At 39.6% G+C, this 57,671-nt stretch carries 56 protein-coding genes and 1 riboswitch (1 of these 57 running past the window's edge); of the genes, 22 read left to right on the plus strand and 34 right to left on the minus strand.

Annotated elements, in window-relative coordinates; all coding sequences use genetic code 11:
* Window positions 1–143: 143 nt before the first annotated feature.
* From NXS00_RS22265 to NXS00_RS22285, 5 genes are all read right to left on the minus strand, one after another.
* Complete coding sequence (locus tag NXS00_RS22265) at window positions 144–1,325, minus strand: hypothetical protein (protein ID WP_258101493.1); 1,182 nt, start codon at window positions 1,323–1,325, stop codon at window positions 144–146.
* Window positions 1,326–1,365: 40 nt separating this feature from the next.
* Window positions 1,366–2,358, minus strand: coding sequence for an HlyD family secretion protein (locus tag NXS00_RS22270; RefSeq protein WP_258101494.1), 993 nt, complete (start codon window positions 2,356–2,358; stop codon window positions 1,366–1,368).
* A gap of 3 nt (window positions 2,359–2,361) precedes the next feature.
* Entirely contained in the window at window positions 2,362–3,039 is a 678-nt protein-coding gene (locus NXS00_RS22275) for a DUF4956 domain-containing protein (protein ID WP_258101495.1), read from the minus strand.
* A gap of 183 nt (window positions 3,040–3,222) precedes the next feature.
* Complete coding sequence (gene rfbD / locus NXS00_RS22280; protein WP_258101496.1) at window positions 3,223–4,071, minus strand: dTDP-4-dehydrorhamnose reductase; 849 nt, start codon at window positions 4,069–4,071, stop codon at window positions 3,223–3,225.
* A 46-nt stretch (window positions 4,072–4,117) separates the two neighbouring features.
* Window positions 4,118–5,338 carry an NAD(P)-dependent oxidoreductase gene (locus NXS00_RS22285; RefSeq protein WP_258101497.1) on the minus strand — a complete coding sequence of 407 codons (1,221 nt, stop codon included), beginning with the start codon at window positions 5,336–5,338 and terminating at the stop codon, window positions 4,118–4,120.
* A 45-nt stretch (window positions 5,339–5,383) separates the two neighbouring features.
* On the opposite strand from NXS00_RS22285, the gene NXS00_RS22290 reads away from it, so the two are divergent.
* From NXS00_RS22290 to NXS00_RS22300, 3 genes are all read left to right on the plus strand, one after another.
* Complete coding sequence (locus NXS00_RS22290) at window positions 5,384–5,968, plus strand: methyltransferase family protein (protein WP_258101498.1); 585 nt, start codon at window positions 5,384–5,386, stop codon at window positions 5,966–5,968.
* An 88-nt stretch (window positions 5,969–6,056) separates the two neighbouring features.
* Window positions 6,057–6,215: a hypothetical protein gene (locus NXS00_RS22295; protein WP_258101499.1), complete on the plus strand. Its 159-nt coding sequence runs from the start codon at window positions 6,057–6,059 to the stop codon at window positions 6,213–6,215.
* Window positions 6,216–6,339: 124 nt separating this feature from the next.
* Window positions 6,340–6,492, plus strand: coding sequence for a hypothetical protein (locus NXS00_RS22300; protein WP_258101500.1), 153 nt, complete (start codon window positions 6,340–6,342; stop codon window positions 6,490–6,492).
* A 51-nt stretch (window positions 6,493–6,543) separates the two neighbouring features.
* On the opposite strand, the gene NXS00_RS22305 is transcribed toward NXS00_RS22300, so the two are convergent.
* The 6 genes from NXS00_RS22305 to sucD form a co-directional block, all read right to left on the minus strand.
* Window positions 6,544–6,813 carry a YtxH domain-containing protein gene (locus NXS00_RS22305; RefSeq protein WP_258101501.1) on the minus strand — a complete coding sequence of 90 codons (270 nt, stop codon included), beginning with the start codon at window positions 6,811–6,813 and terminating at the stop codon, window positions 6,544–6,546.
* A gap of 92 nt (window positions 6,814–6,905) precedes the next feature.
* Window positions 6,906–7,886, minus strand: a complete 981-nt coding sequence (locus NXS00_RS22310) for a homoserine dehydrogenase (RefSeq protein ID WP_258101502.1) — start codon at window positions 7,884–7,886, stop codon at window positions 6,906–6,908.
* Window positions 7,883–8,860: a homoserine O-acetyltransferase family protein gene (locus NXS00_RS22315; protein WP_258101503.1), complete on the minus strand. Its 978-nt coding sequence runs from the start codon at window positions 8,858–8,860 to the stop codon at window positions 7,883–7,885. The genes NXS00_RS22310 and NXS00_RS22315 overlap by 4 nt, the downstream gene beginning before the upstream one ends.
* Window positions 8,853–10,178, minus strand: coding sequence for an O-acetylhomoserine aminocarboxypropyltransferase/cysteine synthase family protein (locus NXS00_RS22320; RefSeq protein ID WP_258101504.1), 1,326 nt, complete (start codon window positions 10,176–10,178; stop codon window positions 8,853–8,855). The genes NXS00_RS22315 and NXS00_RS22320 overlap by 8 nt, the downstream gene beginning before the upstream one ends.
* 226 nt (window positions 10,179–10,404) lie before the next feature.
* Window positions 10,405–10,509: riboswitch (SAM riboswitch) on the minus strand.
* Window positions 10,510–10,573: 64 nt separating this feature from the next.
* The gene (locus tag NXS00_RS22325) at window positions 10,574–11,965 is read right to left on the minus strand and encodes a S41 family peptidase (protein WP_258101505.1); all 1,392 of its coding nucleotides are present in this window, start codon (window positions 11,963–11,965) and stop codon (window positions 10,574–10,576) included.
* Window positions 11,966–12,065: 100 nt separating this feature from the next.
* Window positions 12,066–12,938, minus strand: a complete 873-nt coding sequence (gene sucD / locus NXS00_RS22330; protein WP_258101506.1) for a succinate--CoA ligase subunit alpha — start codon at window positions 12,936–12,938, stop codon at window positions 12,066–12,068.
* Between the two features lie 160 nt (window positions 12,939–13,098).
* Here sucD and NXS00_RS22335 point away from each other — a divergent pair, with 160 nt between their 5' ends.
* Window positions 13,099–13,968, plus strand: a complete 870-nt coding sequence (locus NXS00_RS22335) for an alpha/beta hydrolase family protein (protein ID WP_258101507.1) — start codon at window positions 13,099–13,101, stop codon at window positions 13,966–13,968.
* Here the strand turns inward: NXS00_RS22335 and NXS00_RS22340 are convergent.
* Window positions 13,960–14,445 carry a KdsC family phosphatase gene (locus NXS00_RS22340; protein WP_258101508.1) on the minus strand — a complete coding sequence of 162 codons (486 nt, stop codon included), beginning with the start codon at window positions 14,443–14,445 and terminating at the stop codon, window positions 13,960–13,962. The genes NXS00_RS22335 and NXS00_RS22340 overlap by 9 nt on opposite strands.
* Complete coding sequence (gene aroF / locus NXS00_RS22345; protein WP_258101509.1) at window positions 14,445–15,437, minus strand: 3-deoxy-7-phosphoheptulonate synthase; 993 nt, start codon at window positions 15,435–15,437, stop codon at window positions 14,445–14,447. Before aroF ends, NXS00_RS22340 begins: the two co-directional genes overlap by 1 nt.
* 255 nt (window positions 15,438–15,692) lie before the next feature.
* Between aroF and NXS00_RS22350 the strand changes: the two genes are divergently transcribed.
* Together NXS00_RS22350 and NXS00_RS22355 are read left to right on the plus strand one after the other, a co-directional pair.
* Complete coding sequence (locus NXS00_RS22350) at window positions 15,693–16,733, plus strand: threonine aldolase family protein (protein WP_258101510.1); 1,041 nt, start codon at window positions 15,693–15,695, stop codon at window positions 16,731–16,733.
* Entirely contained in the window at window positions 16,730–17,122 is a 393-nt protein-coding gene (locus NXS00_RS22355) for a DUF4348 domain-containing protein (RefSeq protein WP_258101511.1), read from the plus strand. The genes NXS00_RS22350 and NXS00_RS22355 overlap by 4 nt, the downstream gene beginning before the upstream one ends.
* On the opposite strand, the gene NXS00_RS22360 is transcribed toward NXS00_RS22355, so the two are convergent.
* Window positions 17,112–17,996, minus strand: a complete 885-nt coding sequence (locus tag NXS00_RS22360; protein ID WP_258101512.1) for a DMT family transporter — start codon at window positions 17,994–17,996, stop codon at window positions 17,112–17,114. The genes NXS00_RS22355 and NXS00_RS22360 overlap by 11 nt on opposite strands.
* A gap of 4 nt (window positions 17,997–18,000) precedes the next feature.
* Entirely contained in the window at window positions 18,001–18,723 is a 723-nt protein-coding gene (locus NXS00_RS22365; protein ID WP_258101513.1) for a methyltransferase family protein, read from the minus strand.
* Window positions 18,724–18,822: 99 nt separating this feature from the next.
* Here NXS00_RS22365 and NXS00_RS22370 point away from each other — a divergent pair, with 99 nt between their 5' ends.
* Complete coding sequence (locus NXS00_RS22370) at window positions 18,823–19,185, plus strand: hypothetical protein (protein WP_258101514.1); 363 nt, start codon at window positions 18,823–18,825, stop codon at window positions 19,183–19,185.
* A gap of 59 nt (window positions 19,186–19,244) precedes the next feature.
* Here the strand turns inward: NXS00_RS22370 and NXS00_RS22375 are convergent, their stop codons facing one another.
* Entirely contained in the window at window positions 19,245–20,141 is an 897-nt protein-coding gene (locus NXS00_RS22375; RefSeq protein ID WP_258101515.1) for a hypothetical protein, read from the minus strand.
* A gap of 43 nt (window positions 20,142–20,184) precedes the next feature.
* Here NXS00_RS22375 and NXS00_RS22380 point away from each other — a divergent pair, with 43 nt between their 5' ends.
* The gene (locus NXS00_RS22380; protein WP_258101516.1) at window positions 20,185–21,456 is read left to right on the plus strand and encodes a replication-associated recombination protein A; all 1,272 of its coding nucleotides are present in this window, start codon (window positions 20,185–20,187) and stop codon (window positions 21,454–21,456) included.
* Here NXS00_RS22380 and NXS00_RS22385 read toward each other — a convergent pair.
* From NXS00_RS22385 to NXS00_RS22395, 3 genes are read right to left on the minus strand one after another with little or no spacing between them, the layout of a single operon-like run.
* The gene (locus tag NXS00_RS22385) at window positions 21,453–22,502 is read right to left on the minus strand and encodes a PP2C family protein-serine/threonine phosphatase (RefSeq protein WP_258101517.1); all 1,050 of its coding nucleotides are present in this window, start codon (window positions 22,500–22,502) and stop codon (window positions 21,453–21,455) included. The two genes, NXS00_RS22380 and NXS00_RS22385, sit on opposite strands and share 4 nt — an antisense overlap.
* Before the next feature lie 15 nt (window positions 22,503–22,517).
* On the minus strand, window positions 22,518–22,829 hold the full coding sequence (locus tag NXS00_RS22390; RefSeq protein ID WP_258101518.1) for a hypothetical protein: 312 nt from the start codon (window positions 22,827–22,829) through the stop codon (window positions 22,518–22,520).
* A gap of 6 nt (window positions 22,830–22,835) precedes the next feature.
* Window positions 22,836–23,213 (minus strand): hypothetical protein, encoded by a 378-nt coding sequence (locus tag NXS00_RS22395; protein WP_258101519.1) that lies wholly within the window; start codon window positions 23,211–23,213, stop codon window positions 22,836–22,838.
* A gap of 236 nt (window positions 23,214–23,449) precedes the next feature.
* Between NXS00_RS22395 and hutI the strand changes: the two genes are divergently transcribed.
* Window positions 23,450–24,670 carry an imidazolonepropionase gene (hutI, locus tag NXS00_RS22400; RefSeq protein ID WP_258101520.1) on the plus strand — a complete coding sequence of 407 codons (1,221 nt, stop codon included), beginning with the start codon at window positions 23,450–23,452 and terminating at the stop codon, window positions 24,668–24,670.
* Window positions 24,667–25,638: a formimidoylglutamase gene (hutG, locus tag NXS00_RS22405; protein ID WP_258101521.1), complete on the plus strand. Its 972-nt coding sequence runs from the start codon at window positions 24,667–24,669 to the stop codon at window positions 25,636–25,638. Before hutI ends, hutG begins: the two co-directional genes overlap by 4 nt.
* On the opposite strand, the gene NXS00_RS22410 is transcribed toward hutG, so the two are convergent.
* Window positions 25,633–26,286: a DUF4230 domain-containing protein gene (locus tag NXS00_RS22410; protein ID WP_258101522.1), complete on the minus strand. Its 654-nt coding sequence runs from the start codon at window positions 26,284–26,286 to the stop codon at window positions 25,633–25,635. The two genes, hutG and NXS00_RS22410, sit on opposite strands and share 6 nt — an antisense overlap.
* Before the next feature lie 103 nt (window positions 26,287–26,389).
* On the opposite strand from NXS00_RS22410, the gene NXS00_RS22415 reads away from it, so the two are divergent.
* Window positions 26,390–28,114: an alanine/glycine:cation symporter family protein gene (locus tag NXS00_RS22415; protein WP_258101523.1), complete on the plus strand. Its 1,725-nt coding sequence runs from the start codon at window positions 26,390–26,392 to the stop codon at window positions 28,112–28,114.
* A 54-nt stretch (window positions 28,115–28,168) separates the two neighbouring features.
* Here the strand turns inward: NXS00_RS22415 and NXS00_RS22420 are convergent, their stop codons facing one another.
* Both NXS00_RS22420 and NXS00_RS22425 read right to left on the minus strand, forming a co-directional pair.
* Window positions 28,169–29,182 (minus strand): LIC11966 family surface protein, encoded by a 1,014-nt coding sequence (locus NXS00_RS22420; RefSeq protein ID WP_258101524.1) that lies wholly within the window; start codon window positions 29,180–29,182, stop codon window positions 28,169–28,171.
* A 2-nt stretch (window positions 29,183–29,184) separates the two neighbouring features.
* The gene (locus NXS00_RS22425) at window positions 29,185–31,194 is read right to left on the minus strand and encodes a S41 family peptidase (RefSeq protein ID WP_258101525.1); all 2,010 of its coding nucleotides are present in this window, start codon (window positions 31,192–31,194) and stop codon (window positions 29,185–29,187) included.
* Window positions 31,195–31,369: 175 nt separating this feature from the next.
* Between NXS00_RS22425 and NXS00_RS22430 the strand changes: the two genes are divergently transcribed.
* Window positions 31,370–32,854 (plus strand): M28 family peptidase, encoded by a 1,485-nt coding sequence (locus NXS00_RS22430; RefSeq protein ID WP_258101526.1) that lies wholly within the window; start codon window positions 31,370–31,372, stop codon window positions 32,852–32,854.
* Between the two features lie 55 nt (window positions 32,855–32,909).
* Here NXS00_RS22430 and NXS00_RS22435 read toward each other — a convergent pair whose 3' ends face one another.
* From NXS00_RS22435 to NXS00_RS22445, 3 genes are all read right to left on the minus strand, one after another.
* A complete protein-coding gene (locus NXS00_RS22435; RefSeq protein WP_258101527.1) occupies window positions 32,910–33,512 on the minus strand; it encodes a GDSL-type esterase/lipase family protein in 603 nt (200 codons plus the stop codon).
* Window positions 33,499–35,445 (minus strand): cyclic nucleotide-binding domain-containing protein, encoded by a 1,947-nt coding sequence (locus tag NXS00_RS22440; protein WP_258101528.1) that lies wholly within the window; start codon window positions 35,443–35,445, stop codon window positions 33,499–33,501. Before NXS00_RS22440 ends, NXS00_RS22435 begins: the two co-directional genes overlap by 14 nt.
* A gap of 153 nt (window positions 35,446–35,598) precedes the next feature.
* On the minus strand, window positions 35,599–36,069 hold the full coding sequence (locus tag NXS00_RS22445) for a hypothetical protein (protein WP_258101529.1): 471 nt from the start codon (window positions 36,067–36,069) through the stop codon (window positions 35,599–35,601).
* Window positions 36,070–36,236: 167 nt separating this feature from the next.
* Here NXS00_RS22445 and NXS00_RS22450 point away from each other — a divergent pair, with 167 nt between their 5' ends.
* Entirely contained in the window at window positions 36,237–39,041 is a 2,805-nt protein-coding gene (locus NXS00_RS22450) for a CHAT domain-containing protein (RefSeq protein WP_258101530.1), read from the plus strand.
* Between the two features lie 7 nt (window positions 39,042–39,048).
* Here the strand turns inward: NXS00_RS22450 and NXS00_RS22455 are convergent, their stop codons facing one another.
* Entirely contained in the window at window positions 39,049–39,834 is a 786-nt protein-coding gene (locus NXS00_RS22455) for a Rossmann-fold NAD(P)-binding domain-containing protein (RefSeq protein WP_258101531.1), read from the minus strand.
* Window positions 39,835–39,938: 104 nt separating this feature from the next.
* Between NXS00_RS22455 and NXS00_RS22460 the strand changes: the two genes are divergently transcribed.
* Window positions 39,939–40,448 (plus strand): hypothetical protein, encoded by a 510-nt coding sequence (locus tag NXS00_RS22460; RefSeq protein ID WP_258101532.1) that lies wholly within the window; start codon window positions 39,939–39,941, stop codon window positions 40,446–40,448.
* Here NXS00_RS22460 and NXS00_RS22465 read toward each other — a convergent pair whose 3' ends face one another.
* The gene (locus NXS00_RS22465; protein ID WP_258101533.1) at window positions 40,449–40,934 is read right to left on the minus strand and encodes a YkgJ family cysteine cluster protein; all 486 of its coding nucleotides are present in this window, start codon (window positions 40,932–40,934) and stop codon (window positions 40,449–40,451) included.
* Window positions 40,935–41,023: 89 nt separating this feature from the next.
* On the opposite strand from NXS00_RS22465, the gene NXS00_RS22470 reads away from it, so the two are divergent.
* Window positions 41,024–41,356, plus strand: a complete 333-nt coding sequence (locus NXS00_RS22470; RefSeq protein ID WP_258101534.1) for a helix-turn-helix transcriptional regulator — start codon at window positions 41,024–41,026, stop codon at window positions 41,354–41,356.
* The gene (locus tag NXS00_RS22475) at window positions 41,353–44,028 is read left to right on the plus strand and encodes an FtsX-like permease family protein (RefSeq protein ID WP_258101535.1); all 2,676 of its coding nucleotides are present in this window, start codon (window positions 41,353–41,355) and stop codon (window positions 44,026–44,028) included. Before NXS00_RS22470 ends, NXS00_RS22475 begins: the two co-directional genes overlap by 4 nt.
* A 2-nt stretch (window positions 44,029–44,030) precedes the next feature.
* Here the strand turns inward: NXS00_RS22475 and NXS00_RS22480 are convergent, their stop codons facing one another.
* Complete coding sequence (locus NXS00_RS22480; protein ID WP_258101536.1) at window positions 44,031–44,540, minus strand: hypothetical protein; 510 nt, start codon at window positions 44,538–44,540, stop codon at window positions 44,031–44,033.
* A 314-nt stretch (window positions 44,541–44,854) separates the two neighbouring features.
* On the opposite strand from NXS00_RS22480, the gene NXS00_RS22485 reads away from it, so the two are divergent.
* A complete protein-coding gene (locus NXS00_RS22485) occupies window positions 44,855–45,889 on the plus strand; it encodes a LacI family DNA-binding transcriptional regulator (RefSeq protein WP_258101537.1) in 1,035 nt (344 codons plus the stop codon).
* Window positions 45,890–45,963: 74 nt separating this feature from the next.
* Here the strand turns inward: NXS00_RS22485 and NXS00_RS22490 are convergent, their stop codons facing one another.
* From NXS00_RS22490 to NXS00_RS22500, 3 genes are all read right to left on the minus strand, one after another.
* Window positions 45,964–46,569, minus strand: coding sequence for a superoxide dismutase (locus NXS00_RS22490; RefSeq protein WP_258101538.1), 606 nt, complete (start codon window positions 46,567–46,569; stop codon window positions 45,964–45,966).
* Window positions 46,570–46,631: 62 nt separating this feature from the next.
* Entirely contained in the window at window positions 46,632–47,093 is a 462-nt protein-coding gene (locus NXS00_RS22495; protein WP_258101539.1) for a nucleoside deaminase, read from the minus strand.
* Window positions 47,090–47,647: a hypothetical protein gene (locus tag NXS00_RS22500; protein ID WP_258101540.1), complete on the minus strand. Its 558-nt coding sequence runs from the start codon at window positions 47,645–47,647 to the stop codon at window positions 47,090–47,092. The genes NXS00_RS22495 and NXS00_RS22500 overlap by 4 nt, the downstream gene beginning before the upstream one ends.
* A 206-nt stretch (window positions 47,648–47,853) precedes the next feature.
* Here NXS00_RS22500 and aspS point away from each other — a divergent pair, with 206 nt between their 5' ends.
* The gene (gene aspS / locus NXS00_RS22505) at window positions 47,854–49,617 is read left to right on the plus strand and encodes an aspartate--tRNA ligase (RefSeq protein ID WP_258101541.1); all 1,764 of its coding nucleotides are present in this window, start codon (window positions 47,854–47,856) and stop codon (window positions 49,615–49,617) included.
* Between the two features lie 81 nt (window positions 49,618–49,698).
* Window positions 49,699–50,556 carry a glycerophosphodiester phosphodiesterase gene (locus NXS00_RS22510; protein ID WP_258101542.1) on the plus strand — a complete coding sequence of 286 codons (858 nt, stop codon included), beginning with the start codon at window positions 49,699–49,701 and terminating at the stop codon, window positions 50,554–50,556.
* Here NXS00_RS22510 and NXS00_RS22515 read toward each other — a convergent pair.
* Both NXS00_RS22515 and NXS00_RS22520 read right to left on the minus strand, forming a co-directional pair.
* Window positions 50,553–51,542, minus strand: a complete 990-nt coding sequence (locus NXS00_RS22515) for a tetratricopeptide repeat protein (RefSeq protein WP_258101543.1) — start codon at window positions 51,540–51,542, stop codon at window positions 50,553–50,555. The two genes, NXS00_RS22510 and NXS00_RS22515, sit on opposite strands and share 4 nt — an antisense overlap.
* A 40-nt stretch (window positions 51,543–51,582) precedes the next feature.
* Window positions 51,583–53,160, minus strand: a complete 1,578-nt coding sequence (locus tag NXS00_RS22520) for an amidohydrolase family protein (protein WP_258101544.1) — start codon at window positions 53,158–53,160, stop codon at window positions 51,583–51,585.
* Window positions 53,161–53,227: 67 nt separating this feature from the next.
* Between NXS00_RS22520 and NXS00_RS22525 the strand changes: the two genes are divergently transcribed.
* The 3 genes from NXS00_RS22525 to NXS00_RS22535 all read left to right on the plus strand — a co-directional run bounded on the left by NXS00_RS22525 (window position 53,228) and on the right by NXS00_RS22535 (window position 56,964).
* The gene (locus NXS00_RS22525; RefSeq protein WP_258101545.1) at window positions 53,228–53,782 is read left to right on the plus strand and encodes a thioredoxin family protein; all 555 of its coding nucleotides are present in this window, start codon (window positions 53,228–53,230) and stop codon (window positions 53,780–53,782) included.
* 77 nt (window positions 53,783–53,859) lie between these two features.
* On the plus strand, window positions 53,860–54,678 hold the full coding sequence (gene panB / locus NXS00_RS22530; RefSeq protein ID WP_258101546.1) for a 3-methyl-2-oxobutanoate hydroxymethyltransferase: 819 nt from the start codon (window positions 53,860–53,862) through the stop codon (window positions 54,676–54,678).
* Window positions 54,679–54,732: 54 nt separating this feature from the next.
* Entirely contained in the window at window positions 54,733–56,964 is a 2,232-nt protein-coding gene (locus NXS00_RS22535) for an NADP-dependent isocitrate dehydrogenase (protein WP_258101547.1), read from the plus strand.
* Between the two features lie 89 nt (window positions 56,965–57,053).
* Here NXS00_RS22535 and NXS00_RS22540 read toward each other — a convergent pair whose 3' ends face one another.
* Window positions 57,054–57,671: the 3' portion of a hydroxypyruvate isomerase family protein gene (locus NXS00_RS22540; RefSeq protein WP_258101548.1), read on the minus strand. It continues 255 nt past the right edge of the window; only the last 618 of its 873 coding nucleotides appear in the window; the start codon falls outside the window, past its right edge — the gene reads right to left on this strand; the stop codon is at window positions 57,054–57,056.

A 57,671-nucleotide genomic window follows, 5' to 3' on the forward strand; every position in this document is an offset into this window, starting at 1 on the left:
TTCAATCAGGATTAAAGTAATCTCTGTAAAGTGCAAATAGGACTTTGTAGTATCATTGTAAACTACATCTAGTATTAAGTAATAATCTGTCAACTTATTTTAGGATGGGTCCAACTTCTAATATTCTATTGAATAATCTGGGTTTAATGTATCGAATTGAGGTTTGGGGAAAGGTAATTCAGGTTTTTATTGGAAGCTAGCAGGCCACTAAGGTCTAAATACTCAATATAGGCTATCAACAGATCCTGATAGACATTGTTTCTTTGGTTTTTGAGCTCTACTCTGTATTGTTCTAGCTTAATCACAGCACCGGGAGTAGGGTTTTGCTCAACTCTTTCTGATAGAATTACACTTCTAGACAATTTATCATCTATAAGCTTTATTAGCTGATAAAGTGAACTGACCTTTTTTGTTATCGATGTGAGTTCGAAATCGACTTCTTCATAAGTTTGATCTACATTGTTTTGACTTTCTATTAGGTCAAATCGATCTCTGGCCAGGTCAGCTTTCTTTTTATTGACTATTGGTATAGATATCCCAATTTGAAAACCCAGGTGATCATTGAAATCCGAACCTTGATCCAGGTCCATATTGGCTTGCATAAAGCCGATGTTTCCGAAAGATTCAGATTTGTTGACCTGATACATTCGCTTTTTTAGATCAAATTTTGAATCGGCTAGTGTTTTATGAATGTTCTGTAATTGGGATGTGTCATATGCATAAACTAATTCTAAAATTTTTGCTGGTTTTATCATCTTCCAGTCTTTCCATGTTACCTCACTTTGTGATTCATTTTGAATGGGAATGATTGCATCTAGATGATCTAGTTCAAGTGTCGTTCTTTTAATTTCTAATTCTGAAATTCTCGATTCGATCTCTATTAAGTCAACCGGATCTAGGTTTTTACCGGTAGAAATGTCAGTATCGACCGTTAATTTTTTGACTTGTAGTTCTTCGTCGATCAGCTGAAGTTTTTGATACTGATAGTAGCTAGTAATCAATATGAGATAGCGCTTTTTTAATTCTTTGCTGATGGCGAGGGAATAATTAATTTCAGAAACTTCCTTCAATTGACTCTGATAGGATTTGTTGGCTTTTATCTCCCACGGATTGGTAGGGGAAACCCGAAATCGATAATCATCAATGGTCTCGTTGTAATGTTTGGCCTTTGCTCTGATTTCAACTTCTCGAATCCATGAAGATTTGATTGGATCATCATCCAAAAAAGTCAATTCCTGCTCATAGAGCTTTACTTTCAGCGCTTCGTAAGACCCATTTAAAAAATCATCAACAAAAGTGCCTTGTTGAGCAAATGCTTGATTCATTAATGAAGAGCATGTGATCACAAGACTCAGACAAATGCTGTTAATAGTCCAATATGACAAATACTTTCTCTCCATTTAAAAATTTGCTTTCTTCTGGTATTTTGATAAATATTTCTCTTCCCCAGGAAGGGAGCTGATCAAAGGTTCTCAATCGCTCTGGGTATTCGATAATTCTGCTGCCTACTTCCACGATTGTTCCTTGAATTCTGTATTGACGATTGGTTGATTCTACCAATACTTCACTTCCACTGGTTAAATCTGTGTTGTTGTGTTCATTGGTGAAGGCTCTGATGATGGTCGGATTGTTTTCATAGACAGAAAGCATATTGGTATAGGAAGGAACTAGTTGATCAATTTCGATATTGATGCTGCCGATGGCCCCATCTACTCGAGCATACTGAATAAGCTCAAACTCTTCTTCATTGAGGAGGTTAATCTGTTTTTTTAAAAGGGTGATCTCGGCAAGGGTATTCGTTTGTTCCAATTCAAAAACTGAGTTGATTTCACTCAATTTTAGTCCATGCTCACGATCAAGCAATGCTAACTCCTCACCCAACAGTGTGAGTTTGTTTTGAAGTATAGAATCGGGTGCAGACCTATATTCAAAATTTAAACGTTTCAAATCGCCAAGGACTTTGCTTCTTTGGTCAAGTGTGAGGTTGATTTCTTCTATTTCAGCATTTAACTGTTTCTTTTTGAGGTCATATTCCAGGTCGTTGAGGTATTGTTTGTTTCTTTTCTGCAGCTCTTTCTTGTTCTGATTACTCTGTAGTAGGGCGATTTTGTTTTCGATGTTTTCTTTTTCAAGCAAAAGGTCCGGACGTTCCACTTTTAGTAAACGATCACCCGATTTTACTTGCTGACCAGGAACTACGTAAATTTCTTTTACACGGACTGTCTTTTGGAAACTGATCGTATAACTATTTGGCTCTACTTCTGCCAGAATAGCCGCTGAGTCTTCGGAATTGAATGCTATAAAGGCTAAAACAACCGCCAAACAGATCCAAAAGATGAATAATAGATAGTTTTTCATGTTTTAGATTTTGTCAAGGTTGTCATCTCGCTCTATTTTGATATTGGATATTCCTTCCTCATCATTGAGAGTTGCAAACAATTGATCTCTATCTGTCTCCTTTTTGAGAATGAGAAAATATCCTAGTCTCTTGCCTAATTTGGTGCTGCTTAAGTTTGTGAGTCGGATGTATTCACAATATTCGTCCAGAATTGCTGGTATATTTCGATCATCATATTCATTGCTCACGATGAGTTGAAGAGAGCATTCTTTCGCAATGGTAACACCTCCGAATTTGGAAAAATGAAGGAGCATGGCTATAAAGCAGAATACAACAGTTCCGGCTAATGCTATGGAATATCCATATACACCAGAAGCTACTCCAACAGAGAGTGTAGAGAATATGAAGATAATGTTACGTGGATTCTGAACAGTTACCCGAAATCGTATAATTGCAATAGCTCCGATGATTCCGAAACCTGCAGCTACATTGTTGCCAACAGCCATAATCACCATACAGCTAACTACTGCACTCAGTATCATCGCCTGTAAGAAATTCCTTGAAAAGGCCATTTCCTTATTCGTGAGATAATAAGTGAAAGCAATTATCGAACTTAAAACGAACGATAAGAGGATTGAAAATAAGGCAACTTTGAATGAAGGATATTCATACAAAGTTTCTTTAGTTAGAGATTCTAGCATCAGTATTACTTAACATTCCCTTAACAATATAAAGAGTTCTGTTTGTATAACGATACCAGCTTTATTGAATTATTTAAACCATTTTCTCAATCTATACTTCAGATGGACAGTTGTTCGATGGATTGATTTTTTGTTGATTGAATAACAATATTCTTTTGTTGATGAAATTGGTTAGCTCATAGATCAAAGCGATTGAAGGCACTTTTTCAAGCTAGTCCTCCAGTGAGGAATATTTTTTTCAAATATTTTTTCAAATTTTGATTTATCCATCACGCTGTAGTGTGGACGAGCTGCTGGTGTAGGGTATTTCTCAGTAGGAATCGGTTGAACCTTGGTGTCGATTGACTTGTATTCGAAGATCGCACAGGTGAAATCATACCATGAAGCGACCCCTTGATTGCTGTAGTGATACAACCCGTAATTCGTACTTCCAGAACTGATAATATCCAGAATTGATTGTGCTAAATCACGCGCATAAGTAGGGGAGCCAATTTGATCAGCTATGATGTTCAATTCATCACGATTTTCGGAGAGCTTGATCATGGTTTTGACAAAGTTGTTTCCAAAAGTGGAATACAACCAGGATGTTCTAAAAATGAAATATTTATCCAGTGACTTTGCTACTTCCAGTTCTCCATTCAGCTTTGATACACCATAGTAGTTAACAGGAGAAGTCGCTTGATCTTCTTTCAAAGGTTTAGATGAAGTGCCATCAAAGACAAAGTCTGTAGAAATATGAAAAAGCGTGACATCATATTCCTTGCATAGCTCAGCGAGATTCTTACTTCCTAAAACATTGATATTGTCACAGGCGGTACGGTCATCTTCAGCTTTATCTACAGCCGTATATGCTGCGCAATTGATGCAAAAATCAAAGTTGCCCTGCTCGAATGCAGTCTTTAGTCCATCTTTATTGGTAATATCCATCTCCGGATAGTCCGAAAAAGTAAACTCGAAGGTCGAATACTGATCTTTTAAGAATTGTAATTCAGAACCTAACTGCCCTCCACTACCTGTGACTAATATTTTCATCTCTATAAGTTAATTAATCTTTGTTGACTGTCTACTTCGTGTAAATTTAAGATTCCTTGCCTTCGGCGTAATCTCTAAGATATTCGTAACGATCTGTTAAATCTCCACCTTCAGTAATGGTCGCACGTTTGATTACTTCTTTGCTGTCATCACCTAGCAATTCAGGCAGAACATTATTCAATAGCTCATTACCAAAACTTTCTGAAGCATCTCGTGGTAATTCGCACGGAAGATTATCTACAGCCATTACAGTGATGTTGCCTTCATCAGTAAATGCGGCTTCTACCTGATCATCACTTGGGTTATAATCATAAACAGGATCTTCGATAGTACTTGGTTGTTTGGTACTAGGAATGGATCCTTCTATGTCACATGTGATATCTGCAATTACGTTGATTTTGAAATCACTTTTTACAATGTCTTCACGCTTGAACAGTACGGGAGAATGTGGATCCCAGTAAGCAGCAGCGATTAGTAGATCAGTTGTATGAGCAAATTTCAGGAAATCTGAATCATAGTTTTCAGGAGTTTTATAGAACTCATGACGGCTAAACTCACCACCTTCTTTTCTTACATGATAATCTCGAGTATTCAATTGTGTGAATACAGGGTAGTCAAACTCTTTAGTCAGATATTCGGCCGGGGAAACTTTTCGGATGCTCATACCATGCATTACCTCTATAGATCCTTTGGCTACTCGACCACCACCGGTTATAGCAATCTTGATCGCAGGAAGTTTTACTTTGCTATATTCTGTCTTGAGGTCTTCAAGGTCAAAACACTCATGTGCAGGTCGAAGATGGAATAAGTTGTATCGGTTTCCGTAAGTCAATACACCATTGTAAGCTCCTACAATACCTGCCCATCTACCAAAGGCAATAATTCTTTTGCCAGATTGGTCTGTGAGGGTTTCATAATCAACCATTCGTATTTTCTTATCCAAGAGCTCACGCATTAGCTTTTGGTTGTATGGTTGTTTTTTGATGGTATGTGAAAAGAAGAAATAAGTCTTTCCCTCTAGCAAAGATGGAATTGGAACTTCTTTCACACCAAGTAGAATGTCACAGTCATCGACATTGTCAACAATCTGAATATCCTCATTTTGATAGTCTTCATCTGTGAAACAGCGTATGTCAGAAGATTGTACAACCAATTCAATGTCTTTGAATCGTTCTTTTACTTGTCTCGCTTGAAATGGAGTAAGTGGTACACGTCTGTCAATAGGTACTTTTCCTTCCTTAATTATTCCAATCTTAACTGCTGCCATAGTGTTGTTTATGTTATCTTGATGGGCGCAAATCTAAACATTTTGATGAGCTGGAATACATATCTTCTTATTGTAGTACTCTGGTCAGGCTATTTGTTACTTCATAGCTTGCTGGCATCACAAACCGCAAAAGATTGGGCATATAAAAACTTAAGAGTAAGGGTTCAGTTTTATAGATTGCTTTACTCTTTGATCAGTACGGTTGGGATTTTTTACATATTCTATCAAATGCTCATTATCCCAAGTCATGAATTGTTTTTGCCAACAGGTTGGTTGAAATATGTGTCCATGATTATAGCTTCATGGGGAGTTATCATATTGGTAGTTTCATTTCGCTATATGTCTGGTCCTGCTTTTCTTGGCCTCAAGAAAGAAGTGTATTCTGGGTTGATCACTGATGGATTGCATGGATACATAAGACATCCGATTTACACAGGTACCATCTTGGTTTTGGTTGGACTATTGATGTATCATCCCACAGATATTATTCTGATCACTGATTTAGTGATTTTCGCCTATTTACCTTTAGGAATCAAGTGGGAAGAACAGAAGTTAATAGATCAGTTCGGTGAAGCCTATTTGAAATATAAAAAGGAGGTTTCGGCTTTGGTTCCTCGTTTGAGAAGGTAATTGAAGTTAGATTGGCAAGAATTTGCATGTTTTTGGCGAGATCTTAATTGAGAAGATCGATACATTTGAACTCTAAATCGACGCCCTTATGTTTACTAGACCTACCAATATACATCCGCTTGTTGCCTACATCAGAAACTGGCAGGCATTCAATTCCATTGACAGAAAGCAATTTCGTTATTCCATGCTGAAAATATTGATTGGGTGTATTTCAGTGATGATGTTGCTTTCATACATCACACAATAAAGCAGAACTAGTTGATATACCTAATTGCATAGGCTTATCCCGTATTTTAAGTAAATCATGAATCTGTTTGATTTTGCATATCCGTAAGTCAGTAAAATAATAAAGACACTAATCGATATTGATCATGGAAAATAATAGCAAACACCCACTTGTAGCTTACATCGAAAATTGGGAACAGTTCAATCAAGTTATTGACAAGCAGATCAATAATACTTTGGTCAAACTTCTAGTAGTTACATTGCTTACAGGAGGACTGTTTACTTTAGTTTTTGCATAAAAAAAGCATCAACCGGTCGATTGATGCTTCAATATTTGACAATATTAAATCTTACGCTTTTGCCTTGGCTTTAGCATTGTCCACGATTCCTTTAGCTTCATCAATTAAGGCCTTTGACTTAGAAGCATATTTGTCTACCACTTCGTTGTATGTGCCTTTGTATGAATCTAGTTTTTTATCAAGATTCTTTCTTGTTTTCTTGATGTCTTTCTCAATTTTTTTGAGCTTTTGCTTGCTACCTTTTGGATCAGCATAATATGCAATTGCAAGACCTGAAGCGATACCTGCTACTAGAGTTAAAAGTGTTTTACCTGCGCTCATATCTAAAAATATTTAAATTCAATTATTGAAATGTTCTACTATATGAACGTTATAAACTACCTATTGTTTAAAAGAAGCTGAAGATTTCTATCTTAAGCGGATTTCAAAATACTTTTTCGGGGGTGTTTTTTGTACTTAAACCCAGAAAGCAATAATGATAAATCATTGATGACAGCTGATCCTGTAGGTAGACTTCCTGCTCCCTTTCCTATGAATGTTTGTTTGCCAGAATAGCTCGCGTCAATTACTATAGCATTGTTTTCATATTCTATTTCAAACAGGTCATCATTGGAGTTTATTAGCTCTGGCTGTACTTTGATGCTTGTTTTACCGTTTTTTCGAGTAGCAGTTGCAATAGACTTAATTTTCAATCCCTGACTTTTCGCCATTTCATAAAAATGATCCTCCATATTGGTGATTGCTTCCAGTCTTACTTGTTGTAGATCTGTAATGATATCTCCAAAGGCATGATAAGTCAATATGATCAATTTGTACAAAGCATCCTTGCCAGAAATGTCCAAGGTTGGATCGCTTTCAGCAAAACCCTTGTCTTGAGCCAATTGCAACGCATCCTCAAATGACAAACCTTCTTCTCTCATTTTGGAAAGAATGTAGTTGGTTGACCCATTGAGAATTGCTCTGATAGAGGAGATTTCTTGTTGCTTGAAGAACTGCTCCAGATTGTGCAAAATCGGAATGGATCCTGCCACAGCGGCTTCATATAAGAAAGGAGCTTCAAATTGCTCATGCCATGTGGCTACTTCATCTATGTGTTCAGCAATCATCTTTTTGTTGGCAGAGATTACCCCTTTTCCAGCTGTCAGAGCAGTTTTGACGATCTCATAGCTTGCTTCAGCATCGTCAGTTAGTTCTACTATGATGTCAATCTCTGGATCATTTAACAATTCACTCGCTTCCGTAGTGAAAACGGCTGGATCCAGATCCCGGAGTTTCTCACGGTTTTTAATGCATACTGATTTGATGCGTACGTCTAGATGAGAATTCGTTTGCAGGGTTTGATAAAAACCTCTGGCTACTTCTCCAAAACCAAACAATCCAAGGACCTTCGTCATTTTAAAAATTCTTTTAGTAGTTGGGAAATTGTTTCTGCTTCTGTTAAGAATCCATCATGTCCGTAATGGGAGTTGATAATTTCTAATGAAGAGTTAGGAATGTTGGCTGCCAGGAATTTCTGTTCATGAGGAGGGAACAGCATATCACTACTAATTCCTATGACCAATGAACGAGACGTAATTCTTTTTAAGGCTGCCTCTGCAGACCCGAAGTGCCTTCCTAAATGGTGGCTGTCCATAGCTTTGGATAAGCAATAATAGCTCGGCACTGAGAAGCGTTTTCTAAGCTTCTCACCTTGATATTTCTGATAGGAAGATGCTGAAAAATTATCCCAACGTTGATCTACATCCTTTTGTGTGCTATTGTAAGTGTCATAATGACGATACGATAACATAGCGATCGCTCTAGCTGCCTCCAGACCTTTAGCAGAGTCGATATTTTCTAATGCCATGCGCTGTGCCTCATTAAAAGCAATGCCCCAAGGTGAATGGAAGGCATTTGTAGCGAGAGGAACGATGTTCTCAAAAAGTTCAGGTTCCTGAACAGCCCATTCTAAAAGCTGTTGGCCTCCCATCGAGCCACCAATTCCAAGATATATTTTGTCAAGCTCGAGGTGATTTTTCAAAATCTTGTGAGCTTTCACCATGTCATTAATTGTGACCAAAGGGAAATTCATGTTGGTCGGTCCTGTAGTCCCGTAGCAGGAACCCAACATGTTGGCACAGATGATAAAGTGTTCTTCCGGGTTAATTACCTGATCGTATCCTACCATTTCTGGCCACCATTCCTGAGGATTACCATTCGCGGTAAGCGCATGAAATACCCAAACCACATTAGATTTGGTCTCATTAAGTGTGCCCCACGTGGTGTAAGCAATCCGCACATTCTGAAGTGTGTCTCCACACTCCAGAACGATTGGATCTTTAGCCTTGAGGATTATCGATTTAGGCTCTATTTTTGTTGTTTTACTCATTGTCTATTTTCTGAGCGTATATTTTTTCAAATGCTTGTTGGAAGTCAGTTTTGATGTCATCAATGTGCTCTATCCCAACAGAGACTCTTAATAAATTTGGTAATACTCCAGCATGTAGCTGCTCCTCACTGGTCAATTGCTGGTGCGTAGTGGCTGATGGTTGAATGATCAACGTTTTGGCATCACCCACATTTGCTAAATGACTCACAAGCTTCAGATTGTCGATTAAGCCAGTTGCTTCTTCTTTTTCACCTTTGATTGTGAATGACAATACTCCACCAAATCCGTTTCTAAGGTATTTTTTGGCAAGCTCATGGTAGCTACTGCTTTCCAGGCCTGGATAATTTACGGATTCAACCAATGGATGAGATTCCAACCACTGAGCAAGTTCCAATGCATTGTCTACCGTTCTTTGTACTCTCAAGGAAAGTGTTTCTAAACCTTGGGTTAGTAAGAAGCTGTTAAATGGACTTAAGGCAGGGCCAAAATCGCGTAAACCTTCCACTCTGGCTCTGATGGCAAAGGCAATATTTGGCAGACCTAGTGGGTTTCCCTCACCAAAGACATCCCAGAATACCAGGCCATGATAGCCTTCAGATGGCTCTGTAAACTGTGGGAACTTTCCATTCGCCCAATTGAATTTTCCACTGTCGATGATAACTCCACCAACGCTAGTACCATGTCCACCAATCCATTTAGTGGCAGAAGCAGTAACTACTGCTGCTCCGTGCTCAATTGGTCTGAATAAGTATCCACCAGCGCCAAAGGTATTATCGACAACTAATGGAATGTTGTGTTTATCAGCTACTGCTGCAATTGCTTCAAAATCTGGCACATTGAATCCAGGATTCCCTAGTGTTTCCAGATAGATCGCTTTGGTATTATCATCAATTAGTTTTTCAAACTCTTCAGCTTGATCACTTTCTGCAAAGCGGGCTTCTATTCCTAATCTTTTGAAGGCTACTTTGAACTGGTTGTAAGTACCTCCATAAAGGAAGGACGTAGAGACGAAGTTGTCTCCAGCTTGAAGAATATTGTTGAGAGCCAGGAATTGTGCCGCTTGTCCAGAACCGGTTGCCACTGCAGCCACACCACCTTCTAATGCCGCTATTCGCTGTTCGAAAACATCTGTAGTGGGATTCATGATCCTTGTATAGATGTTTCCAAACTCTTTCAATGCGAACAGATTTGCACCATGTTCTGCATTTTTGAATACATAAGAGGTTGTTTGATAAATAGGTACTGCTCGGGAACCGGTAGTTGGATCGACTTCTTGACCTGCGTGTAGTTGTAGTGTTTCGAATTTATAATCAGACATTGCTTTAAAATTTTTGTGTTGAAAAAATGAGTATGTGTGCTTTTCTGACCGGAGACAGTCAAGATGACCTGGCCGGCAGGATTGATCAAGCTGCTTGAATCAAACTTGCGGGATTAGCTCATACAACACATACAGCAAGCATTGCTGATGTAATCAGAAACAATAGAGTGATTGGTTTCACTGCCTTGCAATGAAACGTTTGCTTTCGCGAACGAGATTTTGTTGAATTTCATAACTATCAATTTATCGTTCAGGAATTAGCACCTTCCCGTTTAGGGTGGGGGTTGCTAGCGCTTCTCAGAGCCTGTCTCTCAGCGCTTCTTTATAAATCGATCTAGTACCGATTTGAGATGGCAAACGTAATACGGAAATTTTAGTTTGCAAAAAATCTCAAACTATTCTTGAAGAATTTGATTTTCTTCCAACAAGAATTTACCCGTCCATGGCTTTTTATCCAATGAAGAATAAACCTGTCTAATAGGCTCTGCTTGAGGGAAATCAACACGTGCAGGAAGAATTCCTATTGCCGCTAAGGCACTTCCGAAAAGAGGTTCGTTAACATCTCCTAATGGCCTTAATACCAGGAAGTTGTCTTCAATGACAAGGTCTGGGTAATGGCCATTTGGATAATCCTCTCCATCATTATTTACCAGTTTCACAACGATTGGTTGAATCGCCCAATCATTGGCGTCATTTTCGTCATCATTGATGGTGATGGACCCAACATCTTTTCCTACTGTGGTGTCACCTACCACATATACATCCATGAATGGTTTTAGTGAATTAATCGTTACTTCTGAGGCAGATGCACTTCGGTTGGAAGTCAAAACGTATACAGTTCCTGAGGTTAATTGTGATCCAATGTTTTCTGATTTATCCAAAAAATGAACATTCAGGAAGTCTTCTCCAAGATCTGGATCGTCAAGAATGACTTCTTCCACCTGTGGATTGTACGTTTTCTTAAATACTAAGTCAGCAGAAGAAGCATTTTTGACCATCAAACTAGTCAGGTTTCTTACAGAGGTTTCACTTCCACCAGAGTTAAATCTTAGGTCAAGTATAAAGTCTTGTATTCCTGCAGCTTTAAAGTTGCTGAAAATGGCGTCCATCTGATCATCATAAGCTCCTCCAGATCCTGGAGAGTAGAAATTGTAGACCAGGTATCCTACTTTTTTACCATCAAAATCATACACTGAATCTAATAAAAAAGGGTTTTCAGAATAAACGATAGGGGTCAACGAAACGGACCCTTGATCATCAAACTCTTCAGTCTCAAAATTGAATCTTCTATAAGTTAGCTCATATTCAGAATTAAGACTTGAAAGTAGGTTTTGGTAATTGGAAGTTGTTAACTGTGTGCCATTGATTTCATAAACAATATCACCTCTTTTGAGATTAAGATCAGAAGCCGGTGAGTTTGCTTTGATGTAAGATAATTGCATGATTACATTGGAACTGCCTGATTCTTCCAGATAAAGTTTGAACTCAAATCCAGACTCCAATGATACGCCATTCAATAAATTGACGAGTTCCTCGTAGTTGTCGTAAATAAATGAGAAACGGTCTTTATTGGATAAGAGACTCTCAAAGAAATTTGCAGGATCAACGTTGGTTTCCGGTTTTGATGGTATTTCATCTGTCCAGAAATAATAGAAGTCCATGTTGGCATATATCCAGTTATTTATCTGATCCAATTCAGTTCCTGGATCTTCATCTTTTCCACAAGAGAAAAGAAAAATCAATGAACCAAGGGAAAGAAGAAAAGTAGACTTCAAAATATTTTTCATAACTGGATTTTTAGAACATCTAATTTATGCTAAGCATTTAAAACAAAAAAACCGGCCAAAAAATTTAGCCGGTCTTCAATAAAATATCTAGGAATTAAAATTATGCTAAAACCTTTTTGATGGTCTCTCCAATATCTGCAGGTGAGCTTACCACGTGCACACCATTCTCAGCCATAATTTTCATTTTGGCTTCAGCTGTGTCATCTGCACCGCCAATGATTGCACCTGCGTGACCCATTCTTCTACCTGGAGGCGCTGTTTGTCCAGCGATAAATCCTACAACAGGTTTTTTGTTTCCATTTTCTTTGATCCAACGAGCTGCTTCTGCTTCGTAGTTACCTCCGATTTCACCAATCATTACGATTGCTTCAGTTTCAGGGTCATCCATTAGCAATTGAACGGCTTCTTTAGTAGATGTACCAATGATTGGGTCTCCACCAATACCAATAGCAGTAGTGATACCATATCCAGCTTTTACTACCTGATCAGCAGCTTCGTAAGTTAATGTACCTGATTTAGATACAATACCTACGTTTCCTTTTTTGAATATGAAACCTGGCATGATACCAACTTTAGCACCTTCTGGAGTAATTACTCCAGGGCAGTTAGGACCTACCAAAGTAGCGCCTCTCTTCTTAGCGTATGGTTTCGCAAGCATCATGTCTTTCACAGGAATACCTTCCGTGATGGTTACAATTACCTTGATACCTGCATCAGCAGCCTCCATAATGGCGTCTGCAGCAAATGCTGGTGGCACGAAGATGATAGTTACATCTGCTCCAGTAGCATCAACAGCTTCTTTCACTGTGTTGAATACTGGTTTGTCAAGGTGAGTCTGTCCTCCTTTACCTGGAGTTACTCCACCTACAACATTGCTACCATATTCGATCATCTGTGATGCATGGAACGTACCTTCTGAACCAGTGAATCCCTGAACGATGATCTTAGAATCTTTATTGACTAGAACACTCATTTTGGATTGTTTTCTATTTGAGTTGCAAAAATATTTGAAATGGTAACATTGACAAATGGATTGCCATATTTAACCCATATTTAAAGTATATATATACATTTGTGGACGCCAGTTGTTTATTACCGCAGCGTTTTCTACCGATCTGTACCAAATTGTAAGAATGGCTCAAGCTGAAGCTTTTGAGATCACTACTGGTGATCAGACAAATATAAGTGCTACTCTCTATACTGGAGATACTAAAAGCAATCATTTAATTATTGTTTGCCCTGCAACCGGGGCTCCGCAAGGTTATTATCGTGGTTTTGCGGAATATGCGGCTGATTATAAAGATTTTGATGTAGTCACTTTTGACTACAGGGGCATTGGTAAATCACTGGATGGATCGGTGATAGACTGCAAAGCAAAAATGAGCGATTGGGGTATTTATGACCTGGAGTCTCTGATCAAATGGGGTGAGAAAAAATACGATAAACTTTTTCTGATCGGGCATAGTGTGGCTGGCCAGATTTTCCCGAAAGCTAGCAGTCATTCGAAAATTACTGCAGCTTACTTTGTTGGATCTCAATCTGCTTACTTCGGATGTTGGAAAGGGCTTTGGTTACTTTATGTGCTCTTTTTCTGGTATTTCCTGATCCCGGTTACAACGTTCATTTTTGATTATTTGCCTGGTTGGGCAATGGGAGGTAACATTCCTATTCCGAAAAACGCAGCATTAGAATGGCGAAAATGGGGAACCCATAAAGGGGGTGTCCTTCAAGGTAATCGAACAATCATTGAGCGATTTGAGTCCGTTCGGATACCAATTCATTTTGTAAATATTGAAGATGATAAGCTGCTAGGACCATCCAAGGCTACTCAGCGTCTGATGAGTCAGTATAAAAATGCGGTAACTACTTTCCAGTTTATTTCTCCAAAGAACTTGAAGCTAAAGCACATTGGCCATTTTGGATTCTTCAAAAAGAAATTCAAAAAACCTTTATGGCCAATGCCGATGTTTTTCTTTACCCAGCACATCAAGAAGCTAGACTGATAGTATAAATCGATCAATAAACTCTCTGACAGCTGCATCTCCACCTTTTCGTTCTAAAACGATATCGGAGATTGCTTTGATTTGATCTACTGCATCAGCAGGACAAACAGCTAGTCCTACCGTTTCCATGATTTCCTGATCATTGACGTCATCACCCATAAACGCAATCTGATCAAATTCCAGATGGAGTCCATCCATCCATTCTTTGAGTACTTCTAGTTTTGGCCTTTGACCAACGTAGAAATATTTCATGTTTAGCGAATTGGCTCTAGAGCTCACCATTTCTGCCACTAAACTATGACTAATGATTCCTACCTCTACTCCAGCTTTCATCGCCAGGCGAATGCCCATTCCATCTTTCGCATGAAATTTTTTAAACTGTTTGCCGTCTTCCATTACATAGATACCACCATCAGTCATGGTGCCATCTACGTCCAGGATGAGCATTTTAATGTTTTTAACTTTATCTATTGACATTAAATTATGGTTCTGCCTACCGCTTGTGCTACAGGTTGCAGGCTATGATACATCTGTTCAAATTCATCAAAGTTCAATTGCTGGGAAGCATCTGATAAAGCTTTTTCTGGGGTGGGGTGAGTTTCAATGAGTAATCCGTCTATTCCCATGGCAACAGCTGCTCGGGTCAAATCAGGCACACCATAGCGGTAACCCATCGCATGGCTTGGATCTACAAAGATTGGTAAATTGATGTGGTGCTTGATATATGCAACACCCGTTAAATCAAGAGTGAATCGAGTTTTGGATTCAAATGTTCGAATGCCTCGTTCGCACAGAATGACGTTAGGATTGCCCTGTGATAAAATAAATTCTGCGGCCTGAACGAATTCCTGCAAGGTAGAACCGAACCCTCGTTTTAGTAAGATAGGCTTGTTTGATTGACCACATCTACGCAAAATAGAAGTGTCATACATGGCTTTCGTTCCAATCTGAACTATGTCTGTATGTTCAATAACCAAGTCAATGTGGCTACTATCTTTTACCTCGGTTATGATGTTGAGCCCATGCTTTTCCCTTGCTTTAGCAAGTAATTCAAGTCCTTCTTCACCAAGACCTTGAAAAGTATACGGACTGGTTCTCGGCTTGAAACAGCCAGCTCTTAAGGTTTTGATGCCTAAATTTTTCAAGAAAGAAGCTGTTTGATCTATTTGCTCCCAGGATTCTACACTGCATGGTCCTCCAATCAAATGGGTGTTCATTCCATTTCCAATAACAAGATCATCCAATTGGATTTCACGATGTTTGATATAGGATTTATCAGCCAACTGTATGTCTGAGGTCATGACATATTCGCTGCTGACGATTGACTGAAATTGTTGTGGAACTTGCTTCAGGCTAGAAGGAGAAACCAAAATAGACTCATTGTCTTGCTGAAAGATGATTCCTTGTATCTCGCTTCTCAGTTCTTCAATTTGAGTACTCGTCGTGTCTTTTTTGAAATGAATAATCATGGTTGCAATTCGGGTTGAGCCAAAGATAATTTGATTACTCTTTGTAACCTCTCATTGTTTGGTAAGTATCCTAATTGACTAATAATCAAAAACACAAAATAAGTGTCTTAATGTGCTGGAGGCTGTTTCAAAAGATGTCATTTCGACTTTGGAGAAATCATACTCTAATTTTAAATGATTGTTATTTGGGAGCGTGAAACTTCTCGTTTCTTAGAAATGACAATTAGGAGTGACTTTTGAAACGGCCTCTTTTTTATGTCTATTATTGGATATTTTAGCCTGATGATAGACTTGAGAAGCGATACCGTTACCAAACCAACCCCAGCGATGCTGGAAGCGATGATGTCAGCAGAGGTTGGAGATGATGTGTTTGGAGCTGATCCAACTGTTAACCATCTACAACAGCGATTGGCAGAAATGTTTGGTATGGAGGATGCGCTGTATTGTCCTTCTGGAACCATGACTAATCAAATTGCGCTTCGGATAGCTTCTCGTCCGCAAGATGAAGTGATCTGCGATAAGCGTTCTCATATCTATCTCTACGAAGGTGGAGGGATGGCCTACAATTCTATGCTATCTCCAAAACTTTTGGATGGCGATCGAGGAAGGATAACTGCTGAAATGGTAGCTGCTAATATTAATCCTCCGGATGACATCCATTTGCCAAGAACGTCAATCGTTGGATTGGAGAACACAATGAACAAAGGTGGTGGATGTATTTATGACATCAACGAAATCAAAGCGATCAGAAAAGTATGTGATGAAAATGGTTTACACCTGCATTTGGATGGTGCTAGGTTGTTCAATGCATTGGTGGAAACAGGTGAGTCTCCTTCAGAATATGGTGAGCTTTTTGATACCATTTCTATCTGTTTTTCAAAAGGGCTGGGTGCACCCGTGGGTTCAGTATTACTGGGAACTGCAGATCATATAAGAGAGGCCAAGCGAGTAAGAAAGGTTCTTGGAGGAGGAATGAGACAAGTTGGGTATCTAGCGGCTGCTTGTAATTATGCGCTTGATCATCATATAGATCGATTGAAGGAAGATCATGCAAGGGCAAGAATCCTTGGAGAGGAAATGGCCAAGAAGGATTTTGTTGAGCAAGTTTTGCCGGTAGAAACCAACATAGTGATCTCTGAACTGGTTAATTTTACTCCAAAGCAGTTGCTAGCCAAATTTGAACAATTAGGGCTTTATGCTGTTGCTTTTGGACCACAAGCTGTTCGTTTTGTAACACATCTGGATTTTGATGATAAGCAATTGGAGCAAGCGGTGGACTTAATCAGACGTCTATGAAAAAACTCGCTATATGTGCTCTGGCGGTCATGTTGTTGGCTAGCTGTAGCAAAAAGGTCGCTATCTCTAAGGTGGATGAACCATTTGATTCCTTTTATGACCAATTTCATAAGGATCTTGATTTTCAATTAACCAGAGTTCAGTTTCCCTTAGAGGGGGAGTTGGTTAGTCTCGATGGCGGTGAACCCTGGACTAAAGAGGATTGGGAGCCACACGTGCAAAAAGTAACAGATATCTCCGATCCTGATTATGATACTGAAATTATTAAAACCGACACGTTAGTTACTGATAAAGTATGGCTGGCTGATTCAGGTTTTTCAGTGGAACGTCGATTCAAAAAAGTAAATGGAAGATGGTATTTGGTGTATTATCAGACTGTCAACCTTTAAATGGTCTGGTAATTAAGCCTACCCCAATAAAGACTAAAACGGCCGCTACCAGGTGAATTAAAGTTAGTGATTCTCCATAGAATAGACTCGCAATCAACACAGCGAATACTGGTTGAACATAAATATATGCTCCTACCGTAGATGGATTTACTTTTTTCATTGCCCAGATATTGAGTAGGTAGACCATGAATGTCACACCAATAATAACAAAAGCAATGGCCCAATAGGTTTGAGTAGTGAAGTTGTGCCATTCGGTAGTACTAAATTCATTCCAACCTACAGGGAGTACTAAGAAACAACCAATCAAGAATATCCACTTAGATAAAGTAATTGGATCGTATTTGCTCAGCAGTGGTTTCACTAAAACTAGATAAGTGCCATAACTAGTTGCGTTGAGAATAACTAAAAGATCACCGCGCCAATCTCCCTGGCTGACAGCAGATTTACCCATATAAATAATGATCAATGCTCCAACGAATCCGATAAGTAAGCCTATGATCTTCTGACCAGTAACTCGTTCTTTTAATATCAATGCCGAAGTAATAAATACCATAGCTGGAGTTAATGTCATGATGATAGAGCCATTGATGGCAGAAGTCAAGCTAACTCCTTTGAAAAATGCTAGCATGTTGATGCCTACACCAAACAGGGCACACAGAAACACTCTGCCGCCATCCTTTTTCCAATCAATTTTTGTCTTGATACCTATGCTGATTAACCAAAACAGGGCTGTAGCCACTACCACACGAATGACAATAAATCCAAAAGGTTGGATGAAATCAGGAGTTACTGTTTTGACTACACTGTAGTTTGCACCATATAAAATGCCTACAAAAAGTAAGGCAAGATGCCTTTTGATTTCTGAGAAACTCAAGCGACTAGGATTTGGAAATAAACACTTTCATTACGAAGTAGTAGGATACGGATGCTATCATCATAATAATCCAGAAAGCATTCTCTGATAGAAAAATAATGACACTTTGATGGGAGCCTAAGGCATGTGCCACCTGAAAGAAAAAGTAAGTCACAAAAATCGCAGCAATGCCGTTTTTCTCTTTTCTCAGGACTTTTTTCCAATTAAACGCCATGTAGGACTTATCATATTGATGGAAGTTTGGGAAAAAGGCAGGTGTTTGATGTTTCCACTCCAGGTACATGAACCCAAATTTCTTCTCTAAGTATTCCTCTTCTACTTGTATGATTTTCACATAAAACCAGATAAAAAAGATCAAGAAGGCAAGACAAAATAATGTGCTATAACTCAACATGGCAATAGGGAGCCAAATAATGAAATTGGCTAGATACAGCGGGTGTCTTACAACGGAATAAAGGCCAGTCATATTCAAATTAGTGGCAAGCTGTCTGCCTGTATTTCGGCCAGATGTTCCTTTTGGTGAGTATCCTACCGCATGTACTCGCATTGCAAGACCTAACAGTGAAACGAAAAGACAAGCGTAATCATAGTAGCTGTCATATTGATTTCCTGCCAGGTAATGATTGTAACGAACATACAATCCGATGATCAAGAAAAGGACAGGGATCTCACCTCGATAGCGGAATAGAAAATTTCCAATTTTTTCGTCATTTTGTTTCAACATCATCAGTGCTCGTTAAGAGTTATTCGAAATTAGATAAGTAATCGAATAACCCTTTAAAGTGTTAAAATTTTTATTCAAAAAAACTTTTTGCAAACGTTTGCAATGATTAATATTGCAGTGTTACAATCATCTAAACTCGTTGGTATGATTTTTACAGAGATAGACCGAAAAACCATGCAGTCTTTGTGTACACTGGCCAAGTTAGTTAGTGATCCAGAGGCAAAGAGAGAGGAAATTGTAGTTGTCGGTCAACACCTGGGCGTGCCTAAAGAAGACACGCTTGAAGTGTTGGAAGAATGGGACGAAACTGATACACTTGAACTTCATGATGAAGAGGACAAAAGAGGTTTTGTGAATTTTTGTTTTTCCTATCTGACAACAAATTATAACCCCAAATCGTCTGAGTTGGAGCTTTACGGTGAGGTCGTAAGCACTCTGGGACTGAAGACCAGATCAGATAATTAACAATGTTACCCTAAACAACATCTAAACTAAATAACCCTGGCATACGTCAGGGTTATTTTTTAGTCATCACTTAGGGAGCTGTCAGCTGTCCAATCTCGTATGAGAAGGGTGTTTTTCCCTTCACTGGTCCACAAAAATTCATTCCAACTAATAAACTGAATGCTGACTGTTCCATTGGAAAATGTTAAATCACTGTCGTTTGTCAATTGCAGTGTTTGATAACTTGAAGATTCGGCCGTTATAGAATTGAGTTGTATGGAGTCACCGATGGTTAAAAAATAGAGTCCTGTCAGTGTTTCATTATTTGAAGATCGTATTTCGTAGGTGTTTTCAAATACCTTTTGAATGCTCCATTTGGCACCAGACTCATCTGTGAACTGACCAAAAAGCATTTCCTTTAAAACTTTGTTGTTTTCAGGGGTTCCCTTATTATAGATTTTAGTAGATAGTTTGATGGCATCTTCTAGTTTCAATGCGATATTCTGACTGTAATTCTCCAGACTGTCTTCTAAAAATGCGGGGATCGAGATGTAAATAAATGATTGATTGGTTGACAATCTTCCATTTTTAACACGCTTGATCGATTTGTCGTACGCACCTACTCGAATGACTTTTCCTTTGACTAATCTGCCTGCATTGGAGTTGTTTTTCTGAATTTGAATGGTGAATGGGTTCAATTCTTCCAGTCGAAAATTGAGTTGTAGATAGGTCTTGTCTGAAACAGATTCCAGGTGTGGGGAAGCAATGTTTTTGATGGTAATGGTTTCTGACTCATCATTAAATGTGAATCGATTGATCCACCATTCATCATCGCTCTCATTGTAATAATTGTAGGTGAGCCTGTCTTCCAACCACTGAATGGTAGATTCCAGTTTCGTGCTGTCTTCGTATGTAGATTGGGCATGAATTGCCGAACCAAGGCAAAAACATACCAGTAAGGTTATTAGGTTTTTCATAGCTGTGGGTTCCTTAAAATTAACCAATATCTTTGACCCAATAATGTTTCAGGATAATTCACCATTAGCAGAGCGTATGCGACCTTCGTCTCTTGATCATCTAATTGGTCAGGAGCATTTGGTAGGTCCGAAAGGTATTTTGAGAAGATCTATTGAGGCAGGAAGAGTGCCTTCTATGATTTTATGGGGACCTCCGGGTACTGGTAAAACCACCCTGGCCAATATCATTGCCAACCAGGTGAAGTTGCCTTTTCATACATTAAGTGCAATCAGTGCAGGTGTTAAGGATGTGCGTGAGGTAATTGGAAACATTCGACCTGGAAGTAAAGCCATATTGTTCATTGATGAGATTCATCGATTTAATAAAAGTCAGCAGGATGCTTTGCTAGGTGCCGTAGAGAAAGGAACCATTACTTTAATTGGTGCCACCACCGAAAATCCAAGCTTTGAAGTTAATGCCGCTCTCATATCCAGGTGTCAGGTGTATACGCTCAACCATTTGACGAAAGAACAGCTTCGATCAATAATTGATCAGGCTGTGGCAGAAGATGCTGAAATGAAAAAGGTGGACATTGATATTCAGGAAACTGAGGCACTCTTCAATTTGTCTGGTGGTGATGCTAGAAAGCTGCTGAACCTTTTTGAGTTGGTCATTAAGAGTTTTGAAAAAGATGGCAAATCTTCTTTAACGGATGAGCGAGTTATAGAAGTCGCTCAGCGCAAGACTGTTCTTTACGATAAGAAGGGGGAAATGCATTATGACATCATTTCGGCATTTATCAAATCCATACGAGGGAGTGATCCTAATGCAGCAGTTTACTATCTCGCAAGAATGATAGAGGGCGGTGAAGACGTAAAGTTTATTGCTCGTCGATTGCTCATTCTAGCTTCAGAAGATATTGGGAATGCTAATCCAACAGCGTTGGTAATTGCTAATTCTACGTTTCAGGCAGTGAACGTTATTGGATATCCTGAATCTCGGATTCTATTGTCTCAGTGTGTGACATACTTGGCTTGTTCACCAAAAAGTAACGCTAGTTATATGGCGATTAATAAGGCCCAGCAGGAAGTAACTCGTTCTGGAGATCTTCAAGTGCCAATGGCCATTCGCAATGCTCCAACGAAATTGATGAAAGATCAAGGGTATGGTAAGGGTTATAAATATGCCCATGACTACCCAGGAAGCTTTGCGGAGATGGAGTTTTTGCCAGATTCATTGCAAAACACAACTTTCTACGAGCCTGGTAAAAACGCTCGTGAGGAGGAAATGCGCAAGTTTTTAAAAAATCGCTGGAAAGATAAATACGGCTACTAAACAGTCAAGATTAACATTGTTTGATCGTCAAGACCTTCCGTACTTCCACTGAAATACCTGAATTTTTCATTAAAGTCTCTTATCGAGGCTCTAGCAGGCAAGTCATTGATCATTTTCATCAATCCTTTAGTGCCTAATTTTCTTTCGTTGGCATTGTCAAACTGATCTGTAATGCCATCACTGTAGATAAATATTTGATCTCCTTTTTGGGAAGGAATGTTGTGTAATTGAACCTGGTCTTTGATAAGCAATCTTTTACTTGTTCTGTAATTGGTACAAGTTCCGTCTGTACTCTTGTGAATCATATTGATTCCTGATCCAGAGTAAGTCAGTTCGTTGTTTCTTTTGTCGAGGTAAACAAAACCCAATTCAGCATCAAACACACTCAATTCTTCGTGTTCCATCAACTCATGCATCTGCTTATGAAATTCCTTTAAAGCATCTGCAAGATTGGTAGGGGGTAATTTGAAGTAGTGCTTCAATAATGTCATTACGGACATTCCAATCAATGCGCCTTGCATTCCGTGACCTGTACAGTCTCCAACTACTGCAAGATTTTTGTACTGATAATCTCTTGTCCAATAAAAGTCACCACCTGGTGCTTCAAAAGGTTTGAAATAGATCTCAGCATTGTCATAGGCGATCTTAAACTGAGAAATGGGTTGGCCCAATGAATCGTGGATTCTTGTGCTGTCATCCATTTCAAGATAAGACTCATCTATCTCTACAGGGGGTGCGACAGTTTTTTCAATAACTTCTTCTGTAGTGACATATTCTCCATCCAACCCAGATTTAACTTTGTTGACAAGTTTTGCATAATCTCTTACCTGTCCTTCTATAAATCGGATTTTTCCGTTTTCCTCACTTAAATAAATGAAAGATTCATCGTCAAATTCGATAGTCATCGAACTCATATTTTCGGCTTTCATTTTTTGACAGTACTTGAGCATCAATGGATCACTGGCTCTGCAGGATTTATTGACCTCTAAGTGAACTTCATTTTTTTCAAGTTCATAATGTCCGAGTAAACTTACGGATGCTTGCATGCGAGTAGCTTTTTTTTAGTTGGTGGAAGTAATGGCGTTTGATCTAATTGATTGTGAAATTTTTCCAGCTACGCTTTTAAGTATTCCAACATTATAACTGTTCTCATTGGCGGTGATCCTCAAGATCAAATGAGGGGTTATTTTCTTGTAAATGTAAAGCGTGGGGTTCTTCTGGATATAAATGGCCGTAGAACCGTCAATAAGTGGTAAATCTGCTAGCAGGTTATCCTCTTGGATATCATCACCTTCCAGTAGATCAATATGTCCATCAGGGACATACTGATTCTGGAAGTTATTCAACTGTTCTGCAAATCGTTCCTTAAGCATATGTTATTAGGTCAATGCTGATTGTACCTCTCCACTGATGGACTTCATCACTTTACGTACCATTCCAACATTGGATGATTTGTCTGCAGCCATATAGATGATGTATTTTTCATCATCAGTTGGTTGTATTAAGTGGATTTGAGATGTTAACTCGATAATCATCAAGTCAATTTTCTCTTTCTGCATGCCCATAGCATTCTTAGCCTTGATTTTGGCCTTGATTACTTCTGCGTTGTAAGCACTGGCAGCATCTAGATCGAATTTTTCGTCTACGATGAGTGAGCCATGTGATAATCCGGATTCAACTTCTACTGCTGAGATTGCCTTAAGTCCGGTAATTTCTTTTTTGGCTACCTCAAAAGCTTTTTCAACTTTGCCTGACATAATGATATTTGTTAGTAGTGATTAATAAAATAATTTCAATCGGAGCTTCCAACTGAATGCTCATTCGTCAAACTGTCTAAGTCAATGGTGTTATGAAAGTACGTTAAATATTAGAAAAAGTATAGGTCTGTTTCGATGAAAAATCCTTTTTTACTGCCGAAAAAACGACATTTACCTAACTTGCCTACAGGTTTAAAATTAATGCCTAGGTATATTACTTAAGCTAATCGAGCAAAATGAACAACATTCAAATAATTGGTCCTTTTCGTCAAATTATCACCCTGGAAGGACTACCCATGAAAGGCGTGATCAACGATGAAGAAATTCTGATCAAAGAAAATTCTTATGTAGTGATTGAAGGTGATCAGATTACAGATGTGCTATCATCGTTACCTAAAAATACGAATGAATTCACATTTCATGAAATTTCTGGAGACCATATTTTGATCCCTGGATTGATTGATTGCCACACACATATGGTATGGGGTGGAAATCGAGCAAAAGATTACTCCATGCGTATGGCAGGTAAAACTTACCAGGAAATACTTGCCACAGGAGGAGGAATATTTGATTCTGTCAATAAAACTCAAAAAGCGAATAAATCTGATCTCAAAGAGAGCTTAACTGCAAGGGTTAAGTGTCAGCTAAAAGATGGTATCACCACTATGGAAGTAAAGTCGGGTTATGGGCTGGAGCCTAACCATGAGGTGAAGCTGTTAGAAGTTGTCAAAGAGGTGTCCAATGAAATGACGGTTGATCTGGTGCCTACATGCCTGGCAACGCATGTTTCTCCAAAGGGATGGGACAAGAAGGAGTTTGTGGAAACGGTGTTAAAGGAGCTTCTTCCTCAACTCAAAGAAAATGGCTTAAGTAATAGAGTAGACATTTTTGTAGAGGACAATGCTTTTCCGATTGATTTAGCTGATTACTATTTAGGTAAGGCCAAAGAACTTGGTTTTGATATCACTGTTCATGCAGATCAGTTTACCACTGGAGGAAGTGAGTTGGCTGTAAAGCATGGAGCCTTAAGTGCTGATCACTTAGAGGCTTCTACCGATAAGGAAATAGAAATGCTTGCAGCATCAGATGTGGTTGCTGTTGCTCTTCCTGGAGCTTCTATAGGGTTGGGAATGCATTTTACTCCTGCACGCAAATTGCTAGATGCTGGTGCAAGTGTAGCCATCTCTACTGATTGGAATCCGGGATCTGCTCCAATGGGGGATCTTTTAGTGCAAGCTTCCATATTAGGTATCTATGAAAAACTGTCAAGTGCCGAGCTATTGGCAGGGATGACCTTCCGAGCAGCGAAAGCACTGGGGCTGTCTGATAGAGGACGATTAAGTGCTGGTTATCTTGCCGATATGATTGCTTTTCCTGTGGCTGACTACCGAGAAATCTTTTATAATCAAGGGAGAATCAAGCCTAATATGGTCTGGAAGAAGGGAGCTTTACTATGAGTTATCAAAAAGGAAGTAAGAAAGCCTGGGCAGGTCGAATTGACCCGTTAGGTACCCCCGATACTTTTTATTGGCATCAAGTAATTGAGCTAGGAGATATTGATACAATTCCTGCTTCTACTATATCAAAGCAAATAGTCTTATTGGGTTATGAGTCAGATGAAGGGGTAAAACGGAACCTTGGAAGAGTAGGTGCTGTAGAAGGCCCTAGTGCAATGAGGGCAGCATTAAGCAAGTTTGCATTGCACCATGATCATCTGGCATATCCAATCCATGATGTTGGTAATGTGATAACGGACCAGGATCATTTGGAGTCATCTCAATTGCAACTCGCAAATTCCATTGCCAGGTTGATTGGCAAAGGGTATCATCCTGTAGTGATGGGCGGAGGACATGAGATTTCCTATGGACATTTTACGGGAATTCGTCAGGCGTTTGGTTCAGAGGCTAAAATTGGTATTGTCAACTTTGATGCTCATTTTGATCTGAGAGCTTATCCTAATGGTCCGCATTCAGGATCTCCATTTAGGCAGATATTAGATGAGTCTAAAGGTCAAGGGTGTTCGTTTCATTATCTGCCAGTTGGGATTAATCCTGCCGGTAATCAAAAGGCTTTATTTGATGTGCATCGCCAAGCAGGGCAGAATTATATCCTACAGTCAGAACTTGTTGGAGATTTAACTACTCAAAAAGAGCTAATCGATACTTTCACTTCGGAAGTTGACCATGTCTACATTACGCTTGATCTGGATGTAATGCCTGCTTCGGCTGCTCCTGGTGTTAGTGCTCCAGCGGCTTTCGGAGTTACTCCAGAGGTAATCAGAGAGTTGTTTTTACATGTTTTAGATTCTGAAAAAGTAGTCAGCTTCGACATAGCGGAGTTGTCACCAAAGTATGATGATGGACGTACCTCAAAACTGGCCGCTTCGTTCATTTATGAATTAGTGATGAAATACACTGCTTCATAGGTTTTCCGGAGGTAGTTTTTCATTCATTTTGAACTTCAAGATCACTGGCTTGCTGGCAATCTTTTCCAGCATTGGCTTTAGAATGAGTTGCGCATTTTCCCTGGTCTGGTTCAAAATACCTAGCTGAAGTGCTGATTGTTTGATCTGGGCTTCAGCTAATCGGTAAATTTCATCCATGAACTCCTGACGCTTCTTTTTGTCAAGGCTTGTTACCTCAAGATCATAAAATCTTGAATTGGCAAGGTCCATTTTGTAATAGCACAGTTCTGGCTGCGGGACAGTCACATGCAGTGTGTCGTTGATTAGCTTGATGTCTGAGTTTTGTATGAGGGTCAGGTCGATACATCCTGCTGCGCTTCCTTGAGAAATCAACAATGCTCGTGCGTCGGGAGCAAGTTTGAACTTTCTACTAAAGAGCTCTACGTAATCAGCATTTTTGTTCAATTCCGTTACTTCTTGAAAATGGTATTCCGCTAATTCTAGCTTACCGATTGCTTCTACTTGTGTAAGGATGCTGTTCTGATAGACTTCTTTTGATCCTTCTTTGATCCCGAAATCAATTTTTTCTTCAATCAGCATCCATGATAGCAATGCTACTACGATGAGCCAAGGGAGCGTTTTTAAGAGAATTTTCAGGAGTCCAATCATGCATTTAAGTTACAGAGATTAAAGACGAAATCCATAAGGGTAATACTTTGTTCAGAATCATTACTTTTGTCGGATTGATAATACCCCACTTGAAATATAATTTATGCTAGAAGTAAACGAATTTCTTAAATTAATTGACAGCTTTATAGGGAGTGCCTGGTGGTTTCCATATGCGCTTTTAGGTACAGGCTTGTTCTTTACCTTTTATTTGAAGTTTCCTCAGATTAGATTTTTCAAGCATGCGATAAGAATCGTGTCTGGAAAATATGACAAATCTGATTTACCTGGAGACACTTCACACTTTCAGGCTCTTGCCACTGCACTTTCAGGTACAGTTGGTACTGGTAACATTGCTGGGGTAGCATTTGCAGTTCACCTTGGAGGACCAGCGGCATTGTTTTGGATGCTGGTAACGGCTGCAGTTGGTATGTGTACCAAGTTTGTAGAGGTATCCCTTTCTCACAAATACAGAACGAAATTGGATGATGGTACCATGGCTGGAGGGCCAATGTACTACATGAAGAATGCTGAGTTTAAGCTTGGAGGCAAAAAAGTTAACCTTAAGTGGTTAGCAGCAATTTTCGCATTTGCTACTGTTCTTTCATCTTTTGGAACCGGAAGCTTACCACAAATCAACAGTATCTCTAGTACGCTTCTTGCCACTTTTGGTATTGATCAAATCGTAACAGGAGCTGTTTTAGCTGTATTGTTAGGATTGGTAATTATTGGTGGAATTCAACGTATTGCAGCTGTAACATCAAAGTTGGTTCCTGGTATGGCGATCATTTACTTCATCGGAGCCTTTGCGGTAATCCTTGCTAACATTGGCAATATCGTACCATCTTTCATGGCTATTTTCGGTGATATTTTCACTGGTTCTGCAGCTACAGGAGGTTTCATCGGTGCGAATCTTGCATTTGCATTCAATAAAGGGGTTGGACGTGGATTGTTCTCTAACGAAGCGGGCCAGGGATCTGCGCCAATTGCTCACGCATCTGCCAAAGCTAATGAGCCATTATCTGAAGGTATGGTGGCTATTCTTGAGCCATTCATTGATACAATCATTATTTGTACAGTAACAGGATTGGTATTGCTTTCTTCTGGAGCATGGTCAGAAAAACACATGAACCAATTTGACTACACTGAAATCGAAATCTTGAGCCAAAGCTTAAAGGAGTCAAATCCAGATAATGCAGAGTCCATCTACAATCATCTCAATGACGTAGAAAAACTGCCAGTATTTTCTGGAAATCTGAATGTAGTCAATGGTCAAATCCAGAATAGTGACATCACTTTCTTGCACTCAAGAAGTTTTGCTGATAATATTTTGGTCTATAAAAATGACGGATTGCTTGATGAAGCATTGTTTAGCGGAACTGTCGCTATTGAAAACGGATCCATCATCGATGATAAACCATTAAAGTTTATTGGTGAGTCATTAGTTCATAGTGCTCCTCTGACGGCAATAGCTTTCAATAGAGGTTTCTTTGGTGATTATGGACAATACATCGTTTCAATTGGATTGTTGTTATTTGCCTTCAGTACTGCGATTAGTTGGTCATATTATGGAGACAGAGCAATGACCTTCTTGTTCGGAACTAAGTCCGTGATTTATTACAGAATCGTTTATGTGATCGCATTCTTCTTTGCGTCATTCCAGGATACTACTATTATCTGGACATTGTCAGGAATTACTATTGCTTTGATGACTTTGCCTAACCTTGTTGGTATTATTTGGCTAAGAAAAGATATGAAGCAAACGATCAGCGATTATGGGGATTTCTTTGAGGAGAACTTCCCAGGAATGAAGCATCCTAAATTCAAATAATATTCATTATACAAAATATGGAAAGCCCAGGCTCCTGAGTCTGGGCTTTTCTGTTTATAAGAAATTGTTATAAAAATCTTCTACTGTTTTGTTCCAGTTTTCCAATCCCTGGGTTCTGAATTTGCTTAAGTAATTTGACGTCTCATTAAATTTTTTAACTGCTTCATTATATTCATTGATAGCCAGGTTGTATTCATCAATTTCTTGTTGCGTTAATTTATTCTTAGGTTTCGATTCTATTTTACCCTTCAAATCAGTCATATCCTTTTGTTTTATAAGGAAATCAACCTGATCAGGGCTATACCTAACTGCTTCGCCATGGTAGAAATAAAGGAGTTGGTGGCAAGCTTCTTTAAGTGATTTATCACTGTAAAATGAATTGAGGTTATTTAGAGAATCCATGTCTGATTTGGAAATGCTGGCGAGAGTTTGTCTGAATTGCTCCATGTCACCAACATTGTTTTCTTCGAGTGCTGTGAGCATTTTTGTTTCATACCAATATGATTTATAAAAGAGTAAATAGACTTTATTGTAATAGTTAATTACCTCTCCTGCATTAGCTAGTTTCTTGGATAGCCTACTGTCGTTTTCAATAAGTTTGATATTGTGCACTTGCGCGAATTGAGATTGTCTGGCTCTAAGGCTGTTGAATGCTGCTTCTGTCTTTATATTTACTCGTTCTTTGGTTAGAATGTATGCTTCCATTGCATCATAGGATTCCTCGGCTACCTGTTCTAGGTCTATTATTTTTTCATAGTCACTTTTTAGTGTGAGTAATAATATATTTAGATAATCTCGAGTTTCATTTCTAAGAGCAGTTTCACCCTCAAAGGCACCTATCTGGGAGACTTCATACTTTGCTTTGTTAAGCGTGTTGATCAATTCAATCCTTTTTTTATCAATTCTTCGAGCATTATTACCTCTAGAGACTTGTTTGATGTAGTTCCAGGTGTCTTTATTGATTGGTTCAAAAGGTTCATTGATTGATGAAAAATATTCATATGCACTTTGCGAGTACCCATGCAATACAATTATTGAAAGTAGAACTGTCGATATAGTTTTGAGCATAATTAATCATTAGTTGTAGTTAAAATCCAGTCGTTAATAATGTGCATAGTTTCATTAAGAACAGGGTCTTCTTTGATAAGTAAGTTGTTGTAAACATTGGATGCACTGTCCAGCAAGACCTCCGAATTGATAGCTTCTACAGAATACATTGCACTCGTATCGCTAACATCTTTTATGTTTTCTAATGGCCATTTGAACTCGTTATATTGAAGTTTTAGTACCATTTCGGAAGAAAATAGCTTATTCATCGTCTCTTGTAACTGTTTCATGTAATTCAATGCATGATTGGAAACAATTCGTTTTTCTGATTCCCTTTTTAAAAATTCAATTGGTTCATTTCTTATTAGGATTGGGTTGATTTTTTTGGAGGATTTGGGAAATGAAAGTGAGTAATTGCTATGCGCTTCATTTAGAAATACGGAAGGTAAGCCGGATGGAATGTAAATGTCAGGCGAGACTCCTTTTTGCTGCAATGTTTCTCCATCAAATCGAAAAATTTCCAGCGAAGTGATTTTTGCATAGCCAAACAATTCATAATTGTCATAAAGCGGGACCATGTCCTGACCCGAGGATTTTCCATAGGTTGTAGTCCCAACAATTAGTGTGTTGGGATAAGTTTGCAAAGTATTGGCAATAAGTTCAGAGGCTGAAGCCGAATATTCATTGACCATAATGACCAACTTTCCATCATATAAACGGCCTTTTTTGGTGTCTTTGATTAATGTTGGTATTTCTGAGAGATTGCTTCTAGTTAAAAAAAGAGGGCCATAATCTATGAAAAGGCCAGCAAGGTTAATTGCTTCTTGAATGGATCCCCCTCCGTTACCCCTTAGATCAAGTATGATCGCGTCGGAGTTTGAAGCTTTCATTTGCATGATAAGTGTGGCAAGATCGTTCCCAGCAGATGTTCCTGCTCCATCTTGAATAGCGTAAAAGCTAGGCAAGGCCAGGTATCCAACCTTCACCTTACTGGACGTTAAATAGTATCCAAGGCTGGTATTGAATGCATTCTCTGTGACAGATTTTGTGAATTTATAGGCTCTTGTGATATGGTCTTTTGGACACTTTATTTTGACAGAGATTATTGAGTCAGCATGTCCATAAAAGTAATTGTACATATCTCCTTCTGAAAGGCAAGCAGGGTTTATAGAGGTTTGATTTTTCTCAATTCCGACAATTTCATCTCCTACATGTAACTCAGAGAAGGATACGGAAATTTTTGGACTCAATTCTGAAATGTAGTAGCCTGATCCACTAGGCTGTATGAAAAAACCAGGTGTGAATATTTGTGAGCTGAGGCTTGAATTAAAGATTTCATTTTCTTCAAGAGAAAAATACTCCGTATGTGGATCAAAGGCTTGAGCATAAGTATTTAGGAAAGCATTGAAAACCATTTCTTTCAGTTTCCCATTTTCCATAATTATGGTTTTAAGTTCACAAGTGGAGTTGTCAACTTCCTGTTTCCACTTTTCCATTAAAATAGCTTCTGGAGTAAGGCTGTCACCAAGAGTGGATAAAAGTGTGTTATACTTTATGTTTCTTTTCCATCGAGATTCAAATTCTGCCTCATCTTGAGCGTAAATAAGTGAATGACTATTGGGGACAAGAATAATTGAATCATTTTCAGTGAAATTGCAAGTTTCTAGTGCTTCTAAAAATCGAATGGTTGTAAATATTCGGTCACGTAAATGGACATAACAACTGTCCATTATCATAGCGGACTCTTCCCAGTTTTGAGAAGTAAATGTTGTTAGTAATTCATTGATCTGAGATTCATCAGAGCGTAAGAAAAATCTACCTGTGGGGTCAATTCTGTTCACCAGGGTCTTGCGGAAACGTTCATCAATTGAATCAGCTAGAGCCGCATATTGTACATGGTTTAATTCAATGTTTTCAATTAATACACTGAACCTATTCTGATCGGCTAGTCCGAAATGCTGTGAATTGGCAATATTGGTAATACTCAGGCCTATCAGGCAGAGTAGGAAAGTGATATTTCGATGCTTAATCATTAATGGTTACTAATAAACGGCTATTTTATGTTCAATTCTCTTAAATGCAAAGAAAACTATCGCTATTAAGTGAGTTTTATGCCATTCAACTTGATAACCAGCCGATTGCAAAAGGGTAGTTCCAAAATTTACAATCCTTTTATATTTTCACGGTCGCTTAAACCAGACAACACAAATGAAAACAACTATTTTATTCATTCTTATGGTGTCCACTATACTATCTGTGAATGCACAGAAGTTAGTCAAAACCATAAATGCCCAGGTAGATAAGGAAGAGCTAAGAAGTCATTTGTATTTTATTGCTTCTGATGCCATGAGGGGTAGAAATACAGGGACTGTAGAGAATGAAATTGCCGCTCAATACATTGCTTCTCGATTCGAGTCTTACGGTGTGAAACCAGCACCAGGCGCGGAATCCTATTTTCAGCAAGTGTCATTAATGAAATCCGTAAGCCCAAGAAAGGCAAGTCTTTCGGTCGGTGATAAATCATTTGAGCTGGAAACAGACATGGTTTTCTACACAGCAAAGAATGGATCATTTGAAGGAGAAGTTATTTATGTAGGGTATGGACTGGAAGATGATTTGAAAGGTCTTGACTTAAAAGGTAAAGTTGTAGTTGCTAAAACAGGAAATGGTAATCCTAATGAGCGCTTGACTCCTTATACCATTCAAAAGCAGAAGGCTGTGAAAGAAGCTGGAGCGGTGGCTTTGATTGAGTTATTCAAGCCTGGTAGATATCCATGGAAGCTGATTCAATATTATTTCTCTGGTGAGAAATACAGTTTGTATGATGGGGAAGAAGGGCAGGAGAAGGAGGCAGGTTTCCCATCTGCGTGGTTACTTGATCAGGAAGGCGATCTGCTGTCCTATATTGAAGGGCTAGCTGCTGGAACAACTGCATCTCTGGAAGTTGGTGGACAGGGTAACCATGTGATTAAAGTTCCTAATGTGGTTGGTTACATCGAAGGAAGTGATCCAAAGTTGAAAGAAGAGGTTATTATGATTACAGCACACTTTGATCATGTAGGTGTGAGTAAAGTAGATGGTGATTCTATCTGGAACGGAGCAAGAGATAATGGTATTGGTGTGGCTAATATGCTTACGGCAGCAGAATTTCTAGCTAAAAATCCTCCCAAAAGATCCATTGCTTTCCTTGCTTGTAATGCCGAAGAAAAAGGCTTACTTGGAAGTCGATGGTATGCAGAACATCCAGTGATTCCTTTGGAAAAAACGGTATATGATTTAAATACTGATACTGGTGGTTACAATGACGTTACCAAGGTAACAGTAGTTGGATTTGAGCGTACTTCGGTGACCAACTTATTTTCTACAGCGGCGTCAGCATTTGGGTTGGAAGCAATAGATGATCCTCTACCAGAAGAAAATTACTACGATCGTTCCGACAATGTGAGTTTTGCAGCTAAAGGGGTGCCTGCAGTATCTTTTGATCCAGGATATACCGAAATGAACGAAGAGATTACTAAATATTATCATCAGCCCGCTGATGAGCCGCAGACGTTGGATTATGACTACTTAACCAAGTACTCTAAGGCATACATCTATGCTGTTTCCTTAATTGGAAATTATAGTGGTGATTTATTCTGGACTGCCGGAGACAAATATGAAGAAGCTGGCAAAGAGCTTTACGGTAGAGATTGATAATACTGGGTTTTGGGTTCTAGGTATATTTTGATGATTCTAGAACCTAAAACTTCTATATCTCAAAGTGTTTACGCACCACACCTTTCCAGATTTTATATCCCTTAGCGTTCATATGCAATTCATCTTCCAGGTAAAGTTCTGGCCTTGCTACCCCGTTTTCACTTAGCATAGAGTCAAAGATGTTGATCAATGAAGCTTTCTCCACATTCATCAATTCTTTTCGAATTAAGCTGTTAGTTAACTTGATCTCTGGCAAAAGGTAAGTTCTACTTGGACTGGGTTTTATGGTGATAAAATCCATCGGTGTATGTGGAAATGAAGTCCGAATAAGGCTTGCCAGCGTTCTGAATTTTTTAACCACTTTTTCTGGTGGGATTCCATTAGCCAGGTCATTATCACCTACATAGATAACAATGTGTTTAGGTTTGATTTTGGTGAAAAGACGATCAAAGTAATAGATGCACCAAGAAAATGAAGAGCCTCCAAACCCGAGGTTCAGTACATTCAGTGGTGCCATATCTTCTTCTAATGATTCCCACAGTCGGATGGAAGAACTTCCATAAAAGACTGTGAGGTCTTCTTTGTTGGGAAAGTCTATGATCTTTTTTTCCAGATCCTCTATCTCGCTCTCAAACTCCATGTTAATGACTTCCATTGGTTGAAGGTTTTTTACTTTCTGAGATTGCTTTGGCTACATAATCCTTGAATTTGGATTGATAATCTGCCAAAAATGTTCTCATTTCAGTTTTGTCTTCCTGGTTGCGAATATAGTCAGATGCCTTAAAAGGAGGCAAAATCACACAGGCAAACCGATTGTTTCTCACGCGTTTATCAAAATTCGCAACAGCAATTGGGACAATCCATGGCTCTTTCTTCATGGATAACGCTAATTTGAAGGCTCCAGGTTTGAAAGGACCTGGCGTTTCTTCTGTGGAATAGGAGTTGCCTTCTGGGCTAATGATCAGGTTTCCTCCTTTGCTCAAGTGAGCTCCAGCTTCGTTAAAAAACATTTGTCTGACCTGACGTTTTACTTTCTTGGTATTTTTTTCAGATTCTTCTGTGAAAACGTCAATGTGTCCAAGTCGCTGATAATATTCTTGATGAGCATATTCCTTGCTCATACCAATTCTAACTATCCTTAACCCTGGATCATTGTATTTCTTCATCAAAATCATTGCGCTGATGAAGTGCGAGTCCAGCGTTATTTGAAATTGATTCGGCAGCGTGTTATAAGGATGATTTCTGAGATGGTTGTAAATAAAAATATTGCCAGACTCATCTGGAAGGTTTTCCATCCCTTTGATGAAATAGTTCTGATCATCGAATACCTTTTGATATTCACTTGCATTGATCTTTCTGATCTCATCGGGTTCCAGGTCTTTTGGAGCTTGCACTACGCTGTTATAGACATTCACAAGTCCGTTATAAAACTTGTGTTCTTTTCTGATTTCCTCTAGAAGTTCCCACGATGTATTGGCTATGTTCTTTTCCAGGGGAGTGCCTTGAATTTTCATTTTGTCAAGGGTGCTTAGCGCGTCGCCTACTGTTATTTTATCCTCTAACAGGTGCGGAATTTTGTGTATCGGTGACCATAGGTCAAGACGGGCGCTGTTTTGATCTATGAGATTACTAATGGCAGTGATCTCATGATTGAATCTTGAAGCTATGATTCGGGCCCGGATTGCCTGGAGCTGATGACTGATAAGCCAAAGTAGTCTTCTATGAAATGCCGGAGCAAATACCGGATTTAACTTCAAGATCCTCCCAAGTGTCTCTTTGGGGATGTAGTAAACCATCGTTTCCTGCACCGCATGAGCGTTGATCATATTGGGAAGGTCAATTACTCCTCCCCAGCCAAGCACATATCCTGGTGTATTGATTTGTCGGAAACTGATGCTTTCTTCGTTGTGGTCAAAATGGCTGAAGCGAACTTTGCCAACTCCCAACACATAGAGTCCTTCTGGAGCGCCTCCTTGCTCATAGATGGTGTCATTGGCGCGATAGATTCTGCGTTCAAGTCCCTGAGCAATAAATTCCAGTGGCCCTTCTTCAAATATTTCAAAGAAGGAAGACTTTCGTAAGAATTTTACAAGGTCTTCATCTGGAGAATGTTGAGTGACGGTAAATTCCTCAGGTTTTAGTGATTCCGTTATTGGAAGGGAAGGACCAACATCACTTAGTTTGGCTATCGCTCCTTTAATCAGATCTCGTGCATTTGCACATACTTCTCGTAAAAATATCGTGCCTGCTTCTGGATCAGATCGGAAGATGTCTTGCAGGGTATCGTGGCTCCATTGGATGAAAGTCGCTGACTTGCTGGCTACTTTTACGGTGGTAGCATATCGCCCAGGAGGATTAAATCCACTCCATCCTATAGGAGCGAGCTTTTCACTCGATTGACCTACTTCTATTTCCCCCTTCGAATCATCAATTGACAATGAAAATGTCACTGACCCTGTTTTCAACAGATAGAAGTTATTTGCCTTTGCAAACTGCTGAGTGAGAATCTGATCCTTTTTTAAACGAATCTCTGATCCTTGTGCCAGAATTTCACGGCTAATTGATGAATTGACATTAAAAGTCTTCAATAATTAGGATATTTATAATTAATTGAACTTTTATTAAAATTATGATCAAGAAAATTATAAATATGTTGCGATAAATAAAATTATATTCATCACTAATTACGAAACTGCCAAAGAATATTATGGGTTGTTAGGAGAATTAAAAGGAGTAATTGATCAAATAGGATCACGGTAGTTAACCGGGCTACATTGTGCAAACTTGACGTCTTTTGTCAATCCGAATCGATAGTTCTGGGCGAACTTATTTAGTAAATCTGCAAATTGGGTTGCTTGCTCTGCAGTGATTTCTCCTTCTTTGAAAGAATATAAGAAATAGTCTATTGATCCATCAGCAGCAAAATAGATACGATTAAAGCATCTGATCTGACCACCCCATTTGAAGTCATTTTGGCTTAGGTAAGCACTCAATTCGTGCAACATGGAGTAATAAGCTGTAATGTAGTCTTCTTGTTGATCGGCAAATACAGCTTTGGATGCATCTGAGTGAATTCCACTTTGATACAAACTATCTAACAACTTAATATCCACTCCCAATGAATCCGCATGAGCAATTGGCATAACCTGTTGCGCATTTGCAACATATCCGATGAACAGAATCGCGATGAAAGTGAGTAGTTGTTTTGTCATTCTATAGCTGTTGTTTATCAAAATTGGATGGCGAAAATACGTCATATACGGAGTAACAAAAAGTTGATGCTCGCTTAATTAGAACGAAACATGATGAGTGGGTATTTTCTGTAGATGAGCGAAATAGTTTAATCCATTTCCTAAATTTGGATACAAACAACGCCACTATGTTCTACAGAACTTTACTCACTTTGTCATTCATTGCTTGTTTCATTCATTTTTCGGCTGCTCAATTTGGAGACTTGAGAAAGAAGCTTCAGGAAAAAGCCGCTGAAGTAGTCAAGGAAAAAGTCATTGAGAAAACAGATGAAAAGCAGAATGAATTTGATACTACTTCTTTAAACTATGCGATTGCTTTTCTCGATAAAACGGAATCATTCCAAAATAGACAAGACGGAGAGCGCTTGGTAACAGCTACCAGGTTTGCATTACGCAACGATATAGAGAAAACGGATCGAGAAGAAGCTCGTGATTTATATGAACTTGGCCGGTTGAGTTATGGCAAAAGGGCCTATTATATTGCTGAATTAAATCTTCTTGGTGCCAAACTGGCTTTTGAGTCACTGGGAGAAACTACCGACCCCGTATACCATAAAACGCTTGGGACGCTAGGCTTGTTGTACAGTGATATGGGGCGATTTGATAGAGCTGAAGAATTGACCAAAGAAGCTTTGGAGGGTTGGGAATCCAGCAACGGCAGCAGTAGTGCTGGATATGCTGCAGAATTCAATAATATGGCAGTGCTTAGTTTTAGTCAAGGAAATCTAAAGCAGGCAGAACGGGACCTGACCACTTCTTTAGGTCAAATCAAACGTGTAGAAGGAGAGAATTCAGTTCCCTATGCGATTGCATTAAACAATCTTGGAATTCTATATCAATACATGGGCCGCTTTGAGGAGGCACTAGATTACCTGGAGCAGTGTATTGAGTTGGCTGATAAAGAACTTCGAGAAAAGTCAAGCACTTATGTTCAGTTTCTGACAAATAAAGCCCTGATTTTGCAGGAGATTGGTGATTACAGTAGTGCTGAGTCTACGTATAAACAGGCGATGGATATTCAGACAAGTAGAATGAAGCTCAACAAAACTTCGGATCCAGATTATGCTCATATGCTCAACAATTTGGCATCATTATATATGGTTTCAGGTCGTGAAGAAGAAGCCAAAAAGCTGCTGGAAGAAAGTCTGAAGATATATGAAACCAAGTTTGGTGATAACCATTTACTAACTGCAGGAGCAAAATCTGATTTGGGTAGAGTTAATTTATATCAGGGTGATTACGCTAAAGCAAGTAGTTTGTTAGTGTCAAGTTATTCTGTATTCGATCGACTCTTAGGCTCTGATCATGCTAAAACAATTTCAGCTAAGGAGGACCTTGCCACGCTTGCATGGAAACAAAATGATATTGAAAAAGCAAATACCTACTATACGGAAGTTTTAGATGCCAGTTTAAACTTTATCAATGAGTTCTTTCCTTCTCTTAGTGAAGTGGAGAAGACCAAATATTGGCAGCAGTTCAAGCCACGTTTCCAGAATTACTATCGATTCGTAGCTGATCAGGCAACCAATAAAGCTGAATTGGTAGGAAGTATGATGAACTACAGAATTAAGACCAAAGGGCTTTTACTGAATGCTAGTACGAAGATTAGAAACACCATTTTGTCTAGTGGTGATGATAAGTTGATCTCATTGTATGAGCAATGGCAAGATCAAAAGCGCATGCTTTCTACCTATTATAGTTTTTCTAAGGAAGATCTACAGGAGCAAAAAGTAAATCTGGATTCTTTGGAAGATGCAGCTAACCTGTCAGAACGTAAGTTGAGTGAAATGTCCACGGACTTTTCAGGGGACTTTATAGATGAGTCCGTCGATTATAAAAAAGTAGCTTCGGGCTTGAGTTCATCAGAAGCGATTGTGGAGATCGTGCAGATTCCAGCAGGAGCTCTTTCTGAAACTTCCGCTTACGTAGCTATCTATCTGGATCAATCGACCATAGAACTAGTGAAATTCGATAAAGGAACAGAGTTTGATTCCAAGTACTACAAGTTGTATAGCAATCTTGTAAAGCAGAAACTGGATGATGCGTATTCTTATGACATCTTTTGGTCTGCTTTAGCACCTAAGGTTTCTGGTAAGTCGGTGGTGTACCTATCGCCAGATGGTGTTTTCAATCAAATAAATGTCAATACACTCAAAAGCACTGCTGGAAAGTTTGTGATTCAAGACTATCAGGTGGCTTATGTGGGTAATCCCAATGATGTATTAACCAAGAAGAAGGCTAAAATCGGCAATCAAGCTTTCTTAATGGGCTTCCCAACCTACGGGTCATCAGAAATTGTTCCATTGCCCGGTACTAAAAAGGAAGTAGATATGATCAATTCTACTTTGAAGCCGGGTGGAGTAATTACGTCCTTGTATACTCAGAAAGAAGCTTCAGAAAAGGTAGTGAAGTCGGTTAATAGTCCATCAGTAGTTCATATAGCTACTCATGGCTTTTTCCTGGAAGACAAATCCACGGCCGGAAAGGTTTTTGGTGTTCAGGTGGATTATGCAAATGACAATCCATTACTTCGATCGGGTTTATTGTTAGCGGGCTCTGGAGATGAAGCTGAGAACCAATCTTTTGATGGAAGTGACAATGGAGTACTCACTGCCTATGAAGCAATCAATCTACCACTCACTAAAACCGACTTGGTGGTACTATCAGCTTGTGAAACAGGAAAAGGTGAAGTGAAATCTGGAGAAGGTGTATATGGATTGCAGCGTGCCTTTATGATTGCTGGAGCCAATTCGTTGATCATGAGTTTGTGGAAAGTAGATGATGAAGCTACTCAACGATTGATGAGTACTTTCTATGCCAACATGATCCAAAAGAAGCAGGATCTGGACGTTGCTTTTAGAAATGCACAGCTAGAGATAATGAAATCCTATGCGCACCCAAACTACTGGGGAGCTTTCGTTCTCCTTAGGTAATGTTTGCTTAGTGAATGAAGGAGTAATGAAGCTTTTCGAGTAAATGACTACTGGATACTGACTTGTAGGGTTGAGGTTCTACTCCGAATGATGGAGCCTCTAATCCTAACTCTTGTGCAGCATTCACATAAAATTCTTTTCGGGTTAGTTTAGAAGGAGCTACCGCATTAAACGTTTCATTCCAAAGTTTGCTTTTAATGACTAGCTCAATGATGGCCAGGCAGTCTTCTCTATGAATCATATTGATGGGATTTTCGGCTCCTTTCAAGCCTGCTTTACCAGCTAAAAACCGCCCAGGATGTCGGTCTGGCCCGTATAATCCGCCGAAACGAATCACAGTAGTATCAAATGAATCTTCACCTGTAAATAATTTCTCCATTTTGAGAAGAGAAACTCCGCCACGGTTTAAGTTACTTTCATCAGCATCGGATTCGCTTACTATTCCATTGGTATTGGGATAAACAGCAGTGGAGCTAATGAATAATACCTTGCTCACTTTTTTAGAAATCACCTGATTCCGAATGGATACAAGTTGTTTCTCGTGATACTGATCGTCCGCTTCACTATTTCGTGGCGGAATGTTTATGATCAATATATCACAATTGAAAAATGAGATGTCTCCCTTGAATTCTGGAGACAAATCAATAAAGTAGGGTTTGATACCCGTACGTTCAATTATTTTCAGCTTGTTGCTAGTCGTAGTACTCCCATTGACATGGTAACCATGTGATATTAGTTGTTCACCGAGCGGAAGTCCTAACCACCCACAACCAAGTATGGATATTCGGGACATATCCCAAAGTTATCAATTGATTTTGATTATTAAATCACTTTTAAAAATAACTGTAATTCATTGGTACTGACTATCTTTAGATTCTGACCTTACCAAAAACTAAAATGAAAATCAAAATCTTGCTTTTATTGTCATTGACAACTGTTTCTTATGTGATTTCGGCACAAGATGCGGACATTGTGAAAATTATTGATGACCTCACCATAGAATGGGATGAAGAAGCCAAAGATCTGGAAACTTACGAAGGGTTAACCAGATATTGTCGTGATAAAGCTTACAGAGACAACACCATAGAGTTATTGAATCAGATTCATCACTATGATAGTGCTCTTTTCAAAATTGTAACAGATAAATATGCTCATAACAAAGACCCTGAGGCTAAAGCAACTTTAGCAGATATTGAAACCCTTGAGCTTGATTATGCCACTAGAAGATTTTTAAATTTCCTGAGAAAGGAATGCATGTCTCTAAACGACAATGAGAACAATAAAAATATGGAGGGTTATGAAGATATCGTTAAAGATATTGAAGATGAAATGATTCAGTATGTAGAGGATATTACAAAGCAGATAGATTTAATTGATGAGCATATTCATCATCTCAAAGACCTCTGATCAGTCATAGACTATTTTCAGCTGTTCGACAATTCTCGATACAGCAGGGCAGACCATAGTGTTCTTATGAGTAAGTGATGTGATTTGATACATGCGCTTACGATCCGTATGAGGGTACTCCCTACACGCTTTGGGTCTGCTTTCGTATACGATACATTTATTGTCAGCACCAAGAAATGGACAGGGTGAAGAAGTTAGTACATAATCTTCATCCTCGTCTACTTTTAGGTATTCCTCTATAAATGCGGGCACTTTCATTCGAAGTGTTTTGGCTAGTCGCTCAATGTCGCTAATCTGAAAAATTGGTGATGTGGTCTTGCAGCAGTTGGCACATTCCAAACAATCAATCTCCTGAAAAGTAGAATTATGAAGCTCGTGAAACTGATTATCCAGGTCTTTGGGCTTTTTTTTCTTCAGTTTTTGAAGAAAGGATTTTGTCGATTTTGACTGGTCCTGAGCCTTTTTTAAATCTTCCTGGTAAATCATTGGGCAAAAGTAGCGACATCCTGTGAAACCTTTTTTCGACAATTACGAAATATATATTAAATTCGTCTTTGTCGAATAAATAAAATCTAATGAAAGGGACTAACATAGGAGAGCTGGAAGAATTGGTGTTATTGGTGGTGGCCAACCTTTTTGATAATGCTTATGGTATCGCCGTGAAGCAGGAAATTGAAGATAAATGCAATCGCTCTATCACTATCAGTACCGTTCACAACGTCTTGCAGCGACTTCAGGAAAAGGACTACCTGGAGTCGAGATACAGTGATCCAACTCCGGAGCGTGGAGGTAAGCGAAAGTTGTTGTTTCGTGTCACTCCTTCGGGACAAAATGCACTGGAAGTTTCTCGATCTATGCGCGAATCCCTTTGGCAAACTATCCCTAAAGTAGCTTTCGAAAAAGAATGAGCCATTTTCCACCAAATTGGATCACTAGAATCCTGCGGTTTTTCTTTAAGCCGGAGTTATGGGAGTCTATTGAGGGAGATCTCGAAGAACTCTATTGTTATGAGCTTGAGCGAATGAGTTCGAGTCGTGCCAGATGGAGGTACTTTGTCAATGCGGTTGCTTTTTTTAGATACCATCGATTAAGACAATACTCAAAAACTCACAATCAAATGGACTTATTAAAGAATTACCTGAAAGTCTCCATTCGAGACATCAGAAGGCATCGCTTGTTTTCGTCAATCAATTTGCTAGGCTTAGTCACTGGTTTTACAGTGATGCTGCTAGTGTTGCAGTATGCGCTTTTTCAGTTTGGCTTTGATCAATTCAATGAAAAGTTTGATCGAACCTACAGAATTGTAAATGACCGCTATCAGAATGGAGAACGTGTACAACGTGGGGCCATTACATACCCAACCATTGGGCCTACACTGAAAAAAGATTATCCGGAAGTTGTGGCTTACACAAGGCTCACAGTAGGCAGCCGTAATTATTTGCATTTCGATCACCGGCAATTTTTGATGGAAAACTTCATGTGGGCTGATGAGCACTTTTTTGAGGTCTTTGATTACCCAATTTTAGAAGGTGATCCAATTACTGCACTTAAGGAATCGGCGCAAGTAGTCATTTCAGAAAGTTACGCCCAGCGATTGCTGAATGAAGGTCAAACACTCAATGACTTGATTGGGCAAGAAGTACTAATCAATGATTGGGATTTCCATTGCCAGATTAAGGCTGTTATGAAGGATATGCCTGTTCAATCTCATTTGCATAGCGACGTGCTGATCTCTTACAATACCTTCATTCGATTAGCTGGCGAAGGTGCTGACAACAGTTGGATGTGGTCCGATTTTTATCACTACATCGTACTGGAAGAGGGAACTGATCCAGCAGCATTTGATGCAAAACTTCAGGAGTTTGGAAATACCTATTTTAAAAATGGTGAAATATCTGGGGCGGAGGAGAAGTTCGAGTTGCAACCTCTTTCAAAACTTCATTTTGATGATTCCCTGGAGTATGAATATGCTGATGTTATGGACGGTCAGTTTGTTTGGATGATTTTGGCAATTGCATTAATCATCATGTTCATTGCCTGGATTAATTACATCAATCTTACTACGAGTAGAGCTCTTGAGCGAGCAAAGGAAGTTGGTGTGCGTAAGGCAATGGGTGCTTTCAGTCAGCAGGTATTTGGGCAGTTCTTAACTGAGTCATTCTTATTAAATACGCTTGCTTTGATACTAGCGCTGTTAATCGTAGTAGTGGTGCAGCCAATTATGATCGAGATAGTAGACTTGCCTTTAGATCTTTCCGTTTTTGTAAGATCCACGATCTATGAAATGCCATTCATTCCGCTGTTCCTGGGTGTTTTCTTAGTAGTTGTGTGCGTGATTGGTATTTATCCAGCACGATTGATTTCAAGGTTTAGACCAGAAGAGGTCATTAAAGGGAAGTATTCGCTTGTAGGTGATATGGTGAATATGAGAAGGTTTCTTGTGGTTACCCAATTTGCTACTGCGCTTATTTTGGTATCAGCTTCTATATCTGTTTATCGTCAGATTGATTTTATGCGTTCCCAGGATTTAGGGATGGAGTTGAAAAATAATCTAGTGCTATATGGCCCAGACTTAACAGATTTTGATAGTGTGTATATTGCCAAGTTTGAAAGTTTTAAAAATGAACTGGTAAGTCATCCTCAGGTTCTTTCAGTTAGTTCAACAGGGCGATTATTTGGAGATAAAATGTCACGTGGGTTTACCTTCCAATCTTCTGCGGATCCTGATAAGAATACTTTTGGGAGTAATTGGATGCCGATGGATCATCAATTTGTGGAGCAGTTTGGTATTGATGTTCTTTCTGGTAGGTCTTTTGATCGGTCAGATTATCATACCGATGGTGGACAGGTTAATACCGCCATGCTGAACCAGTCGGCACTTAAGTTATTCAAATTTGACACTCCAGAAGATGCTATTGGTGGACAGGTTATAGTGAAAAACTCAGGAAAAGAATACCGCATTGTTGGCGTGGTGAGTGACTTTCATCAGCGAACATTAAAAGAGACCATTGAACCGATCATATTTTTCCCATTTCACGACAACAGCCATTTCATTACGGTAAAATATGTGGAAGGAAAAGAAAAAGAAGCGATAGCCTTGGCACAGGATGAATTCATGAAGTTTTATCCGGGTAATTATTTTGACTACTTATTTCTTGAAGAACATTTCGATGCGAACTATCAATCGGATCAAACCATAGGGGTGATGTCTGCAGTTTTGACGGTCATTGCCATCATATTGGCTGTTTTGGGACTCTATGGATTGGTATTGGTGACGTTGCAAAAGGGAACTAAGGAAATCGGAATCAGAAAGGTTTTAGGAGCGAATGTAGGACAGTTGCTATCCAGGTTTGGTGGGCAATTTGTTGTACTCATTGTGGTTGCTTCAATCATAGGGATTCCTGCAAGTTCTATTGTTATTCAAGGATTCCTTCAGGATTACTCTTATAGTATCGGGTTAGAATGGTGGGTGATAGTGGTGTCTGCTTTGCTCATGCTAGGGTTGTGTGTGGTGACCGTATTACTTCAAACGAATAGAATTGCTAAAAACAATCCGATTGAGTCATTACGATACGAGTAGCGTTACCACTTAACCATTGGGAAAGGCTTTAATGGATGCCTGCAAGCATGTTTTAAAGCCTTTTTTAATATTATTTTGGTAAAATCATGCCTTGGATATTGAGATTCTATTGATTGAACCAGGCTCATTGGAATATTGAAGTGGATTTTACCTGCGGATAGATCGATCAAATCAGCCTTACGAAATGCCTCAGCTTCAATATTTCCCTTGATTTTAGTGAGTTTGTGGTGTTGCTTGATGATGAACGATACTTCCTCAGGAAGCAGTTCAAAATCGCTTGCAGATATATATTTCCTGGCCAATTCTGCTGAATGATTCAGGTAATCCATATGGTTGTTTACCCATATGTCTAAATCATGAAAAGCAGCACAGATGGCTAGTTTTCTATTTTCACGCATGAGCAGTAGTGTTACTGCATAGTGATAAACTCGCTGTGCATGATTGTGATAGGCATTGAATTCTTCGCCAAGATCAGCATTGAACTTATGAAGTATCTGGGTTATTAATTTCAATGTTGTAATGTTAAAACCTTGTTCGTCCTTCTCAAGTTACAAATTAGCGCGTTGTAATGATATACTTTCATTGATGGGGTGAGAAGCAGCTAAGAGAATCACTTTTCACTTGTTTGAGTCAGAGTTAGAGCCATTCATTGCTTTGTAAGCCAATATTTATTTGAGGATCATTTGGAGTTGTGTTATATGATTATGAGTTGATCAATCGATTGTGTATTCAGTAAAAAGTGCTAATTTGTTCTCGATTTGACGCAGTTGCAGGGTTTATGTTTCTTTGCCCGATTTTTTGAATCTTTATGAGGATTCCTTGACAAATGAACAAGAAAAGAGAAGTCACCATTTATGATATTGCCAGGGAACTCAATGTTTCCCCATCTACGGTATCTCGGGCTTTGAAGGACCATCATAGTATTGGTAAGAAAACGAAAAAAGCCGTTCTTAAATTGGCTGAAGAAAGAGGGTATCAGCCGAACATCATCGCTTCAAGTTTAAGGAGTAACAAAACCAACACGATTGGTATTATTACTTCATGGATCAATAGGCCATTCATCTCCTCATTAATAAGTGGAGTGGAGATGGCAGCAAATAAGTCAGGGTTTAATGTAATTATTTCACAATCACATGACAGCTATGAAAATGAAGTTGCTAATGCAAAAACACTTTATGGAAGTAGGATAGAAGGGTTGGTGGTTTCTTTGGCAATGGAAACTACAAATTACGACCACTTTCAAAAATTTCTAAAGAAGAATATCCCTGTAGTATTTGTAGATAGAGTGCCAGATGATTTGAATACCACCAAAGTGGTGATTAATAATTACGAATCAGGGTTTAAGGCAACAGAACATCTTATCGAGCAAGGTTGTAAGCGAATTGCTCACATTGGAGGTGTGCGTCATCGAAATGTGTACAGCGAACGAATGAACGGATATGTGGCGGCACTGAAGAAGCATGGTTTAGAGGTAGATTCCAATCTCATCGTTGAGAGTGATCGACTGAGCTCAGAAGAAGGGTATCGAATTGCTGAATATTTGATCAATTTGGATGCTAGGCCTGATGGGGTCTTTTCAGCCAATGATACAGCTGCGGTGAGTTTTATTAAGTATGCCAAATCAGTTGGTGTGAATGTGCCTGAAGATATTGCCGTGATTGGTTTTAATAACGATCCCATTTCTACTATCATTGACCCAGCACTTTCTACTGTCAGCCATCCCGCATTTGAAATGGGAAAACTTGTAGCTGCTCAGGTATTAAATCAAGGGCGCTTGCCGTCCGAACTAATACAGGCTCAAACGATCATGTTGGAAACAGAGCTGATCATTCGTGAGTCCACTTTGCGGGAAAAACATTAAACTTTACAGTAGTGCAATAAAAAAGCCATTACCGAGTAGATAATGGCCTTTTAGTGTTTTGATATTCTTAAAGCTTATTTAGCCTCTTCGTATCTTCTATTTACTTCAGTCCAGTTGATTACACCGAAGAATGCGTTGATATAATCAGGGCGCTTGTTTTGATATTTCAAGTAGTAAGCATGCTCCCACACGTCAAGTCCAAGGATAGGAGTACCTCCACATCCTACACCTGGCATCAATGGGTTATCCTGATTAGCGCTAGAGCAAACCTCTAGTTTTCCTCCAGGATGTACGCAAAGCCAAGCCCAGCCAGAACCAAATCTAGTCGCAGCAGCGTTGCTGAATTCATCTTTAAATTTTTCGAAATCACCGAAAGACTCAGTGATTGCATCCATGATCGCTCCTGAAGGGTTTCCTCCTCCGTCAGGACCAAGGATAGTCCAGAAAAGTGAGTGGTTCCAGTGTCCACCTCCGTTATTTCTTACTGCACCATTATCACTGTGGCTTTTCAAAAGTTCTTCTAGAGACTTTCCTTCCATCTCAGTGCCTTCTACTGCAGCGTTAAGTTTAGCTACATATCCAGCGTGGTGCTTGCCATGGTGGATTTCCATGGTTTGAGTATCGATATGTGGCTCAAGTGAATCATGAGCATATGGTAAATCTGGTAATTCAAATGCCATTTTTTGCTTTCTATTTAGGTTTAAAAAATTCGTTTCTTCTTTCAAATATAAAACACTCGTGACTAGGAATTGTTTCTTCGCATCCGACTAAAAAAAGATTTTAACATCATCGTCGATTCTTCTGCGAGTAAACCTCCTGAAATCTCTGTCTGAGGATGTATGATTTCAGGGTTGGATTGTCGGTATCCACGTTTTTCATCCTGTGCTCCGTAAACTACGCGAGCAATCTGGGACCAATACAAAGCTCCTCCACACATGGTGCACGGTTCTAAAGTCACATAAAGCGTACATTGATCCAGGTAGCGTGATCCTAGATAATTTTGTGCTGCTGTAATGGCTAGCATTTCTGCGTGAGCAGTGACATCATTTAGTCGCTCTACTTGATTGTAGGCTCTGGCAATAATTCTATTCTGACAAACTACAACAGCTCCAACAGGAACTTCTCCATCTTCAAAGGCCTTTTGCGCTTCTTTCAAAGCCTGGTTCATGTAATGATCGTCGCTATGGATGCTTAAGTCGCTCATTTTACTCTCACACTGTTCATGATCTCATGCGCCGAATCCTGCCATTGGTTCTGCTGCTTCGCAGGGCATGTAAAATTAAAGAGCAAAATCTTATCTTGATAGAGCGTGTATTGAATATAAGTGTATTTAGCAATCGCAACACCATTTCCAAAGGTTGCATCCTCATCAGTTACTCTGGAAATGAATTCGAAAACGATGAATTTGCGACCAGCTTTTTCCACTATTCCTTCTTGTATGAACTCAATTTCTGTAAAGAGATTGGCTATTGTGGATTTATAGAGACTTTTAATCACTTCATAATTGCCACCTTGCCAGGTATTACTAGTTTCATTCACTACCACATCGATCTGCTGATTGTAATCAGTGTACATCGCAATTGGTGGTCTTGAGGAAATGTTTTTCTGAATGATTTCCCCTTGCTCCAAGGCTCTGAAATCTTCAGGAATATCCATGGAGATATGGTCATTAACCTTAGTTCTTTTGAGTTGGTATTGTGAGCTGGCCTGAAAACCAATAACCAAACTTATGACCGCTAGAATGTATTTGATATTCATTAAACTGGGTTGTTTTTGAGTCAAAGCTAAAACTTATGTGGTTGTAACAGTGAAAGAGTGCCAAAAAAAGGTGCAACATATGCTTTAGCATGCTAATTTCGTACGAGATAAGTGTCGGCTTAAAATCAGGTTGGTCAATTTGCCGATTGGCTAAACCGTATAAATTTGCCGCTGTTTAAAACTGAAAGAAGTAAAGCATATATAAAATGTTAAGAACACACACGTGCGGAGAGCTTAGAAGTGAGCATATTGGTCAGGAAGTAACTTTGTCTGGTTGGGTACAGAAGGTACGAGACAAAGGTGGAATGATATGGATTGATATCAGGGATCGATATGGTATTACACAGCTAATTTTTGAAGAAGGTGTGACGAGTAAAGAGGCTATCGAAACGGCAAGAGAAGTTGGTCGTGAGTTCGTAATCTCGGCCACTGGTCAGGTGGTAGAGCGTGTGGCTAAAAATGATAAAATTCCTACAGGAGATATCGAAATCAAAGTAGGTGAATTGAAAATATTCAATAAGTCAAAAACTCCTCCATTCATTATAGACAATGATACAGATGGTGGTGAGGACCTAAGAGCAAAATACAGATATCTTGACCTAAGAAGAGAGGTTGTTAGAAAGAATTTGGTAATGAGACATGAGTTGTTGCAAAAGACTCGTGCATACCTTTCCAACAACCTTTTCATGGAAGTAGAGACTCCTTATTTGATCAAGAGTACTCCAGAAGGCGCTCGTGACTTTGTGGTTCCATCTAGAATGAACCCAAATCAGTTCTATGCCCTTCCTCAGTCTCCTCAAACCTTCAAGCAATTGTTGATGGTTTCGGGGTTTGATAGATATTTCCAGATTGTAAAATGTTTTCGTGACGAAGATTTAAGAGCAGACAGACAGCCTGAGTTTACTCAGATAGACTGTGAAATGAGCTTTGTAACTCGTGAAGATATTTTGAACACTTTCGAAGGCTTAATCAAATACTTGTTCAAAGAAGTGAAAGGTGTAGAACTTGGTGAGTTGCCACACATTCCTTACAGCGAAGCAATGTCTAAATACGGTTCAGATAAGCCGGACTTGCGTTTTGGAATGGAGTTCGTAGAATTGAACGACCTGGCTCAAGGCAAAGGCTTTGTGGTGTTTGATAGCGTAGAGTTAGTTGTGGGGATCAATGCAGAAGGATGTGCTGACTACACACGTAAGCAGATTGACGAATTGACCGAGTTTGTGAAAAAACCACAGATTGGTGCAAAAGGTCTTGTGTATGTGAAATACAACGAAGACGGTACATTAAAGAGCTCAGTCGATAAATTCTATGACGAAGCAGCGTTGAAAACATGGGCTGAGAAGTTTGGTGCTAAGCCAGGTGACTTGATGTTGATTCTTGCTGGAGATACTAACAAAGTAAGAAAGCAATTGAATGAGCTAAGACTTGAGATGGGAACAAGATTGGGTCTTAGAGATAAAAATACATTTGCAGCGGCATGGGTTGTTGACTTCCCATTATTGGAGTGGGATGAAGAAACAGAAAGATTCCATGCAATGCACCACCCATTCACATCACCAAACCCTGAGGATTTGGACAAACTAGCAACTGATCCTGGTGAGGTAAGAGCCAATGCTTATGACATGGTGGTGAATGGTGTAGAGTTAGGTGGTGGTTCTATCAGAATTCATGATCGAGACATTCAGTCGTCCATGTTTGATGCATTAGGGTTCACTAAAGAAGAGGCTCAAGAGCAGTTCGGTTTCTTGATGAATGCTTTCGAATACGGAGCTCCTCCACATGGCGGTATTGCATTCGGGTTTGATAGATTGTGTGCTTTGTTTGGTGGTCAGGATAGTATCAGAGACTTCATCGCCTTCCCGAAAAACACTTCAGGAAGGGATGTAATGATCGATTCGCCATCATTAATTGACGGTGCGCAGTTGGAAGAGCTTCACTTGAAGTTAACTCCTGTATCTAAAAGTGAATAATTTGCTAAATTGAGTAACTCATAGCACTAGAATATGACCAAGAAATTTCTCCTTTATTCGTCTCCAATTGTCATTTTGTTTATGACAATTTCATTGTTCGAGCCATGGATATACAGAAACTTCATCACGAGTGGAGTAGTTGATACCCGGCTAAAAGGAGAACATTTTGATATTATTGCGCACAAAGGGGCGTCGGGAGTCGCCCCTGAAAACACCCTGGCTGCTGTACAGTTGGCACTGGATATGGGTGTAGACATGATCGAAATCGATGTGCGAAATACTCATGACGAAGAGATTGTGGTGATACATGACGCTACGTTGGATCGCACTACTGACGGTACTGGTCTCGTTCATGATTACACATTAGAGGAAATCAAGCAACTGGATGCTGGCTCCTGGTTTGGTGACGCCAAATATGTTGGTGAAAAAGTTCCTACCTTAAAAGAAGTGTTGGATTTAGTTAATGGTCAATGTCAGGTGTTGATTGAAATCAAACACATGGATCACCCACATTATCATGACTTTGCTGAGAAGTTGATTGATGTTATCAAGGAGGAGAAAAATGGTTATGAATGGATCATTCTTCAATCAGAAGAAGTAGAATATTTAGAAGCTGCCCATGAATATGATGATCATGTGCAGACTAAGAAGCTCATGATAGGTGAAGATTCAACGCCATTGCTGGCCTTCTATATCGAAACCAAAATGCACCTTGGAAGAGCGAAAGAAGATGATCGCATGAAAGCTTTGAATCCTGAGTTTCATACGTTGAGTACTCGCCGTGTATTCCGAATGCATGCCAGAGGGTTTCAGGTTTACACCTATTCACCAAACACAGAGGAGGACATGATCAAGATGCTACACATGGGTGTAGATGGTATTATCACTGACTTTCCTGATAAACTGGTGAAAATTAGAAAGGATATAGAAAATCTTTAAAGTCCTTGCAGGGATAGGTTATCAACTTCTGCAGCTATATACCCAAATGAATCCCAGGCGGGATTTTTCAAGATTCGATCAAATAAATCACGAGCTAAATCAACCTGCCCGCTGTAAGAGTAGTAGTTAGCTACTCCATAACCGAGCGTCGGATCTATAGAGCTATTGTCTGCTCGGTAAGCATAATCCAAAATGGTCGCCACATTATACACTCCTTTATGCATCAATAACTGCTGATGATAGGACGTGTATTCAATGATATCCATTCGTTTATTAATCGGCTTCAATAGATCAGCTGCAGCAGCTTCATTTCCACTTTTCTTGTAGGTCATATAGAACCAGTTCGTTGTGGCTACTTTCAGATCGTCGTTATCAGCATAAGCCATGCACTGTTTGAATGAGGAAATAGCTTTGTCATAGTTTCCTTTTAAGTAGTAGGCTATTCCGAGGTGATACCAAATATTCCACTTGTTGTTTGTCAGCGGTTTGTTTAAGCGGTTTGGAAGGCCGTCAAGCTCTAAAGCGTTTTTTACTGGTCTCACATAAAATGCTGCTTTTTGCAAGTCTTCGATAGCTCTGTCGAAATCTCGGGTAGTGATAAATCGATGACCTCTGTGTCGAAGAAGTTTATATGAATTAGGAAAAAGATCAAGACCCACCGAATAAATACGTATAGCGTCTTTATATCTCCCTAAATAGCCCAAGCGTCTGCCGTACCAGATGATGTTATCAAGACTGTCAGGTTGTGATTCGTAGTTTTTTCGAGCTTCTTCCATTTGCTCTTCACGCTGCTCACGAGTTCGTTCAGACATGGATTTAGCAGGCAAGATCATTCCGGATAAAGAAATGACCTGATTAGGATCAGATGCAGGAGCATCAAAATCCTGTAAGGACTCTTCCGCTTGTTGTCCTTGACTGCTTTGAGTTTCCAGACAACCTGTAGCAGAGACCAGTATCAGTAAACCTATGGCGAATGGTTTTTTCATGAGCGTGCTGGGTTCTGCCCCAATTTATCCAAAAAGGCCATCAATCCCAATTTGGATAGCCTGGTTGTACAATTTCACCTTCTTCCTCTTTTGCCTTTTTTACCATTTCTCTCACGTCTTTCAGCAATTCTTTGGCGTCAAAAACGATTCCATCTTTGATGGTATATTTCACTCCACCAGCTCTGATTATCTCATTGTCTTCAGTTAAGCGAATAGCTCCAGTACCATAAAGCACTTTTAAATCTGCTAATGGGTTCTCTTCTACAATGACCAGATCCGCCATTTTTCCAACTTCGATGGTTCCGATTTTGTCCTCCATTCCCAGGGCTTCTGCTCCCATAAGGGTTGCAGATCGGATTACTTCCAGTGGATGAAAGCCTGCTTCTCTCAGCAATTCCAATTCTCGGATGTAAGCAAAGCCATACAATTGGTAGATGTAGCCACTATCCGATCCGGTGGTCACACGTCCACCTCTATTTTTGTATTCATTCACAAACTGCATCCAGATCTTGTAATTGTTCTTCCAGGTTACTTCTTGCTCGGTTCCCCAGGAGTGCCAGTAAGAACCATGTGAAACCTTACTGGGCGCATAAAACTCCCACTGTACTGGAAGAGTAAAGTCTTCATGCCATTCGGCTCTTCGGGCACGCATTAAGTCCCTGTTTGCTTCGTAAATATTGAAAGTAGGATCGAGTGTGAAATCTCTGGAAAGTAGTGTCTCCATGACTTCATTCCATTTGTCAGATCCAGGTTCAGCGGCTTGCTCCCATAGTTTTCCAGCTTCTTCAAAACGGTGTTGTTCATTTTGGTAGTTGTAGTCTACAGGGTAGTGCTGCACAATTCTGTCAGCAAACATCGCTTCCGGAAGTCCATACCAATGCTCCATGCTGGTCAAGCCCCATTCAGAAGAGTTCAATACGTTCAACCAGGCTACGTTAGTTTGTGCGTGATGACATGCTGATCCTAATCCTAATCGTTTATTTTCTTCGAGAGCGGCTTTCATGATGTCAGGACGTGCACCAAAGAATTTGATTCCGTCAGAACCTGCTTCAGCATTATCTTTAACCCATTTTACGGCCTCTTCCGGAGTGTCAATACCATCGGTTCCCATTCCAAACCCTGTATATGAGACGATTCTAGGAGCAGTGATTTCATTCTTTCCAGATCGCTTCTTGTGTTCCAATGTCCACTCCCTGCCTCGAAAGCTTCCAGGTTCACGAATGGTGGTGATTCCATGTCCCATCCATAATTTAAATACATATTCTGCCGGTATTTCACGAATAGACCCAATGTGACCATGCATGTCTATGAAGCCAGGCAACACATACATACCTGAAGCATCAATTTCTTTAGCGCCAGCATTAGCTTTAGGTCTTCTGCTTTCAGAAATGTCTACTCCTGGAGATCCTACTACTTGCACTTTAGTAATTTTATTGTCCTCTACGACTATGTCCACCGGCCCCATTGGAGGTGCGCCGTTTCCATTGATGAGTGTTGCACCTCTGATGATCAGTTGAGTGTAGGGCCCTTCACCATCTGTTCTGTCAGGGGCAGGAGTCTGAGCCATGACACTTAGTGATAAAAAACAAACAATTAGTAGTGTGTAGAAGTACCTCATAGTGAATTGTCTAATTTTGCAGTTCAATATAAAAGATTTTTCAGGATCAAAAACGATATTTCCAGATATGGCGAAGACACTATCAAGCATGCTTGATTTAGGCACTGAGGCTCCGGATTTTGAATTGAAGGATGTGGTAACCGGCAAATCAATCTCCTTTGCAAATGCAAGAGGAGCAAAAGGAACGTTGGTTATGTTTATCTGTGCTCACTGTCCTTATGTAATCCATGTACAAGATGAAATAGTGAAAATAGTTGCAGAATACAGAGACCTTGGGGTGGATTTTATCGCCATTTCTAGCAATGATGCAGAGAATTACCCTGGTGATAGTCCGGAGAAACTGAAAGAGCAAGCTGAGACAGTAGGGTTCTCATTCCCTTATTTATACGATGAGGGTCAATCGGTTGCTAAAGCCTATCAAGCAGAATGTACACCGGACTTTTTCTTATTTGATGAAAACAATCAATTGGTGTATAGAGGGCGGATGGATGAGTCTACTCCAGGAAATGATAAGCCAAATGATGGTAAGGATTTACACGCGGCACTTGACGCTTTGATCAAAGGAACTGCTATTTCTGAGGATCAATATCCAAGTATGGGCTGCAATATCAAATGGAAGTAGCGCAATCGTTTTACTTGAGGTAGCTTTTTATTAATTTGCGCGTCCCAAACAATATATCCCAATCATAATTACAGCAGATGAGCAAGGCACAAGGAAGTTTTGACAAATTAACGACTCACCGATTGCGTGAGATGAAAGCTAGTGGTGAGAAAATCGCTATGCTCACAGCTTATGATTACTCAATGGCCAGAATTCTTGACGATGCTGGTATCGATGTAATATTGGTTGGGGACTCAGCGTCAAATGTGATGGCAGGTAATGAAACCACCGTGCCGATCACCTTGGATCACATGATTTGGCATGCTACTTCGGTTGTAAAGGCAGTTAATAGAGCTCTTGTTGTAGTAGATGTTCCTTTTGGTAGTTACCAGGGAAATAGTAGCGAGGCACTTCGCTCTTGTATCCGAATCATGAAAGAGTCCGGTGGACATGCTGTGAAGATGGAAGGTGGGTTGGAAATCAAAGAAAGTATTTCCAGAGTGTTGTCCGCAGGTATACCAGTAATGGGGCATTTAGGATTGACACCTCAGTCTATTTATAAGTTTGGAACATATACTGTAAGGGCAAAAGAGGAAGAGGAGGCAGAGAAATTAAAGTCGGATGCTAAACTTCTGGAGGAGCTTGGCTGTTTTGGGATTGTGTTGGAGAAAATCCCTGCGCAATTGGCAAAGGAAGTTGCTGAATCAGTATCCATTCCAGTTATCGGAATAGGAGCCGGACCACATGTGGACGGTCAGGTTTTGGTCGTTCATGACATGTTGGGAATCACGCAGGATTTCAAACCTAGATTTTTGCGACAATATGCGGACCTCAATACGGTAATGCGTGATGCAACCACTAATTTTATCAAGGATATCCGCTCAGGCGATTTCCCGAACGAGAAAGAAAGTTATTAATCGATATAGAAACACACATAATGACATACGGTCATTAAACACTTTTAAAAGAACATGGCAAAAGAAGCATCTACAATCATTTACACGATAACGGATGAGGCTCCAATGTTGGCTACTCATTCATTCTTGCCTATTATTCAGGCATTCACTGCTCCTGCAGGTATCCAGTTAGAAACTCGCGATATTTCATTGGCAGGAAGAATTATTTCAAGCTTCCCTGAAAGATTGTCTGATGATCAGAAAATCAATGATGACTTAGCTTATTTAGGTGATTTGGCAAAAACTCCTGAAGCGAACATCATCAAGTTGCCAAACATTAGTGCTTCTATTCCTCAGTTGGTTGCAGCGATCAAAGAATTGCAAGCACAGGGGTACAATCTTCCTGATTATCCGGTAGAGCCGAAAAATGATGAGGAGAAAGAAATCAAAGCCAAATACGATAAAGTAAAAGGTAGTGCAGTAAATCCAGTATTGAGAGAAGGTAACTCTGACAGAAGAGCTCCTCGTGCTGTGAAAGAATACGCAAAGAAAAACCCACACTCTATGGGCGCATGGTCATCTGACAGTAAGTCAAATGTGGCGAGCATGAGTGAAGGTGACTTCTACGGAAGTGAAAAATCAGTAACTGTATCTGAAGCAACCGATGTGAAAATTGAGCACGTAGCAGCTGATGGTACGGTGACTGTATTGAAAGATAAAGTTTCTTTGAAAGCTGGTGAAGTGATCGATGCAGCTGTAATGAGTGGTGCTAAATTGAGCTCATTCTTAGAAACTGAAGTTGCAAAAGCGAAAGAAGAGGATGTGTTGTTCTCTGTTCACTTGAAAGCAACCATGATGAAGGTTTCAGATCCTATCATCTTCGGTCACGCTGTGTCTGCGTACTATAAATCAGTATTCGAAAAGCACAGTGAGATATTCAAGTCTTTGGGTGTAGATCCAAACAATGGAATGGGTGATGTTTTAGCTAAAGTGAATACACTTGATGATGCTAAAAAATCTGAGATTCTTGCGGATATCGATGCATGCTATGCTGCTCAGCCTGCTATGGCAATGGTTAATTCTGATAAAGGAATCACTAACCTTCACGTGCCTAGTGATGTGATCATTGATGCTTCTATGCCTGCGGCTATCAGAACTTCTGGTAGAATGTGGGGACCAGATGGTAAGCCAAAAGACACCAAGTTTGTTATTCCAGATAGATCTTATGCAGGCGTTTACGATGCGGTAATTGAAGACTGTAAAGCGAACGGAGCTTACGATCCAACGACGATGGGTAGTGTATCAAACGTAGGTTTGATGGCTCAAAAAGCGGAGGAGTACGGTTCACACGATAAGACATTCGAAATTGCTAGTGCAGGTGCTGTGAAAGTAACAGATGCGGCTGGTAATGTATTGATCGAGCAAGCTGTAGAGACTTCTGATATTTTCAGAATGTGTCAGGTGAAAGATGCTCCAATCCAGGACTGGGTAAAACTAGCAGTGACAAGAGCAAAAGCTACAGGAGTACCTGCTGTATTCTGGTTAGATAAAAACAGAGCACACGATGCTCAGCTAATCGAGAAAGTAAATACTTACCTAAAAGATCACGATACTTCAGATATCGAAATTCACATCCTATCTCCAATCGAGGCGACTAAGTTCTCGGTAGAGCGAATCAGAAAAGGTTTGGATACCATTTCCGTAACAGGAAACGTATTGAGAGACTACTTGACGGATTTGTTCCCAATTTTGGAAGTAGGAACCAGTGCGAAAATGCTTTCTATCGTTCCATTGATGAACGGAGGAGGATTGTTTGAAACTGGTGCTGGTGGATCTGCTCCTAAGCACGTAGAGCAGTTTGTTGAAGAAGGTCACTTGAGATGGGATTCATTAGGTGAATTCCTGGCTTTGGCTGCTTCTTTGGAGCACTTGAGCAAGGTGGATGCTAATCCAAGAGCTCAGGTATTGGCAGATGCGTTGGATGCTGCAACAGGTAAATTCTTAGACGAGAATAAATCACCTTCTAGAAAGGTAAACGAAATAGATAACAGAGGTAGTCACTTCTACTTAGCTCTTTATTGGGCTGAAGCTCTTGCTTCACAAAATGAGGATGCAGCTTTGAAAGACATCTTTGCAGGTGTAGCTCAAGAATTGCAATCAAGTGAAGCAAAAATCAATGAAGAATTGATCGCTGCTCAAGGTGCTGCAGTAGAGATTGGTGGTTACTTCAAGCCAAGTGATGAATTGACATCTGCGGCTATGAGACCAAGTGCTACTTTGAACGGAATCTTAGGTGGAATCGCTTAATTCCTAAGAAATAGATAAAAGTAAAAAGCTGATTTGCAGTAAGCAGATCAGCTTTTTTGTTTTCAAAGATTCTATTAACATCCAACATTTTAAATGTCACAAATCTGGATCGCTTCTTTCAGTGATGCGAATTGATCTTCTCTTTTCGGTATAAACTCTTGTGCGACGAACCCAGTGAAGCCAGTATCATAAATAGCTTTCATGATCGCCGGATAGTAAAGTTCCTGATCAGTACTAATTTCATTTCTTCCAGGAACGCCTGCAGTATGATAATGCGCGATATACTGGTGATACTTTTGGATAGTAGCGATGATGTCTCCTTCCTGAACCTGCATGTGGTAGATGTCATAAAGGATTTTAAAGTTAGGACTACCTAGTTTTTCACATAGTCTTGCAGCCCACTCAGTGCTGTCGGCCATATAGTCTGGATGGTTCACTTTGGAGTTGAAAATCTCAATACAGATAGTCAATCCACGCTGTTCAGCTTCCTTTACAATTGGTTCCAATCCCACAGCACAGTTCTCCAAACCTACTTCATCATCCATGCCATGTCTGTTTCCAGAAAAACAGATGATATTCTGAAAACCCGCATCCTGAACTTTCGGCATTAAGTCAAAATACTCTTTTTTATGACCAGCATGATTTTTTGGATTGTTGAAACTATCTGTATGGTGCAATGGCACGCTGTTACACATCGCACAAGTAAG

Origin of the sequence: Marinoscillum pacificum, from assembly GCF_024714495.1 — a bacterium.
GTDB classification, from domain to species: Bacteria; Bacteroidota; Bacteroidia; order Cytophagales; family Cyclobacteriaceae; genus Marinoscillum; species Marinoscillum pacificum.

Coding starts and splice junctions, on each gene's coding strand:
- NXS00_RS22265 (WP_258101493.1), bottom strand. CDS start 1,325: ATGAATCAAGCATTTGCTCAACAAGGCACTTTTGTTGATGATTTTTTA.
- NXS00_RS22270 (WP_258101494.1), bottom strand. CDS start 2,358: ATGAAAAACTATCTATTATTCATCTTTTGGATCTGTTTGGCGGTTGTT.
- NXS00_RS22275 (WP_258101495.1), bottom strand. CDS start 3,039: ATGCTAGAATCTCTAACTAAAGAAACTTTGTATGAATATCCTTCATTC.
- rfbD (WP_258101496.1), bottom strand. CDS start 4,071: ATGAAAATATTAGTCACAGGTAGTGGAGGGCAGTTAGGTTCTGAATTA.
- NXS00_RS22285 (WP_258101497.1), bottom strand. CDS start 5,338: ATGGCAGCAGTTAAGATTGGAATAATTAAGGAAGGAAAAGTACCTATT.
- NXS00_RS22290 (WP_258101498.1), top strand. CDS start 5,384: ATGAGCTGGAATACATATCTTCTTATTGTAGTACTCTGGTCAGGCTAT.
- NXS00_RS22295 (WP_258101499.1), top strand. CDS start 6,057: ATGTTTACTAGACCTACCAATATACATCCGCTTGTTGCCTACATCAGA.
- NXS00_RS22300 (WP_258101500.1), top strand. CDS start 6,340: ATGGAAAATAATAGCAAACACCCACTTGTAGCTTACATCGAAAATTGG.
- NXS00_RS22305 (WP_258101501.1), bottom strand. CDS start 6,813: ATGAGCGCAGGTAAAACACTTTTAACTCTAGTAGCAGGTATCGCTTCA.
- NXS00_RS22310 (WP_258101502.1), bottom strand. CDS start 7,886: ATGACGAAGGTCCTTGGATTGTTTGGTTTTGGAGAAGTAGCCAGAGGT.
- NXS00_RS22315 (WP_258101503.1), bottom strand. CDS start 8,860: ATGAGTAAAACAACAAAAATAGAGCCTAAATCGATAATCCTCAAGGCT.
- NXS00_RS22320 (WP_258101504.1), bottom strand. CDS start 10,178: ATGTCTGATTATAAATTCGAAACACTACAACTACACGCAGGTCAAGAA.
- NXS00_RS22325 (WP_258101505.1), bottom strand. CDS start 11,965: ATGAAAAATATTTTGAAGTCTACTTTTCTTCTTTCCCTTGGTTCATTG.
- sucD (WP_258101506.1), bottom strand. CDS start 12,938: ATGAGTGTTCTAGTCAATAAAGATTCTAAGATCATCGTTCAGGGATTC.
- NXS00_RS22335 (WP_258101507.1), top strand. CDS start 13,099: ATGGCTCAAGCTGAAGCTTTTGAGATCACTACTGGTGATCAGACAAAT.
- NXS00_RS22340 (WP_258101508.1), bottom strand. CDS start 14,445: ATGTCAATAGATAAAGTTAAAAACATTAAAATGCTCATCCTGGACGTA.
- aroF (WP_258101509.1), bottom strand. CDS start 15,437: ATGATTATTCATTTCAAAAAAGACACGACGAGTACTCAAATTGAAGAA.
- NXS00_RS22350 (WP_258101510.1), top strand. CDS start 15,693: ATGTCTATTATTGGATATTTTAGCCTGATGATAGACTTGAGAAGCGAT.
- NXS00_RS22355 (WP_258101511.1), top strand. CDS start 16,730: ATGAAAAAACTCGCTATATGTGCTCTGGCGGTCATGTTGTTGGCTAGC.
- NXS00_RS22365 (WP_258101513.1), bottom strand. CDS start 18,723: ATGATGTTGAAACAAAATGACGAAAAAATTGGAAATTTTCTATTCCGC.
- NXS00_RS22370 (WP_258101514.1), top strand. CDS start 18,823: ATGATTAATATTGCAGTGTTACAATCATCTAAACTCGTTGGTATGATT.
- NXS00_RS22375 (WP_258101515.1), bottom strand. CDS start 20,141: ATGAAAAACCTAATAACCTTACTGGTATGTTTTTGCCTTGGTTCGGCA.
- NXS00_RS22380 (WP_258101516.1), top strand. CDS start 20,185: ATGTTTCAGGATAATTCACCATTAGCAGAGCGTATGCGACCTTCGTCT.
- NXS00_RS22385 (WP_258101517.1), bottom strand. CDS start 22,502: ATGCAAGCATCCGTAAGTTTACTCGGACATTATGAACTTGAAAAAAAT.
- NXS00_RS22390 (WP_258101518.1), bottom strand. CDS start 22,829: ATGCTTAAGGAACGATTTGCAGAACAGTTGAATAACTTCCAGAATCAG.
- NXS00_RS22395 (WP_258101519.1), bottom strand. CDS start 23,213: ATGTCAGGCAAAGTTGAAAAAGCTTTTGAGGTAGCCAAAAAAGAAATT.
- hutI (WP_258101520.1), top strand. CDS start 23,450: ATGAACAACATTCAAATAATTGGTCCTTTTCGTCAAATTATCACCCTG.
- hutG (WP_258101521.1), top strand. CDS start 24,667: ATGAGTTATCAAAAAGGAAGTAAGAAAGCCTGGGCAGGTCGAATTGAC.
- NXS00_RS22410 (WP_258101522.1), bottom strand. CDS start 26,286: ATGATTGGACTCCTGAAAATTCTCTTAAAAACGCTCCCTTGGCTCATC.
- NXS00_RS22415 (WP_258101523.1), top strand. CDS start 26,390: ATGCTAGAAGTAAACGAATTTCTTAAATTAATTGACAGCTTTATAGGG.
- NXS00_RS22420 (WP_258101524.1), bottom strand. CDS start 29,182: ATGCTCAAAACTATATCGACAGTTCTACTTTCAATAATTGTATTGCAT.
- NXS00_RS22425 (WP_258101525.1), bottom strand. CDS start 31,194: ATGATTAAGCATCGAAATATCACTTTCCTACTCTGCCTGATAGGCCTG.
- NXS00_RS22430 (WP_258101526.1), top strand. CDS start 31,370: ATGAAAACAACTATTTTATTCATTCTTATGGTGTCCACTATACTATCT.
- NXS00_RS22435 (WP_258101527.1), bottom strand. CDS start 33,512: ATGGAAGTCATTAACATGGAGTTTGAGAGCGAGATAGAGGATCTGGAA.
- NXS00_RS22445 (WP_258101529.1), bottom strand. CDS start 36,069: ATGACAAAACAACTACTCACTTTCATCGCGATTCTGTTCATCGGATAT.
- NXS00_RS22450 (WP_258101530.1), top strand. CDS start 36,237: ATGTTCTACAGAACTTTACTCACTTTGTCATTCATTGCTTGTTTCATT.
- NXS00_RS22455 (WP_258101531.1), bottom strand. CDS start 39,834: ATGTCCCGAATATCCATACTTGGTTGTGGGTGGTTAGGACTTCCGCTC.
- NXS00_RS22460 (WP_258101532.1), top strand. CDS start 39,939: ATGAAAATCAAAATCTTGCTTTTATTGTCATTGACAACTGTTTCTTAT.
- NXS00_RS22465 (WP_258101533.1), bottom strand. CDS start 40,934: ATGATTTACCAGGAAGATTTAAAAAAGGCTCAGGACCAGTCAAAATCG.
- NXS00_RS22470 (WP_258101534.1), top strand. CDS start 41,024: ATGAAAGGGACTAACATAGGAGAGCTGGAAGAATTGGTGTTATTGGTG.
- NXS00_RS22475 (WP_258101535.1), top strand. CDS start 41,353: ATGAGCCATTTTCCACCAAATTGGATCACTAGAATCCTGCGGTTTTTC.
- NXS00_RS22485 (WP_258101537.1), top strand. CDS start 44,855: ATGAACAAGAAAAGAGAAGTCACCATTTATGATATTGCCAGGGAACTC.
- NXS00_RS22490 (WP_258101538.1), bottom strand. CDS start 46,569: ATGGCATTTGAATTACCAGATTTACCATATGCTCATGATTCACTTGAG.
- NXS00_RS22495 (WP_258101539.1), bottom strand. CDS start 47,093: ATGAGCGACTTAAGCATCCATAGCGACGATCATTACATGAACCAGGCT.
- NXS00_RS22500 (WP_258101540.1), bottom strand. CDS start 47,647: ATGAATATCAAATACATTCTAGCGGTCATAAGTTTGGTTATTGGTTTT.
- aspS (WP_258101541.1), top strand. CDS start 47,854: ATGTTAAGAACACACACGTGCGGAGAGCTTAGAAGTGAGCATATTGGT.
- NXS00_RS22510 (WP_258101542.1), top strand. CDS start 49,699: ATGACAATTTCATTGTTCGAGCCATGGATATACAGAAACTTCATCACG.
- NXS00_RS22515 (WP_258101543.1), bottom strand. CDS start 51,542: ATGAAAAAACCATTCGCCATAGGTTTACTGATACTGGTCTCTGCTACA.
- NXS00_RS22520 (WP_258101544.1), bottom strand. CDS start 53,160: ATGAGGTACTTCTACACACTACTAATTGTTTGTTTTTTATCACTAAGT.
- NXS00_RS22525 (WP_258101545.1), top strand. CDS start 53,228: ATGGCGAAGACACTATCAAGCATGCTTGATTTAGGCACTGAGGCTCCG.
- panB (WP_258101546.1), top strand. CDS start 53,860: ATGAGCAAGGCACAAGGAAGTTTTGACAAATTAACGACTCACCGATTG.
- NXS00_RS22535 (WP_258101547.1), top strand. CDS start 54,733: ATGGCAAAAGAAGCATCTACAATCATTTACACGATAACGGATGAGGCT.